This is a genomic window from Pedobacter sp. GW821-FHT01D05, assembly GCF_059422505.1.
The window spans coordinates 1,037,213-1,094,883 of the sequence record NZ_JBWKXA010000001.1 but is presented as its reverse complement, the minus strand read 5'-3'; the positions used below and the strand labels follow the sequence as shown (position 1 = coordinate 1,094,883).

At 38.1% G+C, this 57,671-nt stretch carries 53 protein-coding genes (2 of these 53 running past the window's edge); 19 read left to right on the top strand and 34 right to left on the bottom strand.

Annotated elements, in window-relative coordinates:
* From AC07VK_RS04405 to bioD, 4 genes are all read left to right on the top strand, one after another.
* Window positions 1-558: the 3' portion of an XRE family transcriptional regulator gene (locus tag AC07VK_RS04405; RefSeq protein ID WP_086546492.1), read on the top strand. The gene continues 219 nt to the left of window position 1, outside the view; the window shows 558 of its 777 coding nt (coding positions 220-777); the start codon falls outside the window, past its left edge; its stop codon occupies window positions 556-558.
* Window positions 559-637: 79 nt separating this feature from the next.
* Window positions 638-1,090: a DUF4890 domain-containing protein gene (locus tag AC07VK_RS04400; RefSeq protein WP_492958621.1), complete on the top strand. Its 453-nt coding sequence runs from the start codon at window positions 638-640 to the stop codon at window positions 1,088-1,090.
* Between the two features lie 74 nt (window positions 1,091-1,164).
* Complete coding sequence (locus AC07VK_RS04395) at window positions 1,165-2,286, top strand: aminotransferase class I/II-fold pyridoxal phosphate-dependent enzyme (RefSeq protein ID WP_492958619.1); 1,122 nt, start codon at window positions 1,165-1,167, stop codon at window positions 2,284-2,286.
* The gene (bioD, locus tag AC07VK_RS04390; protein ID WP_492958617.1) at window positions 2,287-2,895 is read left to right on the top strand and encodes a dethiobiotin synthase; all 609 of its coding nucleotides are present in this window, start codon (window positions 2,287-2,289) and stop codon (window positions 2,893-2,895) included.
* A gap of 90 nt (window positions 2,896-2,985) precedes the next feature.
* Here the strand turns inward: bioD and AC07VK_RS04385 are convergent, their stop codons facing one another.
* The 7 genes from AC07VK_RS04385 to AC07VK_RS04355 form a co-directional block, all read right to left on the bottom strand.
* The gene (locus AC07VK_RS04385) at window positions 2,986-3,681 is read right to left on the bottom strand and encodes a GDSL-type esterase/lipase family protein (RefSeq protein WP_492958615.1); all 696 of its coding nucleotides are present in this window, start codon (window positions 3,679-3,681) and stop codon (window positions 2,986-2,988) included.
* A gap of 26 nt (window positions 3,682-3,707) precedes the next feature.
* On the bottom strand, window positions 3,708-4,607 hold the full coding sequence (locus tag AC07VK_RS04380; protein WP_492958613.1) for a glycerophosphodiester phosphodiesterase family protein: 900 nt from the start codon (window positions 4,605-4,607) through the stop codon (window positions 3,708-3,710).
* A 131-nt stretch (window positions 4,608-4,738) separates the two neighbouring features.
* Entirely contained in the window at window positions 4,739-6,148 is a 1,410-nt protein-coding gene (locus AC07VK_RS04375) for a calcineurin-like phosphoesterase C-terminal domain-containing protein (RefSeq protein ID WP_492958611.1), read from the bottom strand.
* Between the two features lie 87 nt (window positions 6,149-6,235).
* The gene (locus AC07VK_RS04370; protein WP_492958609.1) at window positions 6,236-7,798 is read right to left on the bottom strand and encodes a DUF5689 domain-containing protein; all 1,563 of its coding nucleotides are present in this window, start codon (window positions 7,796-7,798) and stop codon (window positions 6,236-6,238) included.
* 25 nt (window positions 7,799-7,823) lie between these two features.
* Window positions 7,824-9,389, bottom strand: coding sequence for a SusD/RagB family nutrient-binding outer membrane lipoprotein (locus AC07VK_RS04365; RefSeq protein ID WP_492953438.1), 1,566 nt, complete (start codon window positions 9,387-9,389; stop codon window positions 7,824-7,826).
* Between the two features lie 10 nt (window positions 9,390-9,399).
* A complete protein-coding gene (locus AC07VK_RS04360) occupies window positions 9,400-12,711 on the bottom strand; it encodes a SusC/RagA family TonB-linked outer membrane protein (RefSeq protein WP_492958607.1) in 3,312 nt (1,103 codons plus the stop codon).
* A 504-nt stretch (window positions 12,712-13,215) separates the two neighbouring features.
* Window positions 13,216-14,436 carry a sterol desaturase family protein gene (locus AC07VK_RS04355; RefSeq protein ID WP_492958605.1) on the bottom strand — a complete coding sequence of 407 codons (1,221 nt, stop codon included), beginning with the start codon at window positions 14,434-14,436 and terminating at the stop codon, window positions 13,216-13,218.
* A gap of 163 nt (window positions 14,437-14,599) precedes the next feature.
* Between AC07VK_RS04355 and AC07VK_RS04350 the strand changes: the two genes are divergently transcribed.
* From AC07VK_RS04350 to AC07VK_RS04330, 5 genes are all read left to right on the top strand, one after another.
* The gene (locus tag AC07VK_RS04350; protein ID WP_492953435.1) at window positions 14,600-15,358 is read left to right on the top strand and encodes an ROK family protein; all 759 of its coding nucleotides are present in this window, start codon (window positions 14,600-14,602) and stop codon (window positions 15,356-15,358) included.
* 85 nt (window positions 15,359-15,443) lie between these two features.
* Window positions 15,444-16,859 (top strand): NADP-dependent phosphogluconate dehydrogenase, encoded by a 1,416-nt coding sequence (gnd, locus tag AC07VK_RS04345; protein WP_057935067.1) that lies wholly within the window; start codon window positions 15,444-15,446, stop codon window positions 16,857-16,859.
* A 29-nt stretch (window positions 16,860-16,888) separates the two neighbouring features.
* Window positions 16,889-18,403 (top strand): glucose-6-phosphate dehydrogenase, encoded by a 1,515-nt coding sequence (zwf, locus tag AC07VK_RS04340; protein WP_057935068.1) that lies wholly within the window; start codon window positions 16,889-16,891, stop codon window positions 18,401-18,403.
* Between the two features lie 170 nt (window positions 18,404-18,573).
* On the top strand, window positions 18,574-19,299 hold the full coding sequence (gene pgl, locus AC07VK_RS04335) for a 6-phosphogluconolactonase (protein WP_492953434.1): 726 nt from the start codon (window positions 18,574-18,576) through the stop codon (window positions 19,297-19,299).
* 6 nt (window positions 19,300-19,305) lie between these two features.
* A complete protein-coding gene (locus AC07VK_RS04330) occupies window positions 19,306-19,659 on the top strand; it encodes a DUF5655 domain-containing protein (RefSeq protein WP_492958603.1) in 354 nt (117 codons plus the stop codon).
* Between the two features lie 952 nt (window positions 19,660-20,611).
* Here the strand turns inward: AC07VK_RS04330 and AC07VK_RS04325 are convergent.
* The 3 genes from AC07VK_RS04325 to AC07VK_RS04315 form a co-directional block, all read right to left on the bottom strand.
* A complete protein-coding gene (locus AC07VK_RS04325) occupies window positions 20,612-21,493 on the bottom strand; it encodes a Ppx/GppA phosphatase family protein (RefSeq protein ID WP_029275244.1) in 882 nt (293 codons plus the stop codon).
* Window positions 21,493-23,553, bottom strand: coding sequence for a polyphosphate kinase 1 (ppk1, locus tag AC07VK_RS04320; protein WP_426329759.1), 2,061 nt, complete (start codon window positions 23,551-23,553; stop codon window positions 21,493-21,495). Before ppk1 ends, AC07VK_RS04325 begins: the two co-directional genes overlap by 1 nt.
* Before the next feature lie 99 nt (window positions 23,554-23,652).
* Window positions 23,653-24,282, bottom strand: a complete 630-nt coding sequence (locus AC07VK_RS04315; RefSeq protein WP_492958602.1) for a hypothetical protein — start codon at window positions 24,280-24,282, stop codon at window positions 23,653-23,655.
* Between the two features lie 76 nt (window positions 24,283-24,358).
* On the opposite strand from AC07VK_RS04315, the gene AC07VK_RS04310 reads away from it, so the two are divergent.
* The 4 genes from AC07VK_RS04310 to AC07VK_RS04295 all read left to right on the top strand — a co-directional run bounded on the left by AC07VK_RS04310 (window position 24,359) and on the right by AC07VK_RS04295 (window position 27,919).
* The gene (locus AC07VK_RS04310) at window positions 24,359-24,850 is read left to right on the top strand and encodes a YajQ family cyclic di-GMP-binding protein (RefSeq protein ID WP_029275247.1); all 492 of its coding nucleotides are present in this window, start codon (window positions 24,359-24,361) and stop codon (window positions 24,848-24,850) included.
* Window positions 24,851-25,046: 196 nt separating this feature from the next.
* Window positions 25,047-25,493: a GNAT family N-acetyltransferase gene (locus AC07VK_RS04305; RefSeq protein ID WP_492958601.1), complete on the top strand. Its 447-nt coding sequence runs from the start codon at window positions 25,047-25,049 to the stop codon at window positions 25,491-25,493.
* Between the two features lie 58 nt (window positions 25,494-25,551).
* On the top strand, window positions 25,552-26,148 hold the full coding sequence (locus tag AC07VK_RS04300) for a DUF4142 domain-containing protein (RefSeq protein ID WP_492953430.1): 597 nt from the start codon (window positions 25,552-25,554) through the stop codon (window positions 26,146-26,148).
* Between the two features lie 157 nt (window positions 26,149-26,305).
* A complete protein-coding gene (locus AC07VK_RS04295) occupies window positions 26,306-27,919 on the top strand; it encodes a S8 family peptidase (protein ID WP_492958599.1) in 1,614 nt (537 codons plus the stop codon).
* 253 nt (window positions 27,920-28,172) lie between these two features.
* Here AC07VK_RS04295 and AC07VK_RS04290 read toward each other — a convergent pair whose 3' ends face one another.
* The 3 genes from AC07VK_RS04290 to AC07VK_RS04280 are packed head-to-tail and all read right to left on the bottom strand — an operon-like array spanning window position 28,173 to window position 31,902.
* Window positions 28,173-30,296, bottom strand: a complete 2,124-nt coding sequence (locus AC07VK_RS04290; protein WP_492958597.1) for a xanthine dehydrogenase family protein molybdopterin-binding subunit — start codon at window positions 30,294-30,296, stop codon at window positions 28,173-28,175.
* A 2-nt stretch (window positions 30,297-30,298) separates the two neighbouring features.
* Window positions 30,299-31,282 carry an FAD binding domain-containing protein gene (locus AC07VK_RS04285; RefSeq protein ID WP_492958595.1) on the bottom strand — a complete coding sequence of 328 codons (984 nt, stop codon included), beginning with the start codon at window positions 31,280-31,282 and terminating at the stop codon, window positions 30,299-30,301.
* A complete protein-coding gene (locus AC07VK_RS04280) occupies window positions 31,279-31,902 on the bottom strand; it encodes a (2Fe-2S)-binding protein (RefSeq protein WP_492953426.1) in 624 nt (207 codons plus the stop codon). Before AC07VK_RS04280 ends, AC07VK_RS04285 begins: the two co-directional genes overlap by 4 nt.
* 174 nt (window positions 31,903-32,076) lie before the next feature.
* On the opposite strand from AC07VK_RS04280, the gene AC07VK_RS04275 reads away from it, so the two are divergent.
* A complete protein-coding gene (locus AC07VK_RS04275) occupies window positions 32,077-32,727 on the top strand; it encodes a YceH family protein (protein ID WP_492958593.1) in 651 nt (216 codons plus the stop codon).
* 284 nt (window positions 32,728-33,011) lie between these two features.
* On the opposite strand, the gene fabF is transcribed toward AC07VK_RS04275, so the two are convergent.
* The 5 genes from fabF to AC07VK_RS04250 form a co-directional block, all read right to left on the bottom strand.
* Window positions 33,012-34,262, bottom strand: coding sequence for a beta-ketoacyl-ACP synthase II (gene fabF, locus AC07VK_RS04270; RefSeq protein ID WP_492958591.1), 1,251 nt, complete (start codon window positions 34,260-34,262; stop codon window positions 33,012-33,014).
* Between the two features lie 107 nt (window positions 34,263-34,369).
* Window positions 34,370-34,492 carry a DUF2798 domain-containing protein gene (locus tag AC07VK_RS04265; RefSeq protein ID WP_492958589.1) on the bottom strand — a complete coding sequence of 41 codons (123 nt, stop codon included), beginning with the start codon at window positions 34,490-34,492 and terminating at the stop codon, window positions 34,370-34,372.
* 12 nt (window positions 34,493-34,504) lie between these two features.
* On the bottom strand, window positions 34,505-35,275 hold the full coding sequence (locus AC07VK_RS04260) for an SDR family oxidoreductase (RefSeq protein WP_492958587.1): 771 nt from the start codon (window positions 35,273-35,275) through the stop codon (window positions 34,505-34,507).
* 13 nt (window positions 35,276-35,288) lie between these two features.
* Window positions 35,289-35,774, bottom strand: coding sequence for a PaaI family thioesterase (locus AC07VK_RS04255; protein ID WP_492958585.1), 486 nt, complete (start codon window positions 35,772-35,774; stop codon window positions 35,289-35,291).
* Between the two features lie 38 nt (window positions 35,775-35,812).
* Window positions 35,813-36,400, bottom strand: a complete 588-nt coding sequence (locus tag AC07VK_RS04250) for a TetR/AcrR family transcriptional regulator (RefSeq protein WP_492953420.1) — start codon at window positions 36,398-36,400, stop codon at window positions 35,813-35,815.
* A gap of 124 nt (window positions 36,401-36,524) precedes the next feature.
* On the opposite strand from AC07VK_RS04250, the gene AC07VK_RS04245 reads away from it, so the two are divergent.
* The 3 genes from AC07VK_RS04245 (at window position 36,525) to AC07VK_RS04235 (ending at window position 39,232) form a co-directional block, all read left to right on the top strand.
* On the top strand, window positions 36,525-37,436 hold the full coding sequence (locus AC07VK_RS04245) for a helix-turn-helix domain-containing protein (RefSeq protein WP_492958583.1): 912 nt from the start codon (window positions 36,525-36,527) through the stop codon (window positions 37,434-37,436).
* An 82-nt stretch (window positions 37,437-37,518) separates the two neighbouring features.
* A complete protein-coding gene (locus tag AC07VK_RS04240; protein WP_492958581.1) occupies window positions 37,519-38,361 on the top strand; it encodes an SDR family NAD(P)-dependent oxidoreductase in 843 nt (280 codons plus the stop codon).
* 19 nt (window positions 38,362-38,380) lie between these two features.
* A complete protein-coding gene (locus tag AC07VK_RS04235) occupies window positions 38,381-39,232 on the top strand; it encodes an SDR family oxidoreductase (RefSeq protein WP_492958579.1) in 852 nt (283 codons plus the stop codon).
* A 143-nt stretch (window positions 39,233-39,375) separates the two neighbouring features.
* Here the strand turns inward: AC07VK_RS04235 and arsB are convergent, their stop codons facing one another.
* The 5 genes from arsB to AC07VK_RS04210 form a co-directional block, all read right to left on the bottom strand.
* Window positions 39,376-40,440 carry an ACR3 family arsenite efflux transporter gene (arsB, locus tag AC07VK_RS04230; RefSeq protein WP_492958577.1) on the bottom strand — a complete coding sequence of 355 codons (1,065 nt, stop codon included), beginning with the start codon at window positions 40,438-40,440 and terminating at the stop codon, window positions 39,376-39,378.
* 1 nt (window position 40,441) lies between these two features.
* Window positions 40,442-40,861 carry an arsenate reductase ArsC gene (locus AC07VK_RS04225; RefSeq protein ID WP_492958575.1) on the bottom strand — a complete coding sequence of 140 codons (420 nt, stop codon included), beginning with the start codon at window positions 40,859-40,861 and terminating at the stop codon, window positions 40,442-40,444.
* Window positions 40,862-40,880: 19 nt separating this feature from the next.
* A complete protein-coding gene (locus AC07VK_RS04220) occupies window positions 40,881-41,447 on the bottom strand; it encodes a DUF6428 family protein (protein WP_492958573.1) in 567 nt (188 codons plus the stop codon).
* Window positions 41,448-41,484: 37 nt separating this feature from the next.
* Window positions 41,485-41,814 (bottom strand): ArsR/SmtB family transcription factor, encoded by a 330-nt coding sequence (locus AC07VK_RS04215; RefSeq protein ID WP_057935091.1) that lies wholly within the window; start codon window positions 41,812-41,814, stop codon window positions 41,485-41,487.
* A 382-nt stretch (window positions 41,815-42,196) separates the two neighbouring features.
* Window positions 42,197-44,482 (bottom strand): GH92 family glycosyl hydrolase, encoded by a 2,286-nt coding sequence (locus AC07VK_RS04210; protein ID WP_492958571.1) that lies wholly within the window; start codon window positions 44,480-44,482, stop codon window positions 42,197-42,199.
* Between the two features lie 471 nt (window positions 44,483-44,953).
* On the opposite strand from AC07VK_RS04210, the gene mnmA reads away from it, so the two are divergent.
* Window positions 44,954-46,045 (top strand): tRNA 2-thiouridine(34) synthase MnmA, encoded by a 1,092-nt coding sequence (mnmA, locus tag AC07VK_RS04205; protein WP_492953412.1) that lies wholly within the window; start codon window positions 44,954-44,956, stop codon window positions 46,043-46,045.
* 288 nt (window positions 46,046-46,333) lie between these two features.
* On the opposite strand, the gene AC07VK_RS04200 is transcribed toward mnmA, so the two are convergent.
* Complete coding sequence (locus tag AC07VK_RS04200) at window positions 46,334-46,651, bottom strand: hypothetical protein (protein ID WP_492953411.1); 318 nt, start codon at window positions 46,649-46,651, stop codon at window positions 46,334-46,336.
* Window positions 46,652-46,946: 295 nt separating this feature from the next.
* Here AC07VK_RS04200 and AC07VK_RS04195 point away from each other — a divergent pair, with 295 nt between their 5' ends.
* Window positions 46,947-47,309 carry a response regulator transcription factor gene (locus tag AC07VK_RS04195; protein WP_492958569.1) on the top strand — a complete coding sequence of 121 codons (363 nt, stop codon included), beginning with the start codon at window positions 46,947-46,949 and terminating at the stop codon, window positions 47,307-47,309.
* 208 nt (window positions 47,310-47,517) lie between these two features.
* Here the strand turns inward: AC07VK_RS04195 and AC07VK_RS04190 are convergent, their stop codons facing one another.
* From AC07VK_RS04190 to AC07VK_RS04145, 10 genes are all read right to left on the bottom strand, one after another.
* Entirely contained in the window at window positions 47,518-48,114 is a 597-nt protein-coding gene (locus AC07VK_RS04190; protein ID WP_492953409.1) for an FMN-dependent NADH-azoreductase, read from the bottom strand.
* A 166-nt stretch (window positions 48,115-48,280) separates the two neighbouring features.
* Complete coding sequence (locus AC07VK_RS04185; protein ID WP_492958567.1) at window positions 48,281-50,230, bottom strand: glycoside hydrolase family 97 protein; 1,950 nt, start codon at window positions 50,228-50,230, stop codon at window positions 48,281-48,283.
* Window positions 50,231-50,297: 67 nt separating this feature from the next.
* A complete protein-coding gene (locus tag AC07VK_RS04180; RefSeq protein ID WP_492958565.1) occupies window positions 50,298-51,962 on the bottom strand; it encodes an FAD-dependent oxidoreductase in 1,665 nt (554 codons plus the stop codon).
* Window position 51,963: 1 nt separating this feature from the next.
* Complete coding sequence (locus AC07VK_RS04175; RefSeq protein WP_492958563.1) at window positions 51,964-52,710, bottom strand: SGNH/GDSL hydrolase family protein; 747 nt, start codon at window positions 52,708-52,710, stop codon at window positions 51,964-51,966.
* Window positions 52,711-52,723: 13 nt separating this feature from the next.
* Window positions 52,724-53,584 carry an ROK family protein gene (locus tag AC07VK_RS04170; protein WP_492958561.1) on the bottom strand — a complete coding sequence of 287 codons (861 nt, stop codon included), beginning with the start codon at window positions 53,582-53,584 and terminating at the stop codon, window positions 52,724-52,726.
* A gap of 14 nt (window positions 53,585-53,598) precedes the next feature.
* Complete coding sequence (locus AC07VK_RS04165; protein WP_492958559.1) at window positions 53,599-54,723, bottom strand: glycoside hydrolase family 88/105 protein; 1,125 nt, start codon at window positions 54,721-54,723, stop codon at window positions 53,599-53,601.
* A 17-nt stretch (window positions 54,724-54,740) separates the two neighbouring features.
* Complete coding sequence (locus AC07VK_RS04160; RefSeq protein ID WP_492958557.1) at window positions 54,741-55,940, bottom strand: glycoside hydrolase family 28 protein; 1,200 nt, start codon at window positions 55,938-55,940, stop codon at window positions 54,741-54,743.
* 98 nt (window positions 55,941-56,038) lie between these two features.
* Complete coding sequence (locus AC07VK_RS04155) at window positions 56,039-56,320, bottom strand: hypothetical protein (protein ID WP_492958555.1); 282 nt, start codon at window positions 56,318-56,320, stop codon at window positions 56,039-56,041.
* 15 nt (window positions 56,321-56,335) lie between these two features.
* A complete protein-coding gene (locus AC07VK_RS04150) occupies window positions 56,336-57,487 on the bottom strand; it encodes a glycoside hydrolase family 76 protein (protein WP_492958553.1) in 1,152 nt (383 codons plus the stop codon).
* Window positions 57,488-57,536: 49 nt separating this feature from the next.
* Window positions 57,537-57,671, bottom strand: the 3' portion of a protein-coding gene (locus tag AC07VK_RS04145; RefSeq protein WP_492958551.1) for a SusE domain-containing protein. The gene runs 999 nt beyond the window's last position; only the last 135 of its 1,134 coding nucleotides appear in the window; its start codon lies off the right edge, out of view; its stop codon occupies window positions 57,537-57,539.

The following is a 57,671-nucleotide window of genomic DNA, read 5'->3' as shown; positions in this document are numbered from 1 at the left end:
AAGCCAAAAAGCCAGGGGTCTAACCTAAGGGTACTGAGTATTTCTGTTGACCAGAACGACCGCGAAAACATCGAATTGGTTCCGGTTAAAGCGAGTGCTGGTTATTTGAACGGTTTTTCTGATCCTCAATACATTAGCGACCTGCCGAAATTTCAACTTCCATTAGCGGCATTAAGACAAGGTACCTTTAGGGCTTTTGAAATTATGGGCGATAGTATGTTGCCCGTGCAACCAGGCAGTGTGATTATCGGTGAATACCTGGATAACTGGAACGAAGTAAAAACCGGCGAAACTTACATCGTAATTAGTAAAAATGAAGGTGTAGTATATAAAAGAGCAGGTAACCGTTTCAGAGAGAATAAAGATTTAAAGCTAATATCAGATAATAAGGTATATGATGCCTATACAATTGCTGCCGACGACATTCTGGAAATCTGGAAAGCCAAGGCATATATATCTACCTCGCTACCAGAACCTGCACCAGACCCAACAATGGAAACCTTGACACAGATGATGGCGCAGATGCAGAAATCTATCTCTCAGTTAAATAAAAATTAACAATTTTTAACAAAGCCCGATTAAACCGTTTGCGTTTTTATGTATCTATTGTTTTAACAAACACATAAAAAAACAGAACATGAAAAAGGTAATTTTAACAATAGCAATTGCAGTAATGGGATTAACCGCTGCATTTGCTCAAGACAGTACAAAGAGAGTAAGGCGGACAATGCCTAAAATGACTGCCGAGCAAAGAGCAGAAAAGGTAACTGCCAGATTAGAAAAACAGCTAAGCCTAACCGCTGATCAAAAAACCAAAATTTATGCTATTGAATTGGAAAATGCAAAGAAAATGGAGGCCTGGAGATCTGCTGACCAAGGCGATATGAAAGGCAAAATAAAAGAACGTAAAGCCGCTATTGATGAGCAAAAAGCTAAAATAGACGGCATTCTAACTGCTGAACAAAAAACCAAAATGGATGCTTTCCGTGCCGAAGCCAAAGAAAAAGGTGAGAAAATGAGAAAAGGAATGGGTGGTAGAGGTAAAAAAGACAAAGCACCTGTAGTTTCTAATCCTCCTGCACAAGGATAAATAGCTCAAATATTAATTAATTATATTTTTGAAAGCGTTCCGATTATTCGGGGCGCTTTTTTTACTTTTGAGCGATGAGCAAAATTGAACAGTTTCTTAACGGCAAACTTCAGGAACGAAAAGATAACCTTTCGATCAGGAATTTATCGATTAACATCCCTCCTTTCGATTTTTGTTCTAATGATTATTTAGGTTTTGCCAGATCTAGTGAATTAAAAAAACAGATAAACAGTACCATAGCCACACTCCCCAATTACCTGAACGGAGCCGGCGGCTCGCGACTATTAAGCGGAAATACTGCATTCACTGAAGAAACCGAACAGTTTATTGCCGATTTTCACCTGGCTGAAAGTGGATTGATCTTTAATTCTGGGTATGATGCCAATATAGGGCTATTATCAAGCATCCCACAACGCGGCGACACCATTATTACTGACGAATTGATTCACGCCAGCATTATAGATGGCTGTAGGTTAAGCCATGCTACGCGTTATAAATTTCTTCATAACAAAATAAACGATCTAGAAATCAAACTGAAACTGGCGAAAGGAAATATTTTTGTAGTGGTAGAAAGCATTTATTCTATGGATGGAGATATTGCACCATTAATGGAGATCGCAAATCTTTGCGAGCGTTACCAGGCCAGCCTGATTGTAGATGAAGCTCATGCTACCGGAGTTTTTGGCGCAAACGGCCGCGGATTGATCAACCAGCTTAATCTAACCAGTAAGGTATTTGCACGAATTGTAACCTTTGGAAAAGCCTTGGGCGTACACGGAGCCATCATTTTAGGAAGTAAAAACTTGCGCCATTACCTGATCAATTTTGCAAGATCGTTCATTTACACCACGGCTGCTCCCATTCATAATATAGTTGCAGTTAGATCGGCATACCAACATTTAAAGAATATTGATCATCAGCTGATTCATCAAAAAATTGCATTGTTTAGAAAAATGTTAAAAGCGCAAAACATTAATGCACTTGATAGCGAAAGTGCTATTCAGGGCATTTTGTTTTCATCAAATGAAGCGACTAAACTGGCCGCTACCACATTGCAAAGTAAAGGTTTTGATGTACGGGCAATATTAAGCCCAACAGTTGCTTTGGGCAAAGAAAGGCTGAGAATCTGTCTTCACAACTTTAATACCGACGAGGAAATTATTTCGTTGGTTAATCATCTTAAAGAATTGAATTAAATGGCTAAATATTTTATCACAGGCATTGGAACGGGCATCGGAAAAACATTAATCAGTGCCATTTTAACAGAAAAACTAAAAGCAGATTATTGGAAACCAATCCAATCGGGAGATTTAGATACCAGCGATAGCATAACATTAGGTAATTTAATAAGCAATACGCAAACGGTTATCCACCCAGAAAGCTATAGGCTAACACAACCCCTATCACCGCATTTATCTGCAAGATTGGATGGCATTGAGATTGATCTGAACAAAATCCACATGCCTTTAACGGATAACAATCTGATTATTGAAGGTGCTGGCGGTTTAATGGTACCCTTAAACGAAAAAGAACTGATTATCGATCTGATCAAAAAGTTGAATGTTGAAGTGATACTGGTTTCACAAAATTATTTAGGCAGTATTAATCACACCCTTTTATCAATCAACCTGCTTAAACAGTACGAAATCCCGATTAAAGGCATCATTTTTAATGGCGACGAGAATCTAGAAACCGAAAGATATATCCTTCAATATACTAAAACAAAAAAGCTAGGCAGTGTACCTGGCTTAAAAAATATCGATAAAGGAAAAGTGGAGACAGCTGGCCAAAACCTTTTTATTTAACAAAGTCCAAAAGCTAGCCACAGCATGTTTTTATTTTGTAGTTCTCCCAAGAAGTCAAGTTTTTTGAAACTTGACTTCTTTCTAATCATATTATTTCTCAGTTAAATAGCCAGACTTTTTAAGAAAATCGGCCCAAACCTGATATCCGGCAGGAATAAGGTGTAAACCATCCTTGGTGAGATCAGCCTTTAAATGTTTGTCCTGATCGGTAAAATTTGGATACAGATCGATAACCGTTACATTTTTAGCCGCAAATTTCCTGATTTCATCATTTAACCAAAGAATATGTTCGTCTTTGCCATAATGGTTTTTAAATTTTTCGAAAGCAGCATTCACAGGCAAAAGTGTATTAAAATAAATCTTTGTTTTCTTCGATCCCTTTCTGATCCGGGCGATCATTGTTTTATAATTTTTTAAGATCACACTATCCGGAATATTCCGGGAAATATCGTTTATACCAATCAGGATAAAAACCTTTGCAGGTTTACCATCAATTACATCTTGTAAACGCTCTAAAACGCCAAAGGTAATATCGCCTGAAATTCCTCTGTTTTTTGCTTGGGGAAGATCTAAAAGCTTAGCCCAATCCGTGCCAGCGGTAATGCTGTTACCCAAAAAGATGAAATCTGTTTTAGATTTTGGATCGGCTTTAAACTTAGCCACCAGCTCAACATATTTCCCAGGGCGGTAAGTGCTGTCCCATTTTACTACCTGAGCGCTAGCTGCCGTAAAACTCAGCGTAAATACAACAGCAGTTAACCATAACTTGTTAAAAAGTGCTTTCATATAATATTTTATAAAGACCTAAAATACTATTTTGCCTGAACTAAAATATCCGGATAATCAGAAATAATACCATCCACATTTAAGGCTTTTAATTTCTGAATATCGGCTAAGGTATTGGCCGTCCAGGGAATGATTTTCACACCATCAGCATGTGCTTTTTTAACCAGTTCTTCGTTTACCATTTGCCACACCGGACTTAAAATAAATGGTTTAAAACCTAAATCGGCGATATTCTCTTCATATGTTTTTTTATTGGCCACCAAAAAAGAGGTTTTCATTTTTGGGTACTTTTCATGAATAAGCTGGATTGTCCTTTTATCAAAAGATTGAACCACCACAAAATCAGCGATTTTTTTCTTCAAAATCACATCCATTAAAAGTTTAACAAATTCTTCAGGCTTAGGATTAGTGACCCCATCTCCACTCACACTACATTTAGTTTCGATGTTATAAAAAAACTGTTTACGTTTATTGGCCTTGATATCATGCTGAACGGCATCAATCAGATCGGAAAGTAAAGGAAGATATGTTTTTTCTTTCTTCTGTTGAGGAAACAATCCGTAATACTTCGTACCTAGATCAAACTGTTTAATTTCAGCGTAATTCATTCCGAAGATCGGATATTTTTTGGTATCAGTTACAGGAATATCTTTCCCATCTGGTGTAAGCATAAATGCCGGACTCAGATAATCATCGTGTGTTACCACAACTTTACCATCTTTAGAGATGTGGGTATCCATTTCCAAAGTGGTAATTCCTTCTATTTTCATGGCATTTAACATGGCCGCAATGGTATTCTCAGGCATCAGACCTCTCCCACCTCGATGCGCTTCTGCGCTAAATACCGGAAACTTAACTTCCTGGCTAAATGATTTAACTGCAAATGCAGATATTAAAATAAAAATTGCTGTTGTATTCAGTTTCATATTTAGAAGGGATTTTATAGTGGCTTCAGATGTTACCATCTGAAGCTGTTAATCTATAATTAGTTTAGTTTTTGAAATTATTAATCTGTAAGATGTAACATCTGACAGCACAGGATCCGACAGCACATGAGTTACGCATTAATTTCTGCCTCAAATTTTTCTCCGAAACGGTCGGTAGCAACTACCTTTACTTTTTTAACCGATGGTTCGAAATGTGCCAAAAACAAATGATCTGTTGATCTTGGCTCTACAAACGGCCTCGGATTTGGCAGTTTATCGCCTTTATACAGCTTTACTGCCAGTGGATCATAACCATCTTGCTGAGCTAATACACCCATTGCTTTCCCATCCAGAAAATATTCTACTGTCCATTCAGGATCATAATTCCAAACGTTGGCAATTAACCTTTTCTGATTGGTTAATGTATCTACATAAATATCAAGTTGTTCTTTCCTATCTCTTCCGGTAGATTTGTAGTACCATTTCAGATTGGTTCCGTCTACTTCATAAACGCCATAGCCACGTGGTGTACCATCTTCACAAATTGGGCCTGTCCACCATCCGCCGCAAACAGTACCATGATTATGCTCATAAATGCCGTTTTTGATTACATTTTTATTAAAGTGCGTATGTCCAGACATGATATGCACGTTTTTGAAATCTTTCAGCACGGCATAAAAATCATCTTTATTTTTAACGGCATTATGTACCGGAATATGAAGGCAGATAATCAGTAATGCATCTTTGGGCACCAGCTGTAGATCTTTGGCCAGCCATGCTAACTGTGTTGGGGTGATGTATCCGTCGTAAGTTCTTTCTACGCCCAAATAACGTACATCATCTAAAACTACATAATGCGCTTTACCTCTGTTAAAAGAGTAATAAGTTGGACCATAATGTGCTTGAAAAGTCCGGTCAGAAGTATCATCACCTCCCTGCCTGTAATCCTGATCATGATTTCCTAATGCCTGGAAAAATGGAATCCCGATTTTAGCAATAGCCTCATCATATGCAGGAAAAAGATCAAAATTATCCCAAACTAAATCTCCAACACCGATGCCATGAACAGGTGTTTTCCCCATTGTTTTTACCACTTCTCTTGTGTCAGGAACTGAAGTTTCCATCATTTGCTGAACATCCTTTTTATTCTTCACCTGAGGATCTGCCCAAATGATAAAGTTATGTTTGTTATCGTTTTGTTTTAGTGGCTTTAGATCGAAGTTTAACTTACCAGCGGTGTCTGGTTTATAATAGTGGCGTGCAATGCTACTTTCTGTTTTAAACTCGTAACCCGAAGGGGTGCTGATCCAAACAAAACGGGCAAGCTCATGGAGTTGGATCTGGTAATTACCCATTCTATCGGTCTGTACAACGCTGTAGCCATCAGAAATCACTACACCAGAAATAGCTTTACCTTTGCTGGTTACCGTTCCGCTTACCAATCCATCAACAGTGAATAAAGAAGATGGAAACGATTTTAAACTAACAAATAAGGTTGTGGTTAATAAGGTTGATTTTTGAATAAAGGATCTTCTATTCATTATGAATGATTTTTTACTTACTGCGGAAGAATATAAAATAATTTCTTCCGCAGATGACAAAGATTTTTATAGATATTTTTAAATTTATTATCTTATTTCAGTTGCGTTAGCAGGCTCAATATCTTTAAGTGCTGAGGTTTTAGTTAAAAGAATCGGAGTTTGCGTTCTTGCTTTTACCCATTTATTTAATTTTGTATCATAAGCGCCGCCTAAAAGGTAGAAATAGCCTAAATCTGCAGTTAAATAGGTTAACGATTGTGTATTTGTACCTGCTCTGTAAAAAGGTTGAGGAACTAAATTTTGAGGATTAATGATATCGTAAATATCAGTATTACCAATTCTGTAACCTCCACCATAATTAGGGGCACCGCCAGATTGATATAATAGCCCGCCAGTACTAACCCACAATACATCGATAGGTACAGTAGCTCCGGTAACCTCAATACCTCTAAATACTGCCATCCCGAATGCATTACCACTATTTGCCATTAAACCCGTGGTGGCATTACCAGTAACTGTACTAGCTGAGTTAAAACGATCGCTCACCTTATTATAATCTAATGCCCTAATCCATTTTGATGAGGCAATTGATGTAGAATTAGCGCCGTTAATTAATTTATTTATACCACCAACATAGAAAAATTCGCCTTTGCTTACAGTGCCAGAAGTTAGATTTATTTTGTAAGTACGCTGCTGGCCAGTTGCCCAACCTTGTGCTGGTACACCCGTTGGTACAGATGCTCCAGCATTATTAGAAACTATTAAAGAAAAAGGCGTGCTGGCAAAATTAATATCTTTAGTAGCCCTGAGCTGAACGTATTCATTATTGCCATCACCACCATTTACATCACTTATAAAGCCTGAAATTACACATTCAGGAGCATCAATGTTAGTGCTTAAAGCGCCAATATCATTAGCATTAGTTATACGTAGTTGTGGAAGTATTTTATCATTAACGATTTTATTGATTATTATCCCTTTATAATTACCAGAATATGGTGGCTTTACAGATGCAAATGACGCTGTTGGATTGGTATAGAATCCGAAATCATCTGTACCATCATTTAAAACTTTATCGCCTGCTAAGGTTTCTGTAGCAGATAATGTTGGATTGAATGTGCATTTATAAATAGTTAGCAAAGTACATTCGTACCTATCTGGATAAGTAGCTATTAGATTGCCATATCCTCTCGAAATATATAAAGTTTTACCTGAAGCAATTTTAGTAACATCAGCAGCAGTTTTGCCCATAATTTGTAACGTACCATCAACACGTTTCAACACTCCACCTTCAATTTTAACATGAACAGAATCGCCAGGAACATATTTTGCAGCATCAGCACCAATGTTTATGGCAATACCTCTTAATGAATCTAGCCCACCAACAATTCTAGTATTTTGAATGATGAGCAAACCCGATGGCAAATTATTGGTAGAATGATCAGAAATTACCTGCCCTTTAACCATACTGGCCCCACGCATATTTTCGGTTGTAAGCGTTACTTCAGTATTTTTATAAATTTTGCGTAAATCAACATTTGGGATAAACATACTAGGTGTTGATAATACGTAATCGGTATCTCTTTTACAACTTATTATAACTGCAATACACCCTAGTGCAAACAGCATATTTCTTATTATTTTATTCATAACTTTTTAACTCAATTTTAAATAATTATGGTTTCTGCCACCACATTAAGGTATTTATGTCATCAGCACCTTGTGCAGCTATTGCATTATTATAACTAGTTGGATTTGTTGATTGTGTTACCACTGGATAATTTAACCTTGCTGGCATTTTTTGGTTGTTAACCAAACCGGGTCCTTTTGGTAGAATAGGATGCCCGGTACGGCGATATTCAAACCATTGCTGAAAATCCACCAAAAACATTGCGTAGTATTTTTGTATATGAATCATTTCTAACTGACTATTTCCGGATGTGGTATTATCCAATGGAAGTGTTGAATCCCAATCTAAATTGGCTGCCTGTACATAATCAATAAACCTACTATCAGTTGTTGTACTGATGTAATTTGGCAACCAATAATTTATCGCATCAACCATTCCTTTGTAGTAATATTTTTCAGTTGGGCCACTAATCCATCCTCTTGCAGCAGCTTCTGCCAAAATAAAATCAACTTCGGCAGCATTCATAATTATACCTGTAAAACGATCAGTTTGTAAGGTGGGCTTATTTTCAGCATCAGAATTAAAGTGAGATAAAACCGTAAGACCAGATCCCTGAGCATAACCACTTGGAATACCAACAAAACCACCATTTGGTGCAGCATCTATACAAAAACGATTAACATTGTTACCTGTTAAATTACTATTCATACGGGGGTCATCCCATGTTACCAGATTACCCAAAAAGAAATTGCAAATAGGAATTCCTCTGAAATCAGCAGCTCTAATATTCACCATAAATGGTGATGAAAAAACTGCGGTACTACTGTTTGTTCCGTTCCATAAAATTTTAGCCGTGTGGGTATTATTTTGCATTATCGGATATTCTGATGGATTGCCATCAACAATTTGTTTTATTTTGGCAATTATAGTTGGCGCAACTTCGGCTTTGCCCGATGCCCTTAATAATAATCGTAAATATAACGAGTTACAAAACCTTCTCCATTTTGAAACATCGCCTTGAAAAACAGGATCGCCAGTGGTATTAATTGGCGTACCCTCTTTTAAAAGTTGGTTAGCTTGTTCTAATTTGGCAAACATATCAGCATAAATATCTTTTTGTCTGTCAAATTTAGGTTGTACGTTTCCCTCTTTACCTAAATTGGCTTCGCTATAAGGTACATCTCCATAAGTATCAGTTAATAATTGAGATACCCAAGTTTGAGCAACAAGTGATATGCCTTGATATGATTTATTTAGCGATTCTGGCTTGCTGGCAATGGTATAAATATCTTTTAAATCAGTTAAAAATAAGTACCAATTGTTCCAGGTATAATCTGCCTGTGTTCTTCGTACATCGTACCTAAAAACACGACCTTCCGAATCGTTAATTTCAACTGTTACTTGCATTAGCTGGTTATTAAAATTCCAATTTCTGCTCATATTTGCGTTAAGAACACCAACTAAAGCAGGTGCTAATAATTGGTTTGCTGTTGTTGTGCTCTTGCCAATAGGATCGGTATTAACTTCGGTAAAGTCTTTTGTACAAGAATTAAAGGTTAAACCAATAATGGCTAAAAAAGTATATGCTAATGTTTGTTTATAATTTTTCATGTTGATAAAATTAAAGTCCAACTACTAAACGGGCTCCAAAAGTTCTGGTTGAAGGCAATTGGCCTGTTTCAAAACCTTGAACTATATCTCCTCCCGCTAATGTTCCAAACTCGGGATCGAAAGCTGGCCAAGGCGACCAAATAAATAAGTTACGCCCATAAACGCCTAGACTCAATTTAGTAAAACCTATACTTTTAAGCACTTTTCGCCCAAAATTGTATGTTAAATTTGCTTCTCTAAATTTTAAGTAATCCGTTCTAAATACACTTCCTTCTGCTTGCCCACTACCATAAATTGATTCGTAATAGGCATTCATATCGGTGGCTACCACATCATTTTTACGGTACGTTCCATCAGGATTTAGAAGTACCCCGTCGCCAACTATGCCATTATATCTTCCTGGCAAGGTAATACTATGTTTACCTAACGATGCCATTCTAGAAAATGTTAAAGAATGCCCAACTGCGCCTAATTGTGCATCAAACAATGCACTAACACTAACATTTTTATAAGTAATACTAGTGCCAAAACCAAACCTAAATTGAGGTATTGTGTTACCTAAATACAGCAAATCAGGATTTTCTAGCGCTACTCCTGTGGTCGGATTAAAAACTATTTGCCCATCTGGTGAACGTAAATAACCTCTACCATACATATCGCCCATGCTACCGCCAACATTGGCAACCACTTGTCCGCCACCTAGCGCACCAGTACGTAACACAACTGAACTATCTGCCAGTTCTCTAATTTTATTTCTATTGGCCGAGAAGTTTGCATTTACCTCCCATTTAAAAGTACGAGATTTTAGCGGTGTAGCATTTATAGCAAGCTCAATGCCTTTATTATCTACCCTACCCACATTTATTACTTGAACATTATAACCGGAGGCCTTATCAACAATGCGACTCAAAATCTGATTTTTGGTGTTTCCGCTATACGCTGCAAAATCAAAGTTTAATCGGTTGTTAAATAATTTTAAATCTAAACCAAGCTCAATTGTAGTCGTTTTTAGTGGCTTTAAATCGGGATTTGGCAAAACACGTGGATTATTCATCGCGCTATCAGGGTAAATACCATCTGCTGCGTACAAATAATTATAAGCAGTTCTGTAAGGCGTGGTGCCACCACTACCAACACTGGCAATAGAGGCTCTTAATTTAGCAAAGCTGATTACTTTTGGTAGTTTCCAAAAATCGGAAGCAACAAAAGCCAAACTTGCAGAAGGATAGAAAAAACCAACATTATCAGTTCTGGTAATTGTTGCTAATGTACTGTTCCAATCCTGACGGGCTGTTATATCTAAATAAAGGTAGTTTTTAAAGCTTAAAGAAGCTAAAGCATAAAAGCTATTGAGCCTGTATTGTGCCGTATCGGGGGCATAAACTAAAGGATTTTCGTTATTGCTTAACTCATAAAGATTTGGAATAACTAATCCATCAGCTCTTTTTTCTAGCTTGTTGTATTGATTACGCATTTGGCTACCACCTAAATTGGCAGTAAGCTGAATATCTTTAGTTAATTGTTTATTATACTTTAATAAAAAATCGGCACTTATTTCGTAAGATCGTATATCCGTAACGCGATAAGAACCATGTGCGAATTTATTACCTGCAGCATCCCAAGGGCGAAGAGTTTCGCGAACATCATTATTCAAATCTCCCGATGCTCTAAGCATTAAACTCAATGCATCCGTAAATCTATAAGTCGCTTGGATGTTTCCTAACCAACCATTCCGTCTTTGTCCATTTAAATATTGCTCTGATATAGCATAAGGGCCTTCAGGGAAAGTGGTAGTTAAATTTGTAAACTGTCTGTAAACTAAGTTTGTTGCCCAATAATCTTTATACCAATCAATATTCATATTTGGTTGTGCAAACATAAACCAATACATTAACGACTGATTACCATAACCCGTGGCTGGTAAATTATCGCTTTTTCTATTGCTATATTGCACCTTGGCGTTAATGTTTAGTTTTTTAGTTACGTTACTTGTAATATTTAATGCAGCAGTAGTTCGCTCCAAACCTGTATTTGGCACAATCCATTCATTATTGCCATGGCTTGCAGAGAAGCGTAAACCCACTTTTTTATAAGTACCATCTATACCAAATGAATTGGTTGATTCGAAACCGGTTTTAAAAAATGCATCAATTGGATCAGGAGTTGCCACCCATGGTGTTCTGGTTAATCCTTGCGCTCTGGTTGCAGGGTCATATTGAAAAAACATCGCTCCAGGAGAAAACTCAGGGCCATAAGTAGAACTTGTAGAATTGGTGTTTGCTCCATCGGCACTCGCTCCATATGAGTAATATGAATTGCCAGACACCCCAGCGCCGTATTGTGTTTGCCTATCAGGACTTTTGTTAATTTCTTCCCATGCACTATTTGAAGTAAAAGAGATATTAACTTTCTTTTTATTTAAACTGGCAGATTTTGTTGTGATGATGATAGCCCCATTTGCTCCACGCTGTCCATACAATGCTGATGCAGCAGGACCCTTCAATACGGTTACATTTTCTATATCATCAGGATTTAAATCATTTAACCCACTACCAAAATCGGCAGGCATAATATCTCCTGATGTACCGTAAACACCGCCTCCTGTACCGCCTGTACGCCTTGCCGAACTACTCGCCACAACGCCATCAATTACAATTAAGGCTTCGTTATCTCCTGTCAAATTATTTTCACCACGAAGAATAATTTTATTTGAACCGGCTGGGCCACTATTTCTAACCAAATTTAAACCTGCAACTTTGCCCGATAAAGCGTCTGTCCAGTTACTAGAAACCGCATTGGTAAAGGCCGTACTATCTAATTTAGAAACTGCATAACCTAACGATTTTTCCTCACGCTTTATGCCTAATGCCGTAACCACCACATCGTTTAACTGGCTGTTAGATGAGCTAAGCCTAACAGTCACATTGTTTTCGTTATTATTAAATGTTCTGGTTAAGCTTTTATACCCCACCATATTGTATAAAACGGTAGTTCCCTTAGCAATAGTGATGGTATAATTTCCCTTCTCATTGGTTACGCCCAAAAACTTCTTATTGTTATCCGTTATCGTTGTTCCAATTAATATTTGTCCATCCTGGTCATCCAGCACGGTACCTTTAATTACAATATTTTGTGCCGGAGTTTGTGCAAAACTTTCGTTAATACAAAATTGTATCAGCACAGCACAAACGAAAAAACTAAAGCGTTTTAGTTTATCCTTAAAAAAAGTCCGTCTGTTCTTTTGGAGATTATCAGGACTGCTTTGCTTTACATGCAGAACGCATTGATGCCACGAAATCTGTTGAGTAAAATTTTCGATCATAATTATTATAGTATATCCGGTTAGTAATAGGGTTCATATGTGCGATTTATTTTGTCCGGATTTGCGGGCAAAGTAAGCCTGTTTATGTTAAAAATATATTAAGCAAACATTAAGTATTGAAAAGCAACCAAAATAGATTGCGATTTATTTAGTTTTACTTACTATATATTTCGCTAATTAAAATTAACAAAACAAATCGAAACTAAAAACAATAAAATAAATCTGCAAGAAATATTTTTTAATTGAATGTTTAAACAGACAGAAATATGGATGATCGTAAGAGGAATGAAATAACCAAGCTACACCTAAACAAACCAAAAAATAACTTTATTTGCAGTATATAAAGAAAAATACGGTACCAATGGAATAAACCACCAGCCCGACAGCGTCACGTAATAATTTTATTACAAGACATAACAGCAAGAGAATAAATAGAGCAACAAAACGAAACATCGCCTTGTAACATTTATATATCAGCTAAAACCGAAAGATAAAGAAACACCCCTAACCTGCCTTTGCGTACTCAAATACATGCTTCATGTAAAGTTTACGTAAAGAGAATGTCCGTTCAAGTGCAATTAAGATAATCACTGGAAAGATTAAAAAACCAAGCAGGTTGAAAGCATAGAAAAAATAGCCAAAAATTAATATGAACCTGAAACATTCGAGGTAATAGATCCACCTACGCTGTTCCAAAAGCGCACCGATATTGATTAAAGTAAGCAAGATGAAGATAAGTATAGCACCTTTATTGAATGGGGTTAAAAAACTGTAAAATAAGGTAGTGCCGGTAAGCATTACAACTACTGCTATCAACTGTATATTTAAATAGGTTTTAAACTTAGGTTTAGCAACACGCTGTATTTTATTCTGAAAGTAACGCTCTTCTAAAATGGGCCGGATGTTTTGATCCATCAATGCTGGACTCCCAAATACGGCATTCCATTTAGCCCTAAATCCATTGGCACGCTTGTACGCCTCTCCTATTTCTAAATAGTAGTGAAAATGTTGCCAAAGGAAACTATAACTTTTAATAGGATGTGTTAAACCATATTTAGGTGCCTCTTCTTCAGCCTGAAAAGTACCGAATAACTTATCCCAGAATACAAAAACATCGCCATAGTTTTTATCCAGGTATTTTTCGTCGGAAGCATGATGAATACCATGCAAAGAAGGCGTGATGAATATATGTTCCAGCCAGCCCAGCTTACCGATTAATTGTGTATGTGTAAAAAATGAATAGGCTCCATGAGCCAAAAGTATGGTAATAATCATATTGGGATGAAAACCAATTAAGGGTAATATACACCAAAACACATTGCGGAAAATGGCTTGAATGGTAGTAATCCTTGCAGCCGCTGATAAATTAAATTCTTCGCTCTGGTGATGAACGATATGTGCAGCCCACAAAAAATTAATTTCGTGGCCTAGCCTATGGTACCAGTACCAAACAAGATCTGTCGATAAAAGCAATAATATCCACACATACCATTTTGTAGAAATATCGAAAATTGCGTAGTTTAAATACACCCAATCGTATACCTGATAAAAACTTGCTGCAATAAATAAGTTCAATAACCTTTCGGCAATTCCTACACTAAAATTTGCAACTGTACTTTCATATTTAAATATTTTCGCTTTTTTTTGGTGCTGGGCGATCTTAAATTCAATAAATACAAAAATAAAAAATGCTGGAATAGCAAATGCAAGGTAGTTTACCGTCATAACTGTAGTGGTCTTTTTTAGTTTAACGGAACAAACATAAATATATTCTATTAAATACATAGACTTTATAGAATATATTATTACATCGAAATTACTTCGATCTTCATTTAATGTTTGTTGTTTTAATTTATTTGTAGAACTTCGAAATTATAAATACACAATTATGGCTACAGATAAAAAAGCTGAAAACAACAATATATTATCTATTGATATAGGCGGCACAAGTATTAAAACGGTTCTTTTGGATGAAAGCGGAAATATGCTTACCGAATATCTGAAAAGCAAAACCCCGCCAGAAGCTACTCCAAAGGATATTGTTTCCGGAATTATAGCGTTGATTAAGCCTTTCCCTGTTAGCTACAACCGCGTATCGATCGGTTTTCCAGGTTATGTTAAAAACGGAATTGTTAAAACCGCCCCTAACCTCGCAAAAAACAAATGGGCAGATGTTGATCTTGCCCAGCGTGTTGCTAACGCGCTAGGTAAATCAGTGCGTTTGGTAAATGATGCCGATCAACAAGGTTTAGGTGTGGTTGAGGGCAAAGGATTTGAAATTGTTTTTACAGTAGGTACGGGTTTTGGAACGGCTTTACTATTCGATGGAGAATTACTGCCGCATTTAGAACTCGCCCATTTCCCGATCAGCAAGGAAGAAGACTATGATGATTATATCGGAAATAAGGCTTTCGAAAAAATTGGAACAGAACGTTGGAATAAAAGGCTCAAAAAAGTAATCGAAATCTATAAAACAGTTTTCAATTATGATACTTTATATATTGGTGGTGGTAATTCTAAACAAATAGACTTTAAACTGGAAAGCAATATTAAAATTGTAACCAACAGAGACGGGATTAAAGGCGGTGCAAAACTCTGGAAACTGGCCGACAAGTACAACATCTTTACTGTTGAGCCTAAAAAATAATAATCTTTATTACAATCTTTTAACAACAATAGCTGCAATATTAATTTGTAAACCCTAATTTTGGGTGCATTAGAAAAAATAAAAAATGGCAAATAACGATTCAAAAAAATATAAATTGGGAATGATCGGTTTAGGCACAATGGGCCGGAACTTGTTATTAAACATGGCTGATAAAGGCTTCTCTGTAACTGGTTACGATAAAGACAGAAAAATGATATCGAAACTTGAAGAAGAGGGCAAGAAACACAACTTAGAAGGTTTTGACGATATTGAAAGCTTTATTTCCAGCTTACAAACACCACGGACATTAATCTTATTAGTACCAGCCGGACCGATTGTAGATAGCGTTATTGCAGAACTAAAACCACTTTTAAGCAAGGGCGATATTATTATCGATAGTGGAAACTCACATTTTACCGATACCAACCGCCGTGTTGATGAACTGGAGAAAGATGGCTTACATTTCTTCGGAATGGGCATTTCTGGTGGTGAAGAAGGTGCACGTTTTGGCCCGAGTATGATGCCAGGTGGCGATAAACAAGCTTATAACGTTGTTAAAGATGTTTTTGATGCAGTAGCGGCAAAAGTTGGAACCGATCCATGCGTAACCTATATTGGCCCTGGTGCTTCTGGCCACTTTGTTAAAATGGTACACAACGGAATCGAATATGCCATTATGGAGCTCATTGCCGAGGTTTATGGCATCCTTAAAAATGGATTAGGTTATACCAACGAAGAAATATATAAAGTATTCAAAAAATGGAACGAAGGCAGGTTGCAATCTTTCTTATTGGAGATTACAGCTGAAATCTTTCTTTTTAAAGATACTGAGACACAAAACGATCTTTTAGATCAGATTAAAGATGAAGCACGTTCAAAAGGTACCGGAAAATGGACATCAGAGGTTTCAATGGAACTTCAGTTACCTGTACCAACCATTAATGAGGCTGTTTCTAACCGCGATTTATCTAAATTCAAAAAACTAAGGGTTTCTTTAGAGGAGGCTTTTGGCAAAAAAGACACCAAAATTGCTGTTACTATTGATGAACTGGAAGATGCATTTTACTTCTCTATGATCAGTGCTTATGCACAGGGCATGCATTTACTGGTTCAGGCTTCAAAAGAATACCAATACGATTTACAGCTACAGGAAATTGCTAAAATCTGGCGTGGTGGCTGTATCATCAGGGCTAAATTTTTAGAAGATATTTATCAGGCTTATGATAAAAACAACGCTTTAGAACATTTATTTGGCGATGCGGGTATCCAGAACATCATTAAAGGTACTTTAGCTGGTACACGCAAAACAATTAGCGCATGTATCAATTCTGGTTTGGGTATCCCTGCATTTGCGTCTACCTTAACCTATTTCGATACCATTACCACAGCCAGGATGCCTTCTAACTTAATCCAGGCACAAAGAGATTTCTTTGGCGCACACACCTTCGAGCGTATTGATAAAGATGGTGTTTTCCATGCTGATTGGAATAAATTATCATAACCTATTAGATTCACGAACAAAAACATAAAATGAAAACCAAAACCGCATTAAACCCTACCATTTTTGTAATATTTGGTGGAACAGGTGATTTAAACAAAAGAAAATTAGCACCTGCCCTATATAATTTATTTATTGAGGGTTACATGCCAGATAAGTTTGCCGTTATTGGTACCGGTAGAACCGAATTTACCGACGATAGCTACAAAGCTGCTTTAGAAGATGCTGTAAATCAGTTTTCACGCAGCGGAAAAGTAAAAAAAGAGAAATGGGACGATTTTGCAAAGACTATGAGCTACTGTCCTACCGATTTTGCCCAGCCAAAAACTTTCGAAAACCTTAAAGCAACCGTTGAAAAATATCAAAAAGAATTTGGAGTTGGAACACAGGTAATTTTCTATCTGGCAGTTGCGCCTAATTTCTTCCCGATTATTGCTGAATGTTTGCAGAAATATAAACTTACGCAAGATGAAGACAATAGCCGTATCGTTATCGAAAAACCTTTCGGCCATGATTTAGAATCTGCAAAAGAGCTAAATACATTATTAAGCACTATTTTTACAGAAAAGCAGATCTATCGCATCGATCATTACTTAGGTAAAGAAACCGTACAAAACATGATGGCTTTCCGTTTTGCCAATGCACTGTTCGAGCCGTTATGGAACAGGTCTTATATCGATCACGTTCAAATTTCAGTAACCGAACAGTTAGGTGTGGGCGATCGTGGAGGTTATTACGAAGGCTCTGGTGCTTTAAGAGATATGATCCAGAATCACCTGTTGCAATTGCTTTGTTTAGTTGGAATGGAAGCACCAATTAATTTTGATGCCGATGAAATCAGGAACCGTAAAGTTGAGGTTTTAAGAGCAATGCGCCCTTTTTCTGCCGAAGATATCCGTTTTCATACTGTTCGGGGTCAATATAGTAAAGGTTGGGTTGAAGGTAAGGAAGTGCCTGGATACCGTCAGGAAAAAGGTGTTGATGCACACTCCAATACCGAAACTTTTGCTGCAGTTAAATTCCATATCGATAACTGGAGATGGCAAGGCATTCCTTTCTATTTAAGAACAGGAAAACGCTTAAACCAAACTTCATCTTTAATTACCATTCAGTTTAGAGATGTGCCACATCAGATTTTCTCATCAGGTGTAACCGAAAACTGGCAACAAAACAGGCTAGTAATCAGTATACAACCTGAAATGAGTATCCGTATGCAGGTACAGGCCAAAAGACCTGGACTGGATATGGTATTAAATCCTGTCGATATGGTTTTCGATTATAAAGGAACTTACGAGGGCGATACCCCTGAGGCTTACGAAACCTTATTATTAGACGCCATGATGGGCGATCAAACCTTGTTTATGCGTGGCGATCAGGTAGAAGCGGCATGGGAACTGGTGATGCCGATTTTAAATACATGGGAAAGTAAAAAATCAATCAACTTCCCTAATTACCCTGCCGATAGCTGGGGACCAGAAGAAGCTGAAGCACTTATTGCAAGAGATGGTTTCCACTGGTTTAACTTGCCATTGAAGAATAAGGAATAATTTTTACCCGGTCGTCACCCTGAACCGAGCCTTAGCGAGCTCACCGAAGGTAATTTATTTCAGGCTCTTATTTGAGATAGATGCTGACCACGAAGTAGCTATTAGGCTTTTAAAAACAATAAAAAACACTAATAAAATAAATTCAGCATGACGACTTTATTATTGATAAAATGAATCTACTCATATACAAAACATTAGAAGAACTGAATCAGGATCTGGCAGATTATGTAATTAAAATTGCAGAAATGTCTATCGAAGAAAACGACCGCTTTAATTTCGTATTAACTGGCGGCAGTTCTCCTAAAGCACTCTATCATCTTCTGGCTACAGAAGGCCAGCACAGAATTGATTGGGAAAAAGTATACTTCTTTTTTGGCGATGAGCGCAACGTTCCTGCCAATGATGATAACTACAATGGACTAATGGCCAAGAAAGCCATTTTAGATCCACTAGGCATTAAAGAAGATCATATTTTTTACGTTGATACCACTTTAGCTCCGGAAAAAGCAGCTATCGAATATAAAAAAGCAATCGACAAACACTTTAACGGAGAAGATCTAATTTTCGATTTAATCCTTTTGGGTATGGGCGATGATGCACATACGGCTTCGATTTTCCCTCATACCACTCTTGTTAAAGATGAAGAAGTAAACGTGGCTTCGGTTTATGTAGAGAAATTGGATACTTACCGCATTAGTTTTACAGCACCGTTAATCAACAAAGCCGATAATGTAGCGTTTTTGGTTTTTGGAGAAAATAAAGCCGAAGCCTTGAAACATGTTATTGGCGATGAGCAAAAAGATGTTGCAACTTACCCTTCGCAGTTAATTGATCCGATTGATGGAAAATTAACCTGGTTTACCGATGAGGCTGCAACAAAATTATTGGAAGATTAAAAGGTTATGATGTCTGAAGAAAAACATTTATCAGACTTTTTAAACGGGAAAACGGAATACACCTTAGGGTTGTTCCGTTTTTTTATTGAGCAATTGACCGAATTAGGAGCGATAAATCTCAGGCCTACAAAATCCATGATCACCATCGAATCAAAAACCAATTTTGCATATATTACGCAATTGGGTAAAAATTTTATTCATGTGGTAATTCCTTTCAATCAACCACATGAAAACAATCTCTGCTTCACTAAGATTGCACAGGTGCCGGGAACGGATCAATTTAACCACCATTTGAGGATTTTCTTTAAAGAAGATATTAATGATGAAGTGAAAAGGTTTTTGAGGCTGGCAATGGAGTAACGCGTTTTTTAACCACAGGGTACACGGAGGAAGACGCAGAGATCGCAAAGTTTGGTGCAACTATCCTATTACCATACCCGTCATTTCGACTGAAGCACAGCGAAATGGAGAAATCTATATAGATAAATTTTTAGTGCTGTTGGATGTTACCATCCAAAGGTTCAAAGTAGAAATAATTCCCAATGTCAGATGGAAACATCTGACACCACACCAATGGCTATGGAGTAAAGCGTTTTTTAACCACTGAGTACACGGAGGAAGACGCAGAGATCGCAAAGTTTGGTGCAACTATCCTATTACCATACCCGTCATTTCGACTGAAGCACAGCGAAATGGAGAAATCTATATAGATAAATTTTTAGTGCTGTTGGATGTTACCATCCAAAGGTTCAAAGTAGAAATAATTCCCAATGTCAGATGGAAACATCTGACACCACACCAATGGCTATGGAGTAAAGCGTTTTTTAACCACTGAGTACACGGAGGAAGACGCAGAGATCGCAAAGTTTGGTGCAACTATCCTATTACCATACCCGTCATTTCGACTGAAGCACAGCGAAATGGAGAAATCTATATAGATAAATTTTTAGTGCTGTTGGATGTTTCCATCCGACAGTTCAAAGTAGAAATAAATCCCAATGTCAGATGGAAAAATCTGACACCACACCAATGGCTATGGAGTAAAGCGTTTTTTAACCACTGAGTACACGGAGGAAGACGCAGAGATCGCAAAGTTTGGTGCAACTATCCTATTACCATACCCGTCATTTCGACTGAAGCGCAGCGAAATGGAGAAATCTATATAGATAAATTTTTAGTGCTGTTGGATGTTTCCATCCGACAGTTCAAAGTAGAAATAAATCCCAATGTCAGATGGAAACATCTGACACCACATATAAAACTGTTTGATAGATTTCTCCGCTCGGTCGAAATGACGATCAAGTAGGGTAATTTAATCCAATTTCTCTTCGATCAACAACTTAATAATCCCGTCAGCCATTCCCACTTTAGGTACATAAATCTGTTTTATACCAGTCCATTTCATTAAGGTTAAATAAATCTCACAAGCCGGGATAATTACATCGGCACGGTCGGGATTTAAGCCTAGCGTATTAATCCTTTCTTTCAATGAATAACTGGTTAATTTATTATACATCGAATTTAGCTTCTGCAACGATAAAGGTGCATTTTCCTTCTCATCCGACATGCGGAAAAGTTTATTGATGTTACCACCGGTGCCAATACCTGCTAAATGTTTATAGGCTTTTGTATGCTCTTTTACCCAATCTTTCATTTCATCCCAGGTTTCTTCCTTATCCTGGTTGTCGAGCATCCTGATAGTGCCTATATTGAAGGATCTTGATGCTTCTGGAGCACCTTTTACAAAAACTGACAGTTCGGTACTACCTCCACCCACATCAATATATAGGTAATTTTTATTTTCGTCTAACTCTTCTTCAATATGGTTAGCGTAAATAATATTTGCTTCCCGCTGCCCCTCAATAATTTCTAAGGTAACGTCTGCTTCCTTTTTAATCAGCTTAACAATGTCTTCTCCATTACGGGCCTCGCGCATAGCAGATGTTGCACAGGCCAAATATTCAGAAACGTGATAAACATCCATCAGATTCTTAAAAGCAGTCATGGTTTTTACCAGATCTGCAGATTTTTTCTCCGAAATATATTGATCTAAGAATGCGTCATCTCCCAACCGGAGCGGCACACGTATAAGGGTGTTCTTTTTGTACTTATATTTTCCGTCTTGTTTGCTAATATCAGCAATGAGTAACCTCACCGCATTCGAACCGATATCTATAGCTGCGTATCTTAACATTATGATTGATGCTTGGTTTTTAAATAGTTGTAGATATCTACCTGCGCCCTTATCTTTTTACTTAATCTGTTTTTATGGTATTTATTATTGTTCAAAGCATTGATCTGCCTCGATTTGGTATTGTCCTGCAATTGCAGATCGATAATATCCTGTATTTCCTGTTTCACATCATGATCTAAAACCGGAAATCCTACCTCTACGCGGTGTTCGAAATTCCTGCTCATCAAATCTGCAGATGATAAATACATGTCGTTTTTACCGTTATTACCGAAAATATAAACCCTGGCATGCTCCAAGAACTTATCAATAATACTAATGGCGGTAATATTTTCACTAAAGCCCTTTACTCCTGGTACCAAACAGCAGATACCACGGATAATCAGCTGAACTTTAACCCCAGCATTGCTCGCATCGTAAAGTTTGGCAATAATCCCTTCATCCGCTAAACTATTTACCTTTAACATGATGTAAGCGAGCTTGCCCTGTTTAGCATTCCTGATTTCGCGGTTAATAAAATTGACCAGTTTCGAGCGGCTCTCCAGTGGCGAAACAATCAGGTGTTTAAATCCCTTGGTTACGGTACGTTTGCTCAATGCATCAAAAAGTTTTACCAGATCGTTGGTAATCTCTTTCTTCGCGGTAAAAATACTATGGTCGCAGTATAAACCTGCAGTTTTCTCATTAAAGTTTCCTGTTGCTAAGTTTGCGTAGTAAACCGGCTTATCTTTTTCAATCCGTTTAACCAAACAAATTTTAGAGTGCACTTTGTAGTCGGTTAAACCGTAATTTACCTTAACTCCCTCCTCCATTAAGCGGCTGGTCCAGTAAATATTAGCCTGTTCATCAAAACGGGCTTTAAGTTCCAATAAAACAGAAACTGCTTTACCATTTTTAGCAGCGTTGATTAATGCATTGATTACTTTTGAGTTTTCGGCTAACCGGTATAAAGTAATCTGTATTTCGGTTACTTTCGGATCAATTGCAGCTTCACGTAAGAACAAAATAATATAGTCATACGATTGATAGGGTAAATTCACCAAATAATCGCGCTGGGCAACTTTATTAAACATACTTTGGGTTCTGTGCAGATCGTGCACCTTTAGTGGCACGTTCGGCGCGTATTCCAATTCCTTTTTACCTACATTCGGGAAGGCAATAAAATCGCCAAATTTATGGTAACGGTTACCCGGAATTAAACTTTCAGCCTCAAGCTTAAGTTTATTCACCAGTACAGTGAGCATATTTAAAGGCATCGCCGAATCATAAAGCAAACGCATTGGTTTCCCTTTTTTACGTTTTTCCAAACTGCTTTTTAAATCATCGATAAATTTATCATTAATGTTTTTATCAATATCCAACTCGGCATCCCGCGTGAGCTGGATCGAATAAGCTTCTAAATTATCGTAAGTAAAAACATAAAATATATCGTCTAAACAATACCTGATAATGTCTTCTGCAAGGATAATAAATTTTAGATCGTTTGTTTCTGGCAGCACTAAAAACCGCGGCAAATTAGGCGGAATTTCAATGAGTGCATATTTCTCTTTAATTTTGGTATCCTTTTTCGAAAGTTTAACAAAAAAGTAAAGGTACCGGTCTTTCAGTTCTGGAAAAGGTTTATCCATATCCAGCATAATGGGAACCAGATTAGATAAAATCTTATCCCTGAAATGATTTTTAACGAATTCTCCCCTGCTTACATTCAATTGGGTATCGTTTAAGATAAAAATCCTGTTCTGAGCAAGTTCGTTTATTAGGGTAGCCTGGAAAAGCTGGTCGAATTTTCTTTCTTGTTTTACGACAATATTTTTAATCTCATTCAGAATTTTCTTTGGATTAAATCCCAAAAGTGCTTTAGCCTTATCGTTCAGATTGGTTAGCCGGGTCATGGTGGCCACTCGCACACGGTAAAATTCCTCCAAATTTGAAGAAAATATAGATAGAAATTTAATCCGTTCAATCAGCGGAACCGTTTCATCGGCAGCTTCTTGCAGTACACGTTCGTTAAAGTAAAGCCAACTGATTTCGCGGTTTAAAAAAGGGATCTTCTTATTGCTCATTTAAAAAAATAAAAAATCCCTGCCAAAACAGGGATGCTCAAAACTGCACATTAATTTGTTAAATCGATGTTAATTCATTTACACGTTAACGTTAACAAATTATTTTTTGGTAGGTGTTTTCGTCTCTTTATTAACCGATGTTGTAGCTTTAGCAACTGTTTTTTTAACAACTGCTGCTGCTTTTCCGGGAGTAGCAGTTGGAGCTACTACCTTTTTAACCGCTGTTGCAGCTTTTGCCGGTGCTTTACTTACGGCGGTTGGCGCTTTTTTCACAACTGTTTTGGCTTCGTCTACAGCTTCTTTTGCTTTTGCAACTGGTTTTGCCAATACTTTTTCCGCTTTTTCTTCTGTTTCTATCGCCGCAACCTTAATGCTTTGCACTACCGGTTTAGCCTTCGAAACGGCTTTTTTAACCACTTTCTGAGCAGATTTTTCCGACTTACTTACCGCTTTTGAAACTGGTTTTTTCGCCGCTTTTGCTTTCTCTTTTGATGCATGTAACAAATCATCAATTTTTTGTCCAACATCTGCTTTTACGATGGTGAATTTTTTGGTTAATTTTTTAGCCACACGCTTACTTGCTTTCCCCACCTCCGTACTAATTTCCGATACATCATGACCTAAACTTTTGATCACATCTAAGAACTTATCCGTAATCGACTGCTCCAATTGTTTCTTCACTTCTTTTTTGGTGATCTTTTTTTGAGACTTCGGTTTAGTGGTTTTCATATTATTTTTCGTTTTTTTGTGAGGATGGATTAATTTCTATTAAATCTACTTATTTTTTTACTTTAAAGCTAAAACCATGCCTTCTTTTGATATTGTAAGTAAAGTTGATGCGCAAACATTAGACAACGCAATTAACAATGCTAAAAAAGAAATCCTTAACCGATTCGACTTTAACGGATCGAAAAGCACCATTGATCTCGATAAAAAAACAAACGTAGTAACCATCGTTACTGAAGATGATATGCGATTAAAAGCAATCGAAGGTTCCATTATCTCGCGGATGATGAAACAGAATTTAGATCCGAAAAGCTTAGATTTTGGCGATGAGCATCAGGCTTCGGGCAACATGATCAGAAAAGAAATCAGTATTAAAGAAGGATTAGATAAGGAAGCAGCAAAAAAGGTTGTGGCAAAAATCAAAGCCAGTGGATTAAAAGTTCAACCTGCTATTATGGATGACCAGGTTAGGGTAACCGCAAAAAAAATCGATGATCTGCAGGCCGTGATGAACCTTTGCAGAAATGAAGATTTTGGTCAGCCATTGCAGTTTATTAATATGCGTAACTAGTATTATATTCAGCATAAAAAGGCACATATAATTTCCCGCAAATTTCGCAGAAACGCGCAGATCTGTAATTTTAATTTGCGTTAATCGGTGTGATCAGCGGGAAATCCATGGACCTTACCTTAAAAGATTAAGCAATGCATGCTCTTACGGATTTTGACAGCACACTCAATCATTCAAAATTCAATCAATAATTCATATGGAAATCAGCGAAAACGGTTTTGTACTTTCCGATAAAAAAGAGCTTTTAGATCTCGAAGCTATACATCATTATTTAAGTGTAGAATCCTATTGGGCAAAAGACATCCCTTTAGATACCGTAAAACGTTCTATTGAAAACTCGCTTTGTTTTGGCATTTACAAAGGTACAGAACAGGTAGGTTTTGCCCGTTGGGTAACTGATAAAGCTACTTTTGCATGGCTTTGCGATGTTTACGTTAAAGAAAGTTACCGTGGTTTGGGCTTATCAAAAAAACTGATGTCGTTTATGATCTTCCACCCAGATTTACAAGGCTTGAGGCGTTACCAGTTGGCTACTTTAGATGCACATGGCCTATATGAACAATTCGGTTTTTCGCCAATTAAAAATCCAGAAAGCCAAATGGGCATCATTATTCAAAACGCATACAGTAAGGCATCAGAATAGATATAAAACCTTTTTTAAACTCTCTTGTTTTTCATACACATCAAAACATAGAGAAAACATGAAAAAGATATTTTTATTATCCACTGCTTTTGCCTTAGTGCTTTCAATTCAGGCTTGCCAAACCGCCGACAAGAAATCGGCAACCACAAAAGACAGTGTTGCTGGCGATACCAATATGGTAAATGGCAACCATACTACAGGAGCGGAAAGTACAGAATCGGGTGTTGATGAAGCGGGTGCAACTTTTTTAAGAAAAGCATCAATTGGAGGTATAATGGAAGTTGAAGCGGCAAAAATTGCACAAACTAATGCAAAAAGTACCGAAGTGAAAGACTTTGCGGCTAAAATGTTAACCGATCATACCAAGGCCAATACAGCGTTGAAAGCTTTGGCTATAAACAAAAAAGTAATCACCCCAGATGCATTGCCGGCAGAAGATCAGATTCATTTGGATGAAATGAAGAAAATGACCGGTACAGCTTTTGATAAACATTATATGGATATGATGGTTACCGATCATGAAAAAACAATAGCCTTATTTAAACTGGGTATGCAAAACCGCGATCAGGCAATTAAAAGCTGGGCAGGCAACACTTTAAGTGTAATCGAATCTCATGATGAAATGGCGAAAAAAATCGTTGCCAATATGAAATAAACAGCGGCAAAAATTTGCTTTAAAGATCAAAATCCTGAATAATGAATTTCAGGATTTTTTTCGTTAATAAAATGTGTGAAAAACATCATTTTTAATACAATTTCTTTCAATAAAAAAATTAAAATTAACTTTCGCCGTTTAATACAAAAATACATAAATGAATAAGAGTAGAATTTTCAGTGCGCTGTTAAGTGTTGCGCTTGTAAGTGTGGTACCAACTTTGGCCAATGCGCAAAAAGCCAATTGGCAAAATCTTGATCTTAAAAGTGATAGTACATTCGGAATCAGTACCGAAAAAGCATATAAAGAACTTTTAAAAGGTAAAAAATCTGTTAAAGTTATCGTAGCGGTAAATGATGGTGGCGTAGAAGCTACCCATGAAGACTTAAAACGAATAATGTGGATAAATACCAAGGAGATAGCCGGTAATGGCAAGGACGATGATAAGAATGGCTATATCGACGATATAAATGGCTGGAACTTTATTGGCGGCCCTAAAGAATCTGTAAACTTCGAAACCTTAGAATTAACCCGTTTGGTTCGTCGCGATCAGGCACGTTTTGCCAATACTACAGATGCGAATGTAGCAGAAAAAGATAAAAAGGATTTCGAAGTTTTTAAAGCAGAAAGAGCCGACTTAGAAAAACAATTGGCAGAAGCCAGGGAAAATCTGGCAGGTATTACTGGTTTTAAAACAGCATTAGACGCTGTAGTAAAGAAAATCGGTAAAGAAAACCCAACCGTAGAAGATTTTAAAAACTTCAAACCATCAACAGAGGTCGAAGCCAGGATCCAAAATGTACTGAGCCAGCAATTGGAAAAAGGCAGCTTTAAAGATTTTTACGAAGATCAGATTGTAGAAGGACTGGATTACTATACGCGCCAGGTCAATTACAATTTAAACCTTGATTATGATCCACGTGCCATAGTTGGCGATGATCCAAACAATGTTAAGGAGAAATTTTATGGCAATAACGATGTTGCAGGACCTGATGCCATGCACGGCACGCACGTAGCCGGTATCATTGCGGCTGATAGAACCAACAAACTCGGTATTTTAGGTGTAGCAGATAACGTAGCCATTATGGGTGTTCGTTGTACGCCAAATGGTGATGAAAGGGATAAAGATGTTGCTAATGCTATTCGTTACGCTGTTGATAACGGTGCAAAAGTAATCAACATGAGTTTTGGCAAGGCTTATAGCTGGGACAAAGCCATTGTTAACGAGGCTATGAAATATGCGGTATCTAAAGATGTATTGATTGTTCAGGCAGCTGGTAACGAAAACAAAAATATCGATGTAGAAAATAATTTCCCTAACCACAAAGATTTAGATGAAAAAACTATTGCTTCGTGGATTACCGTTGGTGCTTCAGGCCCTAAAGATGATGAAACACTAAAAGCCAGTTTCTCTAACTTCGGCAAAACCCAGGTAGATGTTTTTGCTCCTGGCGTTCAGATTTATTCTACTGTACCGGGCTCTAAATACAAAAATTTAGATGGAACCAGTATGGCCTCTCCTGTTGTGGCTGGCTTAGCAGGATTAATCCGTTCTTATTACCCAAAATTAACTGCTGCACAGGTAAAAGAAATCATCGTTAAATCGGTTACCAAAGTTAACCATAACGTAGAGTACGCTAAAGGTGAAGAACCAGGCGCAGAAAAAGTTTCTATCCCGTTCTCTGATCTTTGTATCAGTGGCGGAATTGTAAATACTTACAATGCATTAAAACTAGCGGCAACTTACTCGGGCAAAGCGGTTGCGAAATAATTTTTCTGTCTGTCATTCTGAGCGAAAGCGAAGAATATCCATAAAAAATGCGTCCTGATGTAAAATCTGGACGCATTTCTTGTTTATTTGAATGATTGTCATTGCTGAGGCATGTAAATCCAAAGCATTAAGATTATCTTCGATTGGCACTTCGTAATTTGACATCAAGTTCAGTATCTATCTTACGTAAAGATCCTTCGACTACGCTCAGGATGACAAAATATGTTTGGAATTAAACCAAAAGACAACTTAACTAAGCCAGTATCTTATCAGGCGTAATCGGCAGTGTCCTGATCCTTTTTCCAGTAGCATTAAAAACGGCATTGGCTACAGCGCCAGAAAAACCGATCAATGCAATTTCACCCATTCCTTTTGCACCCATCGGATTAATATAAGGATCGGGTTTATTGATAAAGTGAACATCGATCTCTGGCACATCGGCATTTACCGGAACATGGTAATCGGCAAAATTATTATTGATATATCTTCCATAACGGTGGTCGATTATTGATTCTTCGGTTAAAGCCATGCCAATACCACCAACAGCACCTCCGAGCATCTGGCTTCGGGCCGTTTTTGGACTTACAATGGTACCTGAATCGCCTACAGAAACGATTTTACTCACTTTTACTACGCCTGTAAGCGCATGAACCCTTACCTGCACAAAGTGAATGGAAAACGAATACATGGAGTAATTATCCCTTTCCTTCCCTCCCTGACTCTCTTTGGTTACTTCTATTTGCGGAAGATTATTCTTTTTTAAAACATCAACAAAATTAGCCGTTGCATCCATATTCGAATTTGCGGCCAGTTCTGCGATGGCTGATTTTAACGCAACACAAACATCATTTACTGCAGAACCTACCGTAGATAGCGTAGCCGAACCACCCTGACTCGGCGCTGGCGGCAAAGAAGAGTCACCCAATTCGAAGGTAATTTTATTTACAGGGATCTTCATTAATTTATTGGCGATTAAAGTCATACCAGTTCCTGTTCCCGGGCCGATATCGCTGGTTGCACTTTGCAAAAGCAGCGATCCGTCAGCCTTTAAAATGCCCTTCACGCTAGCCTTGCCTCTATTGGCATTAAAAACCCCAACGCTTACACCATAACCTGTTTGCCATGGTCCCTCAATCAAACTGCCTGGCTTATTTTTTCGGTTTTTCCACCCTATTTTTTCTGCACCAATTTTGTAGGCTTCTTTAATATTTTTGCTCGAAAAGGGTTTGTTTTTCTGTTGATCGGTTTCAGGATCGTTTTTTATTCTGAAATCCAATGGGTCCATATCCAAAGCATGTGCCATTTCATCAATTGCACTTTCCAGGGCAAAAGCTCCTGTAGCCTCTCCCGGACCACGCATCCAAATTGGAACGCCAAGATCTACCGGAACAATGGCATAAGCGGTATTTACGTTATCGCATTGGTACATAAACTTCGCCATGTTCACTACACCTTCAGTAAAGTTCTCGTAAGTGGAAGTTTCGCCATAAGCTCTGTGTGTAATCCCCGTTAATTTACCATCTTTATTTGCGCCCAAACCAATGGTTTGTATGGCGGCCGGCCGATTACCGACCATGGTAAACATCTGCATCCTGGTAATCACCACTTTTACAGGCTTACCAATATGTTTAGAGGCCATTACGGTTGCGATTTCCAATGGCCAGGTACGTAAAGCCATCCCAAAACCTCCGCCAACAAACTCCGAATTTACCTGAATATTCTCTATCGGAATTTTAAAAACGTTAGCAATAGTACCTTGAGTAGCTTTTACACCTTGTGTTTTGGCATAAACGGTAAGCTGGTTATTTGGCCTCCAATCGGCGATAATCCCATGAAGTTCCATCGGATTATGCGTTTCAATAGGCAGAAAATATCTTTCTTCGAGCTTCACCTCCGCTGTTTTATAAGCGTTTTCTATCCCGCGTTTATAATCAGCCTGACCTTGAAGTTTCTTTGCTTTAGGATCTTTTAAAGCTTTTTCAAAATCGGTATTAAACTCTTCTTTGGCATAGGTTGCCTTAACCAATGAAGCCGCATGAGTTGCCCTTTCGAAAGTATTAGCGACCACGATTGCTATCGGTTGTCCATTGTAGAAAATTTTGTCGGTATAAAAAATCTTCATCTGTGGACCACCTTCCTGCTCGTAAGCAGTTGCCGAAGGCTTATTTAAATGCGAAATCACAGCAATTACACCTGGTGCTTTTTCGGCGGCCTTGGTATCGAGCGATGTAATTTTTCCTTTGGTAATGGTGCTCGTTACTAAAACTCCATAGGTTAAACCTGGTAGTTCATATTCCGCAAAATATTTAGCTTGCCCCGTAACTTTTAAAATTCCATCTACGCGGTCGTTGTCGTCTTTTAAAATTCTCTTTTCCATAACTAAGCTTTAGATTTTGCAAGATTCAACGCCTCGATTATTGTATTGGGTGCCAGTTTAAGTTTAAAGTCATTACCTCCAAAAGCTTTTGCATCATTCATGGCCAGTTGGGCCGCCTCTTCAAAATTCGATAAGGTGGCTTCTTTTCCTTTTAAGAAATTTTCGGATGCTGTTAAACGCCAGGGTTTGTGTGCTACTCCACCCATCGCTAATCGAACATCGGTAATTTTATTATTGCTGAGCTCAAATGCTGCTGCTACTGATACAAGTGCAAAAGCATACGAAGCCCGATCTCTAACTTTAAGATAATGGTAATTTTTGGCTAGATTATTTACTGGAATCTCCAAACGGATAATCATTTCATCAGCTTTTAAATTGTTGTCTAACTGTGGAGTATCTCCTGCCAAGCGATGAAAATCTTTAAATGCAATTTTCCGCTCTCCTTTGGCATTGGCCAGCACTACTTCGGCATCTAAAGCAGCTAATGCTACACACATATCACTTGGATGGACGGCAATACATTTTTCTGAAGTTCCGAAAATGGCATGCATGCGGTTAAAACCTTCTATAGCTCCACAACCTGTTCCTGGCTGACGTTTGTTACAAGGCATTTCGGTATCATAAAAATAGCCACAACGTGTACGCTGCATCATGTTACCGCCAACAGTAGCTACATTTCTTAGCTGGGCAGATGCTCCTGCCTGTAAAGCCAAGGAAAGTAACGGTAGTTTCTCTTTAATCAGGGCATGATCTGCAACTGCTGAATTAGAAGCCAAAGCACCAATATGGATTTTATTTCCAATCTGCTCGATCTGTTTTAATGGAACATGATTGATATCAATGAGTTTTTCAGGCGCCGTAACACCTCTTTTCATTAAATCGATCAGATTGGTACCTCCGGCAAGGAATTTTGCATTTTTATCTTTTACCAATAAAGCAATTGCTGATTTTGCCGTGGTTGTTCTTAAATATTGAAAATTGATCATACCGTTTCGCCTCCTTCCTTAACTTCAATAATTGCGTCAACTATATTAGGGTAAGCACCACACCTACAGATATTTCCACTCATATATTCACTAATCTCTGCTCTCGAATTGGTGTGGCCTTCGCGTATACAGGCCACGGCCGACATAATCTGACCTGGCGTGCAATAACCGCACTGAAAACCATCATGTTTGATAAATGCAGCCTGCATGGGATGTAACGTTTCACCGTTGGCTAAACCTTCAATTGTGGTAATTTTCTTTCCTTCATTCATCACTGCTAAACTCAGGCACGAATTTACCCTCTGTCCATCTATATGAACAGTGCAAGCACCACACTGGCCATGGTCGCATCCTTTTTTAGTCCCTGTTAGGTGTAATTCTTCACGCAAATAATCTAAAAGCGTTACCCTGGGCTCAACCATAGTTTGATATGCTTTGTTATTTACCGTAAGTTTTAATGGGATTTTCTCGAAAAGTTGAGCGAAACGTTCATCGGCATTGCTTTCAGCTGCTTTAACCGCAACACCAGGCGTTAGCGCAATGGCTGTAATTACCGAACTTTTTTTGAGGAAATCGCGCCTGCTATCGCCCTCATTTGGCTTCTGATCGGAAGATTTCATATTTAGATTATTAGATATGGGATGTTCTTCTAAGTTCGTAATTCTTAAGTTCTTATTGTAACCATTCAGAAATTTAGAATTATTCTATTGAGTAATATTTTTATATAACTCCCTAGAAACAAATCATTAACAAAATAATTTTCAAAATGTTCAACCAATTTATACTTTTATAACATGGACAACGTAAAACCACTGCCCGATTTATCAGCAGAAGAACAACGCGTTTTAGGCGCATTAATAGAAAAAAGCCGTACCACGCCCGACTATTATCCAATGACTTTGAACAGTTTAACCGCTGCGTGCAACCAGAAAAGCTCAAGAAATCCGGTGGTAAATTACGATGAGGAAACCATAACTTTAACACTAAACCAGCTTAAAATAAAAGGTTTAATCTCCACTGCTACAGGAGGATCAAGCCGCGCAACTAAATACAAACATAATCTGGCCATTGTTTATCCGCTAGTACCTTCAGAGCTGGCCATTATCTGTCTTTTACTTTTACGCGGACCACTAACGCCTGGTGAAATCAATAGCAATTCAGGAAGATTATATGAATTTGAAAGTATTGAAGAAGTTTTGGAACAGCTTCAGAAACTATCGTATGAAGAACCTGCATTTGTAAAACAACTGGCAAAAAGAGCTGGTCAAAAAGAGGCCCGCTTTGTTCATCTTTTAGGCGAACAGGCCGAAACCACTTCAGAACCTGAAACCGAAACAATAAGCACACCGCAATTTGATCCTACTGAACTGGAAAACAGAATAGAGAAATTAGAACTGGAAATTGAAGAATTGAAAGAACTGGTTAATTTATTGATGGATAAGTAATGGGTTCATTAGTTCTTTAGGCATTGGTTCATTAGTTTGTGATTAACACGCTGAGCGTAATCGAAGACCGTTATATTACATTTTCCGTGCTTATGTGACAGAAAATTATTAGGTCTTAGTGAGACGCTAAGACCAGTATAAGATCTTACATAACAGATCTCTCCATTTCGTTGCACTCCAGTCGAGATGACGACACGATTTAAACCTATCTAAAACAAAAAGTGTTTGGCGGTTAACCAAACACTTTATTAAATTTCCAATTAAGCTGGGAATGACAAAATCAATTAAGCCTTGTACTTTTTAAAAATAGTACTGGCGGTATGTCCACCGAAACCAAAAGTGTTATTTAACACATAATTAATTTCCTTTTTAATACTTTCTCCCAACACAAAATTCAATCCTTCTGGAATGTTTTCGTCAAGATTTTTCGTATTAATGGTTGGAGGAACCACATTATCTCTGATCGATAAAACACTGATTACACTTTCTATAGCTCCGGCAGCACCAAGTAAATGACCCGTCATCGATTTAGTTGCACCAACTATAACTGGCAAACCATTAAACACCGTATTAATCGCCTGTAATTCACTTAAATCACCCAATCCGGTTGAAGTGGCGTGTGCATTAATATAATCGATTTTATCAGCAGTAATTCCGGCATCTTTTAAAGCTTTTGTCATACCCAAAGCTGCACCAATCCCATCAGGCGGGGTACCGGTTAAGTGATATGCATCAGCTGCCATTCCACCACCAATAATCTCGGCATAAATATGTGCACCACGTGCTAAAGCATGATCCAGATCTTCTAAAACCAATGCCCCTGCACCTTCACTCATCACAAAACCATCTCTATCGGCATCAAAGGGTTTCGAAGCCCCTTGAGGATCATCGTTATTTTTAGATAAAGCCTGAGCGGCATTAAAGCCACCTACAGATGACTTGGTTAACGCAGCTTCAGAACCGCCAGCAATCATTACACTTGCTTTTCCTAAACGAATAGTATCGAAAGCATTGATAATGGCTGTATTAGATGATGCACAAGCAGATACAGTACAATAATTTGGTCCACGCAATTTATGACGGATGGAAATGGCTCCGGCGGCGATATCGACAATCATTTTCGGAATGAAATAAGGATTAAACCTTGGTGTTCCATCACCTGCATGAAATTCTTCCAGCTGCGCTTCAAAAGTACCGATCCCACCGTTTCCAGTTGCCCAGATTACACCAACTTCAGCCAATTGATCATCGGTCATTGCAGTAAAATCTAATCCCGAATCCTTTATCGCCTGATCACTTGAACCTATTGCATATTGGGTAAAAAGGTCGTACTTTTTAATTTCTTTTTTCTCCAGGTATTCTTCAGGATTAAAATCCTTTACCTCGCCCGCAAAGCGGGTTTTGAATTTACTGGCATCAAATTTTGTAATGGCACCGATGCCACTTTTTCCGGCCAATATCTGTTGCCAAAACTGTTCAACGGTATTACCAAGCGGTGTTATTGCACCTAAACCTGTTACTACTACTCTTTTCATTTTAATAATTTTTAGTCAATATCCTTGAATAAATAATCGACCAATGATTGTACGCGTGGGGCAATAATTAATATAGCAGGAATGGCTACAATGTAAGAAATGCCCCATTATTTTAACCAAACTTTCATAAAGATCGATGTAAATCCAAGATTAACACTTATGGCCGCGAAAGTAACTATTCCTGTAGTAAAAACCGCCATAATAAATGCAAATGCCACCTTCTTTTTCATTCCTGCCGTATTTTAATTTTCGACCGAATCAATCCAGGCTTTTCTATTTGCATTCATCACATTTAAAGCATCAACTGGCGATTGCCTGAACAGTTCGTAAATTTTAGCGGTATCGCCTACCCTGATTTCAAATTCATCATTGGCTAAAGCCGCTAGCAATTCATCTGCAACGACAGATGGTTTAATGCCATTATGACCGCCAATTTCTTTTGAGAATTCGGTATCCACCAATGGTGGCATTAATTCGAAAACCTTAACAGCAGTTTCTTCTAAACTTAACCTTAACGAAGTGCTGTAAGAATGTAATGCCGCTTTACTAGCTGCATAAGTTGGCAAAGTAACTCCAGGAACATAAGCCACAATAGATGAAACGTTTACAATAGCTGATTCGCTCTGTGCTTTTAAAACAGGCAGCAATTTTTGATTGATTCTGATAATTGACAAATAATTGGTCAACATTTCATCTTCCGCATTGGCAAAAGCGTCTTGATTGGGATCAGCCAAATTATATAGGATTGCTCTTCCTGCATTATTGATCACGATATTTAATTGAGGAAAATCGGCTTTGATGCGGGCTACCAATTGATCTACATCCTCAGCCTTGCTTACATCAGAGAGAATGGTAGTTACATTTTGTAATGATGCAGCAGCTGCATCCAGCCTGTCCTGGTTTCTACCGGTTATAATTACATGATTATTTAAAGCAGTTAACTGTTTTGCGATTTCTAAACCGATACCAGCTGTTCCGCCGATCAGTAAAACGGTATTTTGTGAAGTTTTCATTTTATATTTTTTTTTAAAATTTTAAGATTAAACAAGTGCTCACCGCGTGAGCATAAACGCCATTATCTTCATCAACTAATTGCGCTTCTACCAAGGCGGTACGTCCACCAAGGTTGATCACCTTTCCTACGGTTTTTAGCTTCCCGGTTTTGATGGTAACAGCTTTCAGGAAATTTACTTTCAGCTCTAAAGTGGTATATCCTTTTCCGGCAGGTAAAAGCGAATGGACTGAACAGCCCATAGCCGAATCTAAAATAGCAGTGATTACCCCACCATGTACAGTGCCGATTGGGTTGTAATGAAATTCCTGAGGCGTAAATTCGAAAACCACATTACCCTTTTCGATCAGACTTACCCTAAAATCCAAGGTATACAACAATGGCGGCAGCGGAAATTTATGATCACTCATGGCCTGCAGATAATCAACGCCATCCATCTGCATAGCTTCCTTCGCTCCTTTCATGGGGTCTTCCCAAGTTATCGTTCTGGTTCTTTTCATAGTAAAATACCAATCGGTATATTTTTGGTTAAAAATTTTTAGCTGAGGCTGTTGATATATTTTCTTAGCGAATCCATAATTAAATTCCAATGGGCAGGTTTTGCGGTCAATCTCGAAATCATGATACCACCTTCTATTACAGCGATAATTGTTAGTGCTACCTGCTCGGGATTGTGATCTGCATTGATTTCTTTGGCAGAAATACCTGTTTCAACCAGTTTAGCAATTTTATTTTTCCAGCCTAAAACTGCTTTCAAAACTTTTTCCCGCAATTCGGGATGGGTATCATCAGCGTCAACTGCAGTATTTAAAACAGGGCAACCTCCTTCTGATACTGAACCATCAATAAATTTCTGGTAAATATTGATGTATACCAAAAGCTTATCCTTTACGCTGACTTGTTTGTTCATGTCAGCATCTATCCTTGATGAAACATTTTTCAGGTTATAATCAAAAGCCGCCAGTGCCACTTCATCCTTATTGGCGAAATTACCGTAAATACTGCCTTTGGTTAAACCTGTGGCAGCAGTAATATCATTTAAAGAAGTGCCTGCATAACCTTTCATATTAAAAATAGGTGCGGTTTTCTCTACAATGAAATTTCTTGTTTTTTCTGCCTTGGTCATGTTCTTTTAAATTGACGATGCAAATATATACCAATCGGTATATTTAATGCAAATATTTTTATCATCGAAATCTCCTTTTAATTACAGCAATTTATTTTAGGTTTGAATTTTGTAACTTTGATTTATGAACAAGCCAGAAAGCATTGAAGATTTTTACCAGAACAAATTCAGTTTCTTACCAGACAACCTACAGAATGGCGTAGGGCACTTTAACGTTTTCAAGTTAGAAGATTGTTTAAGGGATGATCATAAGCCAATGAGTTATAACCGCAGGGATTATTATAAAATCTGCCTTACCCGCGGACATAATGTTTACCACTATGCCGACAAAAGCATTGAGATTAATGGTACCGCTTTAATTTTCTTCAATCCGCTTGTACCTTATACCTGGGAACTGGCCAGTGGTAAACAAAGCGAGGTGACAGGTTATTTCTGCATTTTTACTGAGGCTTTTTTTACTGAAAAGATCCGCGGAAACATTGGTGATTTACCCATGTTCGTGCCTGGCGGCAAACCAGCTTATATTTTAAATGAAAAACAAGATGCTCAAATAGAAAGCATTTTCAATAAAATGTTTGAGGAAATTAATACCGATTACATCTATAAATACGATCTGCTCAGAAACTATATTACTGAAATTACACATTTTGCGCTAAAGACACAGCCATCTGAAACGCTATTTAAACATACTGATGCCAATACAAGGATCACTTCTGTTTTTACAGAGTTATTAGAGCGTCAGTTCCCCATCGAAACGACTACGCAACGGCTTACCATGCGCTCTGCCAAAGATTATGCTTCGCAACTTTCAGTACATGTAAACCACTTAAACCGGGCAATTAAAGAAACCACTGGCAAAACCACTACCCATTATATTACTGAGCGTTTATTAAGTGAGGCTAAAGCTTTGCTCAAGCATACCGACTGGAATATATCAGAAATAGGTTATTGCCTCGGTTTTGAAGAGCCTACCCACTTTAATAACTTTTTTAAAAAACTGACCAACCATACCCCTACTTCTTACAGAATTGTTTGAATTTCGTAATCATCAGTTTGATTAACGTAATAAACCGAATTCATTTGTACTGTAATTTTGTCTTAACAAAAAGGATAAAACTATGGGCAAGAAAAAAGTTTGGTTTATTACCGGAGCTTCAAAGGGCTTAGGATTAAGTTTGGTTCATCAGTTGCTAAATGCTGGCCAATATGTTGCGGCCACATCAAGAAATATCGGTGAACTTAAAAAAGCAGTAAATAATGATGGCGGAAAATTCCTTCCTCTGGCGGTTAACCTGGCCGACGAACAAAGTGTTGAAGATGCCATAAAGACGACTATTTCAAAATTTGAAAGGATCGATGTAGTCATCAATAATGCAGGTTACGGAATCGGAGGCAGTATCGAAGAGCTAAGCGATGCCGAAACACGCACCAGTTTTGATGTTAACGTTTTCGGAACACTTAATGTTATCAGAAAAGCTTCACCTTATTTAAGGACACAACGAGCCGGGCACATCATCAACATTGCATCAATTGCAGGTATTGCAGGCGCAACTGGCTGGGCGGTATATGCAGCAGCAAAATCAGCTGTGATTGCATTATCTGAAGTATCGGCAGAAGACCTAAAAGAATTTGGCATAAAAGTAACTGTTGTGGCTCCTGGTGCATTCAGAACCAGTTTCTTAACCACTGATTCGCTGATTTTGGCTGCTAATCCAATTCCCGAATACGAAGAAGTACGGGCAATACACAGCAAATACCTAAAAATGGATGGTCAGCAGATCGGCGACCCTGAGAAAGCTGCTGCTGCTATGATTTCACTGGCAAGTATGCCTAATCCACCCCTTCATTTACTTTTAGGAAACGATGCTTTTCAAAGAGCAAACAACAAGTTAGAATCGCTACAAAAGGAATTTAGAGACTGGAAAGCCATTACAATTTCAACAGATTTTGACGAAAATTAATTCAATAGACAAAAATATCATGGAAAATCAAAAAGTATGGTTTGTAACAGGCGCATCAAAAGGCCTGGGACTTACCTTAGTAAAAACATTATTAAGCAACGGCTTTAGCGTTGCTGCAACTTCAAGAAACCTGAACGATTTAATAAACGCAGTTGGTGAACAAGAAAATTTTTTACCACTGGCTGTTGATTTAATTGATGAAAGCAGTGTAGAAGCAGCAGTTAGCCAAACGATAAGCAAATTTGGTCAGGTAGATGTTGTGGTAAACAACGCTGGCTATGGCATGCTTGGCGCTTTAGAAGAGTTAAGTGACAAAGAATCACGCCAAAATTTCGATGTGAACGTTTTTGGTTCGTTAAATGTAATCAGAAAAGTACTTCCTCAATTGCGGAAACAACAATCGGGTCATATTTTCAATATTTCTTCAATCGGGGGCTTTTCAGGTAACTTCCCTGGTTTCGGAATTTATTGCGCTACAAAATTTGCGGTAGTTGGCTTTACGGAATCGTTGGCTGCTGAAGTAAAATCACTCGGAATCAAAGCGACGGTTGTAGAGCCGGGTTATTTTAGAACCGCATTCCTAACTGAAGGGTCATTAGCGGTACCAAGTGCACCAATTGATGCCTACAAAGAAGTCCGCGATTCGCAGGCCGCTCATCAGAACGACATCAATAACCAACAGCCAGGCGATCCGGCCAAAGCAGTTGAAGTAATTATTGAAGCTTCAAAAAGCGAAAATCCACCACTTCATTTATTCTTAGGTCCTGATGCTTATCAGGTAGCTGATGCAAAAATTGCGGATGTGCAAAGGGATATGGCCAATTGGAAATATCTGGCAACCGCCACTAATTTTGATGAGGTAAGTGCGTAGTATCTAGATTAATCGTCATTTCGAGCGAACCCGATAAGCTATCGGGTGCAACGAAGTTGAGAACACAAAGATTCTGCGAAGCAAAATCTGTCTGGATAGATCTCTCCATTTCGCTGCGCTTCAGTCGAGATGACGATTAGATTTTATATTTTAAAATATCTCCTCCTAAACCATTGCGCCAGGTTAACCAGTGCAATTAGTGCGGGTACCTCAACCAACGGACCGATTACACCGGCAAATGCCTGCCCCGAGTGGATACCGAATACACCTATTGCCACAGCGATGGCTAATTCGAAGTTATTACCAGTTGCCGTAAACGCAATAGCGGTACTTTTGCCATAATCTGCACCGAAATACCTGCCCGCAAAAAAACTGATCACAAACATGATCATAAAATAAATCACCAAGGGTAATGCAATTCGCAGTACATCCATCGGAATCTGCACAATTAGTTCTCCTTTCAAACTAAACATCACTACAATGGTAAATAACAAAGCAATTAAAGTTATGGGAGAAATCAACGGTACAAAAATGGAGTAAAACCAGTCGTCGCCTTTCCACTTGATCAATACTTTTTGAGTTAAAATGCCGAGTACAAACGGAACCCCAAGATAAATCCCTACACTTTTTGCAATTTCTGCAATGGAAATTGATACAGAAAGGCCTTTTAAACCAAAAATGGGTGGTAAAACCGTAATAAAAAAATAAGCAAATACACTGTAAAGCAATACCTGAAAAATACTGTTAAGGGCAATTAAACCCGCGGCATACTCTCGGTTTCCATCGGCAAGTTCATTCCATACCACCACCATGGCAATACATCTGGCAAGACCGATCATAATCAAGCCAACCATGTATTCGGTATGGTCATGTAAAAATGCAATGGCCAGGAAAAACATCAGAATCGGGCCGATTATCCAGTTTAAAACGAGCGACGTGCTCAATATTTTTACATTTTTAAATACTTCGCCTAAATTCTGGTATTTAACTTTTGCTAATGGTGGATACATCATCAGGATCAATCCGATGGCCAAAGGAATGTTGGTACTCCTGCTCGAAAATGAATTGATCAAAACCGCTGATGAAGGGAACAAAAAGCCTAAGCACACCCCCAATAACATGGCTAAGAAAATCCACAGCGTTAAATAACGATCTAAAAAGCTTAGGTGTTTTCTTTGAGCTGCCGGGGCACAAATATCTGCACACATATTAGCTTTTTAGGTTTTTGTTTACAAAATCCTCCATGTAAACCTTTACCAGATCTCTTGTATTTCTAAATTCGGCCATGATTTCTTCATCGGTACCTACTGCTTTTGCAGGATCGGGAAAGTTATGGTGCAGTTTTATCGCCTGCGTTGGGAAATACGGACAGCTTTCTTTCGCGTGGTCGCAAACGGTAATTACATAATCGAAAGGTACATTAAAATATTCCTCGATATTATTTGAGGTCTGGTTAGAAATATCGATTCCATCTTCGGCCATAACTTTTATCGCCTTTGGGTTAACGCCATGAACTTCGATGCCAGCACTATAAACTTTGGCCGTGTTTTGGGCGAAATGTTTCAAATAACCTTCTGCCAGTTGACTTCTGCAACTATTCCCCGTGCAGAGTACCAATACATTTTTCATTTTTATAAATTTTGAATCATTAACAACATCCACTTCCTGGAGAACAACTATTTTGACTGGCTACCAGATTAACCAATTCTACCTTTTGCTTTATCGGCTGAGCAGGCGCACAACATTCTTCGCCGGTTTCGGTGGTGCCACAGCTTCCGCCACGGTTAATCGCTTTACATTGGGTAGCATCGGGTGTAAGATCCAAAATCAGGTTTTCCCCATCAATTTTAAATTCACCTGGAAACATCTGCCTTGTATCGAACGCAGAATTACCAAATTCAATTTTCACAATTCCATTGGGGTTTAAAGAGATTTTGCTTTCTACCAGATTGATAATGGATAATGCTCTTTTCACCTGCATGGCCCTACCCGTTTCTTCTTCGGTAGGTTCCCATAACTGTACAATAATTTCAGTCCAGGCATTCATCACGCCTCCACAATCTACGGAAACAATCGGCGCCTGTTTAATTTCTGTGATGTGATAATTGGCATTTACCCACTTGCCAGGAGCATATTGAAACTGTAATACCAATTCTGGATATTGCTGAAGCTCAGCCTTAAAGCGGCTCCATTCTGTTAAAGACGTATTGATCATAATATTGCAATTTAACGATTGATTTAAATAAAAAATTTTAACAGCAGTTTTGCCCGCCCTTATATGCGGCAAAGAAATCGCCCAGCTGTGTTTGTAATAACTTCCAGGTTTTAGGTTCTATACAATAGCAAATACTCACCCCTTCGATAGTGCCCTGTATAATACCTGCATTTTTAAGTTCTTTTAAATGCTGAGAAATGGTCGCCTGAGCTAAGCCGAGCTCCTCAACCAAATCGCCACAGATACAGGTATTCGATTTAAGGATACGCTGAAGAATCGCAATTCGCGCAGGATGAGCCATCGCTTTTAATAACGCTGCCATCTGATTCTGCTCTTCGGTGAAGATTTCTGTTTTGGTAAGTCCCATAATTTTATATCGCAATATTACGATAGATAATTTGGATATCAAAATTTATTTTTAAATTTAGGTTTGCATCAAAAACAGATTATCCAGAGAAAGAGTTGATGTGTTTTTTTACCACGGAGGCAAGGAAAAGCACGGAAATTTGGTCGATAATGGCCTTTGTCCTCACTCTGTTATAAATGCAGAGAATTTAATAACAAGTATCGTCATCTCGACTGGAACGCAGTGGAATTGGAGAGATCTACCTCGAAATAGATTTTGCTTCGCAGATCTTCGGGTTCTCGACTATGTTGTACTCCGCTCGAAATGACGACATGCGAAGGGTAAATAAAAAAACCGCTGACCAAAAAATTGGTCAACGGTTAAATTCTAAATGGATGTATCGCTATTTCTTAGGTTTTGCGCTCATATAAAAAGTAAGCTTTCCGCCATTGGTGATATCAGCGTGCTTGATTTTATGATCGGTGATTTCTCTACCGTTCAATAAAACTTTCTCTACATAAACATTTTTATCGCTTTGCTTAATGGCCTCAACAGTAAATGTTTTACCGTTTTCTAAATTAATTACGGCGTTGTTAACCAATGGACTCCCTAATGAATATACATCAGAACCGGGTGCTACCGGATAAAAACCTAATGAAGAGAACATATACCAGGCACTCATCTGCCCGCAGTCGTCATTTCCACCCAAACCATCGGCAGTAGGCTTGTATTGCATGTTTAGGATGTGACGGATCTGTGCCTGCGTTTTCCATGGCTGGTCGGTCCAGTTGTAAAGGTAAGCGATATGGTGTGCAGGCTCATTACCATGCACATAACCACCAATAATACCTTCACGGGTAATATCTTCAGTATGTGCAAAAAACTCATCGGGTAAATGCATCGTAAACAAAGTATCTAAACGGGTTGCAAATTTCTTTTTACCGCCCATCATTTCAATCAGCGAAGCCGGATCTTGAGGGACAAAGAAACTGTAATTCCAGCTATTACCTTCAATAAAACCTTGTCCTTCGGTATCTTTTGGATCAAACTCCTTCTTGAAAGTACCATCAGCCAGTTTAGGGCGCATGAAACCAGTAGCACTGTCGTAATTATTTTTCCAGTTGTTAGACCGTTTGATAAATTCGTCGTAAACATCCATACGGTTTAATTTCTTGGCCAGTTGCGCAATCGACCAGTCATCGTAAGAATATTCTAAGTTATTGGAAACTGAAATGCCCGATTTTTCTGCCGGGATATAACCTTTATCCATATAATAGCCAATTCCCTCATAATCGCGGTGTTTTGCTGTTGCAATGCAAGCATCCAATGCTTTGTTTGCATCGCCATTGTAGGTGCCTTTTATAATTGCATCCGAAATCACAGAAACACTGTGGTAGCCGCTCATGCACCAGTTATCGTTGGCATAATGCGACCAGATCGGCAACATGTGCAAACTACTCTGATCGTAATGTGCCATCATCGATTTCACCATATCATTACTGCGGCCTGGCTGCATGATATTAAAGAATGGATGTAGGGCACGGTAAGTATCCCAAAGTGAGAATGTGGTGTAATTGGTAAAGCCCTCAGCTTTATGTATCCCCTGGTCTAAACCTTTATATTCTCCATTAATATCGGTATAGGTTGTTGGATTGATAAAAGCATGATATAAAGCGGTGTAAAAATTAATTTTATTGTCGCTAGAAGTAGTTACCTGTATTTTATTCAATTCTTTATTCCAGGTCGCCTGTGCCTGAGCCTTTACTTTTTCGAAATCCCAGCCCGAAATCTCTGCACGCATATTTTGCAAGGCATTTTCCTGGCTAACCGGCGATAAAGCAAATTTAATCTTGATCTTCTCTCCTTCGTGGGTATCAAAATCGAAGTACATTTTTAACTTTTTACCTGCAATTTCAGGAAAGTTCTGTTCCTGGTTAAACTTGCCCCAAAATCCTCTGTAAGCTTGTTTAGCATCGTAGCTTTTACGCCCATAGCTTTTAAAAGCTTTAGAAAAGCTCATCGCAAAATAAACAGTCCTGGTTCTGGCCCATCCATTAGTTTGAAGGTAACCTGTAATTAGCGTATCGTTCACCACTCGAACGTAAGTCCAAACGGTTTTTTCTTCATAATTGTAAATACCTGCCATCAGATCGAGAATAATATGCGATTGATCTGATTTAGGAAAAGTATATTGATGCATCCCTACCCTTGTAGTTGAGGTCAACTCGGCAGTAATGTTATCGTCATCTAACTTTACTTTGTAATAACCTGCCTCTGCAACTTCATTGGTATGCGAAAATGCCGAACGGTAACCACTTTTCGGATCTGATGCAGTACCAGGATTCAACTGTAATTTACCTTGCGTAGGCATAATGAGAAAATCGCCCAGATCGGAGTGACCAGTACCGCTAAAATGGGTATGACTAAAGCCGGTAATGGTTTTATCCTCATATTTATAACCTGCACAGTATTTATATACATCGCCATTGTATTTTCCATTTACTTCGTAAGATAAAGTATCCGTTTCGGGGCTTAATTGTACCGAACCAAATGGAACTGTGGCGCCTGGATAAGTATGCCCCATTTTAGATGTACCAATAATGGGCTTAACATACTGCACCAGATTCTGCTGGGCCGATGTAACCATGGCTGATAGCAAAAGACAAGGCAGGATAATTTTTTTAATCATATCTTTTTAAAATTTAGCTTGTTTGTTGAAAATTCTAAGGTATTAATTTATCTTCAAATATGCATAAAACATGAAACTAAAACGTTTAAGTAAAATAAAAAATACATTTAATAAGCTTGAAGATACTACTTATTGTGATTCAAACCCCGCAGGTTTTAAAAACCTGCGAGGTTTATGCGTGTTCTTTCTCATTGCCAAAGACCACAGACTTTATGATCTAAACCTGATAGAACGGAAAGCCCGGAGGTGAGGTATCCCGATTCATCGGGAAGGACTTGAAGGGATAGCAGGGATGCTGACAGCCACGAACACCGGAGTACTCCTTTTCAAAATATTACTGAACACCTGAGCCGCTTTAGCGCATCTAAGTGATAAGCGGAAGCAATTTAACAACCGCTTTTTACAAGTAACTGACTTGCTTTAAATAATTTCAGCTAAATAAACCTTATTTTTGCATCCAATATTTTTAAGATGAGTAAACACGGTAGAATTCTGGTTGCCATGAGTGGCGGGGTTGATAGTTCGGTAGCGGCTGTAATGTTGCATGAGCAGGGTTATGAGGTTATTGGATTAACCATGAAGACCTGGGATTATGCTACTTCTGGTGGTAGCAGTAAGGAAACTGGTTGTTGCTCATTAGATAGTATCAATGATGCCCGTACACTTGCTGTAAACTATGGTTTTCCGCATTACATCCTTGATATCAGGGATGAATTTGGCGATTATGTAATCGATAATTTTGTTGATGAATATCTTGCCGGAAGAACCCCAAATCCATGTGTTTTGTGCAATACGCACATTAAATGGGAAGCACTTTTAAAACGTGCCAATAAACTCGATTGCGAATTTATAGCAACCGGGCATTATGCCAATATCCGCCAGCAAGACAGTGGCCGTTATGTAATTTCAAAAGGAAAAGACGAAAACAAAGACCAATCTTATGTACTGTGGGGAGTTTCGCAAGAAAATCTTTCGCGTACTAAATTTCCATTGGGCAGTTTTGCAAAATCTGAAATCAGACAAATGGCTTTAGATATGGGACAGGAAGAATTAGCAAAAAAATCGGAGAGTTACGAAATCTGCTTTGTACCTGATAATGATTACAGGGCTTTCCTAAAACATAAAGTAGCAGATTTAGAAGACAGAGTAGCCGGCGGAAATTTTATTTTAAGTAATGGAATGGTTGTTGGGCAACATAAAGGTTATCCTTTTTACACTATTGGCCAACGTAAAGGTTTAGGTGTTGCCTTTGGAGAGCCTATGTTTGTAACACAGATCCTGCCGGAGAGCAATACTGTAGTTTTGGGTAAAGCTGATGAGCTTGAACGCCGCGAAGCCATGGTACGCAACATTAACCTGATTAAATATGCAAGCATTGAAGAACCAATGAATGATGTGATTACCAAAATCCGCTACAAAGACGCGGGTATGTTAAGTACAATTGTTCAGGAAAAAGATAAAATGCGTGTGGTGTTCGATCATCATGTTTCGGCAATTGCACCAGGTCAATCGGCAGTATTTTATGAAGGGAATGATTTATTAGGCGGAGGATTTTTAGTTTAATATTCCCCCAACCTATTATGTAATAAAAAAAACGAGTTGCCAAATGGTAACTCGTTTTTTATTTGAGTTTTATTACGCTATACTGGAGAAATCGTCATGCTGAATTTATTTTACAAGTAGAAATAGTGTTTTCAATTGTCTTACAGCTACTATGTGGTCAGCATCTTTCATACCATCTACTGTTTTAAACTTCTATAATTCTATCATCATAACAGTAAATTTATCAATTAAGATTCCCGCATACGCGAGAATGGCGACCACCATAAAATATAACTATAAAGTATTTCTTTATAATTCATTTCCTTTAAAAACATTAATCGATGCTGTTTTCCAGTAGATATAACCTAAATTACCGCAGGTTTGGGCTACAAAGTTTTCTACTTCCTCAGGCACGTCGTTAACTACACGCCATCTTATTTTATATTTTGGGTTATAACTTATATATACTACTAAATCATCACTACGTTGCCCAATGGCATGTAAATGCTGCAAATGAATATCCTGCAGATCTGCAGCAGCAATCCTCAGTCTTTCATTCATGATTTTACCTAATGAAAGATCTGGTCTAAAATCTGTTTCGAATATGGCTAAAACGGTAACGGTCATAGAAAAAAATAAATATGTCAGCAAACAAACCGAGCAAGAAGCTTTTTGTTTAAAATCATCAATTAAATACATCGAATCATCTTGATGATATTTCCTGTATCCTGTCTCTCCAAAAGCAAATCTATACTAAAAAAATTAGTATCAAAATTTATTTTTATATTTTTTTTAGTTAACGTAAAAATTATAGAAATGCATGACACGCACGATTAGGAAGGTTAATAACTCCAAAATTGTGCATAACTATCTTAAACATCTGATAGCGAGGTGAGTTATCTATATAACAAAAGTTGAGCTTATGAAAAAGTGCATCTATGTAGTAGAAGACAATCCGAGTATCAGAGAAATCATCGAATTTTTATTGATCGAAGAACTTTACGAGGTAAAGACTTGTCCAAACACCAACGATTTTTGGATTCAAATGAGCAAACACCGACCAGACATGGTAATTCTTGATATTATGCTGCCTGATGGAAACGGACTGGATATCTGTAATACGCTAAAGCGAAATATAAAAACACATGATATCCCTATAATGATGATGTCGGCCAATAACCACCTGAACGCAGTGAAGGCCAAATGTGATGCGGAAGATTTTATCAATAAACCTTTCGATCTGAATGATTTTGCCATCAGGGTTGAGAAGTATCTGGCGGCTTAGTTTTGTCCAGAGTTTTTAGTCAACGGTCATTAGTCGATTTGAACGATAATCGCTGCGCATATTGATAAATCTCATCATTAAGGCATTAAGCGCATTAAGTTTGGCGCAGGTAATCCTGGTCCAAGATCATTAGTCCGCAGGTGCTCAGTTGATTTGAACAATCAACCAATTTGCCAATGAACTAATGACCAATGAACTAATAAACCACTTAAATGGCTATACTTTCGATTGCTTTATCCAAAGCCACATCTTTTAAATCTGGAATGCTTACACCTTCTGCGCGATATGCCGTAATATCGGTCATCCCCATAAACCCCAGAACCGATCTTAGGTAAGATTCGGTGAAATCGTAAGGTTTCATCGGTCCTTCTGAATATACCCCACCAGAAGAGATCGCCAAATACACTTTTTTATTTTTTATCAAACCTTCAGGACCTTTTTCTGAGTAACTGAATGTTTGACCAGCACGTGCAATATGATCGATCCATGCTTTTAAAGTAGAAGGAATACCAAAATTATACAAGGGGGCACCGATAACGATTACATCAGCATCTTTAAGTTCGGCAATGGCCTCATTCGAATGTTTTATTGCTTCTGTAAATTCTGCGGTGTGATTTTCCTGTGGCGTAAAGAAAGAATTGATGTGTACTTCCTCCAAATGTGGAAATGGGGTGTTGGTAAGATCATGTGTAGTTAAAGTACTACCGGGATTTGCGGCCTGTAATTTTTCAACAATCGCATTTCCCAATTTAATACTGAAAGATGCTTCGCCTCTTGGGCTTGATATAAGATGTAATATTTTCATTTTTTTTGCCTTTTTATGTCTGGCAAAATTATGGATATGAAGTATCAAAAAGCTATTACTATACTAAAGGATAGCGCTATCGTTTAGTATAGTAGCAAGTTCATTTTAATAAAAAAGGAGCTTATCCAGCCGATAAACTCCTTTAATTAAAACACATAAATACTTATTATTTAACGGGTTCTATCACAGCAACAAAACCACCGTCTTTTACCATATTGATATCGATCGTTTCTCCTGCTTTAATCGGTTTTACGATGCGTTTAAAATCCATTGCCTGAAAATCTGCATTGATGCCATCTTTGATCAGGGTGATCTGGTAATTTGCATTTGGTTTTAAAAAGCCAGCTTCAATCTTCAGGTCGTGTTTTTGATCATTGCCCATAGCGCCAACAAACCATTTTTCGCCTTTACGTTTGGCTGTAACGATATACTCACCAACACTTGCATCCAGAATTTTGGTTTCATCCCAGGTTACGGGAACGCTGGTAATAAACGAAGTGGTTTCTGGCTCTTTTAAATAGTTAAAAGGATTATCGGCCAGCATTTGAAAACCACTTTCAAAAACAATATACATGGCCAGCTGATGCGCCCTGGTACCGATGCTCATGGTATTTACCCAGCTAGGTTTATAATCCTGTTTGTGTGCCGAACGCATTGCCCCGGGTGTATAATCCATCGGCCCAACTGCATTTCGTAAAAAAGGAAGAAATAAGTTGTTGTTCGGCGTGGCCAAACCGCCTCCAATATTTTGTTCCATACCTATAACACCTTCATAAGAGAGTACATTAGGATAAGCCACCTCCAAACCAGCTGGTTTAAATGCACCATGAAAATCGACCAAAATGTGGTGTTTAGCCGCCTCTTTAGCTACACGGGTATAGTAATTTACCATCCATTGATCGCTCCTGTCCATAAAATCTATTTTCACCCCTGCAATTCCCCACTTTTCCAGGGTTTCAAACACATTAAAATTATTTTCTACCGCCAGCCATGTAAACCAAAGTACAATTTTTACATTTTTCTGTTTGCCATAAGCAATTAATTCTTGCAGGTTTATGGTTGGATTAGGCTCAAAAGGATTAAGTGTTGTTTTCGCCCATCCCTCATCCATAATGATATAAGGAATACCAAATTTCGAAGCAAAATCGATGTAATATTTATAGGTATCCTGATTATAACCCGATTTAAAATCTACTCCATAAACGTATGCATTGTGCCACCATTCCCAGGTTACCTGACCAGGTTTTATCCATTTGGTATCTTGTAGCTGATTAGGTGTACTTAATTTATAAACCATTTGGTTGGCAGCCAATTGAGTATCTTTATCGGTAATGACCAAAAAACGCCATGGAAACGATCTTTTACCAGCTGTTCTAGCAATATATCCGGCTTCTTTTAATATTTTCTTGCTTCTATCTCCATCTTCTCCGAAAGCTAGGGGCACTTTAGGAAAAACAGCATCAATGGTTTTATCGTCTACTGCTTTAACAAATAAACATGGGTAATCATATAGATCTGCTTCTGATAAAAGTGCTTTATATTTTCCTGTATTAAACAATATTGGTAATACACTCATCTTCTCTTTATTCACTTTTCCCAGCTCGTTTTGGCGGTATAAAATCTCATACGAAGTTTTAAAACCACCTGTTTCTAAATAAGCTGCTTTAACCGGATCGTTAAAATTAAGATGTACATCTTCACTGTTTACAATGATCGAATCTTTTTTATTGGTGATGAAACGATAAGCGATTCCGTCGTTATAAGCCCTGAACTCTACACTGAAATCGCCCTTAAAATCCAATCGCAATAAATTATACTGATTTACTACAATACTGTTTTTAAGTGGAACGATTGGATTCGAACTGGTATTAACCGAAGAAAATGTTTTCTTCAACAATTTTGGATCTGCACCAAGTTTTGCCTGATCCAGGTTTAGCTGTAAGTAAGAATTGGCCAAAAAAGGATCGCCATTAAAGGTTACTGCATAGCCAATTTTATCTTTAATGGCTACCGATATTTTGATCCGTTTATCAGGCGATAACAGTTCTATGGGCGCACTAAAAAGTTTTACGGTGAACAACAGCAATAAAATGACTAGTGATAAGTGTTTTTTCATCTTTGATTAGGTTTCTTTCTGTGAAAATTTATATGGCAAGTACGATTTACTAATTCAATAAATCGTTTTAGTTAGCTAAAGTTAAATACTGTTTTTGATTTAACAACAGTTTTTTTAATTGATTATAATTTACATCCTGAATACTAATTCTATGGTCGATAGCCAAAGATGCCGCAGTGGCAGCTGATTCGCCCAGGATCATAAATACAGGTTCCATCCGTACAGATCCATACGCAATATGCGATGATGACAAACAGACCGGAACCAATAAATTTTTGCATTCGGTTTTCTTTGGTACTATAGCCTGATAGGAAATGCTATAAGGTTTTGGTGCTTTAACACCAATATCCCCTTCATTCTGTACGTAACCTTCTGGTGTAACATAACGTTGCACATTATGAGAATCTAAGGAGTAAGAGCCCATCCCTATCGGATTTGGCACTTCTTTTTTGCCTAGCACTTCATGCTCTGTCATCACGAAATCGCCCACCATTCTCCTGGCCTCACGAACATAAATCTGATAAGGCCAGTTCCCATTATCTTTAAACTCATCCTTTGCCAATCCCCATTTTTTAAAACGCTGTTGAATATCTTTTGGCATCCGTTGATCGTTAGCCATGAAATACATCAATCCTTTTTGATAATTTTCATGGGCCTTGACAATCTCTTTCCGCTTAGCATAGGTAGCTTCCGGATATTCATAGTTCATCCCAATAAAATCGGTGCTAAATGGTCCATGGTTATTGGTATCAGTTTTATGGTTAGGAATAGGGTCATATTTATTAAAAAGCTCGTTCCAGCCCGCATTGAAAACCCTTAAAAGTAATTCGTAATCCATTGGATTGTAGCGGTCTGGTTTGGGAAATCCGATCCTGTTTTCGGGCAGATCGGTAAGGCACATCCGGTAGCAATATGCCTGAAGTTTATGGTCTGCCTTTCCTTTTAGCCCGGGTTGATCAGTAGAAATGCCCATTAACAGGCCGCTTGTTTTATCTCCGGGAATTTTATAGGGATCGATCTTATTTTTAAAATAATGTGAATGCTGAAAAACCATGGTCTGTACACCATTCCATTGTTCTTGATAAACGGCATTTGCTTCTCTCCCTACATGATAGCTCACCTTTGCAGCAGCCATCAGATCTCCTTCGTATGTGGCATCGATAAACATTTTAGCGGTAAATATTTTCCCGGATAAAGTTTTGATATTAATTATTTTACCATCTTTCATCTCTACTCCTGCTTTGCGTTCCAACCATTCATTACGATATATGGTTAATTTATTTTCATTAACAAAATCTTCCATAATCTGCTCGGCAACATGGGGTTCGAAAATCCACATGGTCCGGTCCATTCCATCAATAGCGGGTGTGCCCTGCCCTTTGTTACCGTATTCTTCTTTTTTCTGCCAATTCCAGGCGTTGGCCTGTTGATAGTGCTGATAAACCCGTTGATAAAATGTTCTGGCTAAACCGCCAATTACGGATTTATCACCTGTATCGGTAAAGCCAAGACCTGAGGCAGATAAACCGCCCAGATGCAAATCGGGTGCAACTACAATAACACTTTTGCCCATTTTAGTAGCCTGTACGGCGGCAATTATGCCGGCTGACGTTCCACCATAAATCACAATATCTGCCTGATGATCATTTTTTAGCTGACTATGGGCCATTAACGACATAAAAAAGCTGAACGCAATAAAACAGATCAAAATTTTCTTAATTGATATAACCATATCATTCTTGAGTTAAAAGTTTCTTTAAATATGCTGGATAACTGTCTCTATCTATCGTTCCGTCTCCTTTGGTAATACTATCTCCGAAACAAACAATATCTGTTTTCGGAAGCCGATGGTCGATAATATAATCGTAAACACTCAAGCCAATAAACCGATAACCATTCGCCGTTGGATGTATACCATCAGTTTTATTGCTGTTTGCTACATTCTGGATCAATGAATCTTTATCTGTTCCTATTTTCCCGATGGCTGAAAACCGATGGCCTAAATCAAGGAAATCAATTTTTTGCTGATCAGCAACTTTTCTGACCACATCATTTACCTGTTTGCGTCTTCCTTGTACTCCTTCTGGCTCATAAAATGAAGCAGGATGACGGGTAAGTAAATGCTCAGCATACATAGGCAAAATCGTCATCAGTAATACTTTGCTTCCTGAAGATTTTATTTTTTTCACCAAAGTGCTTAAATTATTTTCATATTGAGCAATTGGTACATGTTTAACACTATTCATATCATTGGTACCTACCATCAAAATGGTTAATTTAGGATGTTTTGTTAAACAATCCTGGTCAATCCTATTTAAAAGATCTATCGTATTGTTTCCGCCTATCCCTGCATTTATAACCCTAGGATCTGATGAATCGCTGTTAACCTGGAGGCTTAAAGCATAAACATAGCCTGATTTAACCATCAATGCTGATGAAAGCACGGCAAGCGATCCTTTTATTGCTTTTCTTCTATTCATTTATTCTAATAAATTACGTACTTGCACTGGCACCTAACAGGGTTGCTTTTTCACCTAGCGCTGATTTTTTAACAGGGAAACTATAGCCCATCATTTCGGCCAGCTGTTTACGGGTTTCTTCTATAAAATAATCTTCAGCGAGTGCAATATTCCCTCCGATTACAGCAGCTACAGGCATTTTCTTTTTAATAAACTTATATATGAATTTAGCCAGATTGTAACTGAATTCGCGAAAAATAACATCAAAATAAGGAGATTTTGAATGGTTATCAATCAAATCTTTAACATCCGTAATCTGCAGGTTACTCAATTCGTAGAATCGTTTTACGAACCAGCGTGTAGAGATATAATCTTCAGCAATTCCAGTTAAAAACGGCATTTTCCATAAATCAGAATCGCGCGCTTTGCCTCTTGCAATGTGAGATGTACCCAAGCCTGTTCCCAATGTTAAACCAATTGCTTTATCGAAACCGTATAAGCTACCGCTGTACAGTTCTCCTTTTAAAAAACAGGCCGCATCATTCAAAAAGCTGATTTTATCTGCTTCAAAATTAATTTCTTCTGCCAATAAATGCTTGATATTTAAACCATAAAGCGATCGGAACTTTTCTTGGTCTTTAATTAAACAGATTCCGCTTTTATAATCCATAGGTCCGGGTATGGCAATCTTAATTTTCGCTGGCTTAACGTTATAGGCGGCCATACAATGTTGTAGGGTATTTGCCCAGCCGTTTAATATTTCGTTTGCTGTACCATTTGCATCAATTCGATCACGCCGCCAGGTATTTTCCACTATAGTTCTATTTTTTAAATTGATAATCGCAGCCGTAATATGCGACCCGCCAATATCTACCCCCAAAACAATATTTCTCATATCTGATACATCTATTATTTTGTTAACAATGCAAAGCTGCACCATAAAACAGGTGCCTGACCATGCATATCTCCGGTAATTCTTTGGCGGTCTAAATAATATTGCCGGTTATTTTCTTTATTTGTACCCTGACAAACTTCTCTCACATCTCCGTTGGTGTTGATGTATTTGGTTAACGCAATCCAGGCCTTGCGAGCCGATGGGCCAAATTCTTCTTCTTTTAACCAGCCTTTTTTTATACCGGTAATAAAGGCAAAAGTAAACATGGCACTGCCTGATGTTTCTGGCCAACTGGCCTTATCATCAACCAACTGCAACCACATTCCATCTTCGGTTTGATATTGCTTTAAACTGCCCATCATGGTCTGATAGGCTTTCAATATCTTTGGTCTGTCGGGGTTATCTTTCGGTAGCGAACTTAACAGTTCAGTCATACCCGCAGCCATCCAACCATTTCCTCTTCCCCAGAAAAAAGGCACATCGGGCGCATGGTAAAACAATCCATTTGGGCGTTGAATCGAATCTAAATAAACCGCCATTTCATGCGCTGCCCGGTCAATGTATTTCCGGTCGCCTGTAGCACGATAGGCTTGAGCCTGAATATTGGTGATCATATACATATCATCTATCCACATACGCGTTTGCCACGACAAACCCTTATCCAACAATGCGCTATATTCCGGTTTTGGTTTTGCAGGCATTGTCCATTGCTGATCGGCAAACCATTTTCCCATGTCTAAATACACAGGAATTTTGTATTGAATATAAAGTTCTAATGGCAATGAACCGAAAATATTGGGATCAACATGATCTGGCCTGGGCTGAAGGTTCTTTTTCTCATATAATAAAGGCCGGAAACGCTGCTCTAACTTATCTGCCATTGCTTTATCGCCTATAGTTGAGGCGAATTTTAGCGCACCATACCAAGCACACACCTCTGAGTAAGTGATTGAGCCTGGTGGTGCTGAAAAACCAAAATTGGTATGTGGCGTTTCTAAATAGTGTTTGCTTAATTTGTTCCCTATTTCTAATGGAGCGGTACCTTTTGGCCAATCTTTAAAATATTTGTTCTGAGCAAAGGTTTGTGTACAAATTGAAATAGAGGCAATAATTAGAAAAATTAAATTAATCTTTTTCATTGGTTTAATTTATTATGTTACCGGGCTGATACTTTGATATCATCAGCAAAAGCAATATCTGTCATTCTTAATTCTTTTAAATTTTGGGCAGGCAAGCTTAAACCAGGCATTTTTATATTACTGAATATTAATCGACTAATACAATTTACTTCACTTACTCCTTTAATTTTACCAGGAGATTTACCTGCATCTCTAACCACAATATTTTTAACTGTGATGTTGGAAATAGGCCCGCTTCCTTTCTTATCGCCATTTTGCATAAAAAATATGGCCCAGGTTCTGTGGTCGTCATTTTGATAACTTAACCTTTCGATATCAATCCCATCAAAAACTACATTTTTAACAAAAGCAGTTCCCCATTTATGGTGAATCCCAATGCCCACGGCAGCATCGTAAACCACACAGTTTTTAAACTTGATATTGCTTTGTAGTTGCATTACGCCTTGCCCGATCTTAAAACCATAACAGTAAGTCCACGAAATACAATCTTCAAAAACAATATTCTTTTGTGCTTTTGGGCTACCTGGCCAATTTCTGCAGAGATCGGTATTTTGTTCCCAGGTTTTTGTAGAGAAAGGATCATCAAGCGCGATACCAATGGCATGTTTAACTAACACATTTTCGGATTCGATAACATCTACACCATCGTTTTCGCCCATATCGAACCGGTTAAAGAGTTTAAAGTTTTTCAATACGACATTTCTAGACCGCGTTGGAATAATTGCCCAGGCACCAGAATTACGGATAATCAATCCATCAAGGGCAAAATCCTCGGCACCCATTATAGCGAGGATGTGATTTCCGATTTTTCCCTTTTCTGTGGCAAATTTGCCATTACCATCTAAAGTACCATTGCCAAATAATTTAATGTGCTTAGCACCCATTTTGGTATAAATCCACCAGGTAATGTTTCTTTTCTGAGAATCTTTTCTTGCATTTATGGTATAATCTTCGGCTTTGCCCGAAAAAAGCAGTACCGCTCCTTCTTCCAGATAAATGGCAGTATTGCTCTTAAGTTCAATATTACCCACTTTATATACACCAGCTGGAATGTAAACAGTCCCATTTTTATAGGCTGAAGCATCATTTATGGCATTCTGTATGGGGTTGGTTGTTAAAGTTTTTCCAGTCGAATCTGCATGATAAACCGGCCCTAGCACATTAAAAATACCTTTCCCGCTCGACTTTGGCTTCTTTTTAACCTGAGCATCGGCCACAATTACGAGCTCCTTCTTTTTGTTGATCTTAACGATGAGGTAATCTCCCTTACGGATGGTAAAGGTTAACTGTTTTGCCTTGGACTTGGCATTAATATTTAATTTTTAGGACAAATATTATATGTTGTAATGTCTTCATCGGACAAAGAAACGGTCATTTCAGCCGTTTCTGCAGCCATCAAAAAATGGACATAATCATATTTTTCAGTATAATTAACCACCGGAATATCTATGTCCGAAACTGCCAGATTAAATATAAGTGATTTTGTATAAATTGACGGTAAAGGATAGGTAGATACAGGTTTTAAGCTAATGTTACCTGCAAACAATATTGCAGGCAACATTAAGAGCGTACATAATATTTTGATTTTTTTGCTCACGTATATTCAATTAAATTATTGTACAATGCCTGCTCTTTTCAGTTCGTCCAATGTTTCGAGCAGCATAATAGCGCTCAGTTGAACTGAACAATCTCCGGTTTTCGAACTGGGTTTACTCACCCAATCAGATCCAAACATATTCTCTGGCGTTCGGAGGGCTTTAGTGTATAAACTTTGACCATTGTTTTTTAAATACTTTAAGTAAAGCTGTTTGGTGTAATCATCAACTGCTTTTTTTAATAAAAGCTGCGCCATGTATCGGATAAAAATCCCTTTAAAAAGACCGCCATCACCAGAGTTTTCGCCTTTTAAAATGCCGTTTGGCGAGAATTTGGTTGCATCGTTCATGATATAATTTGCATTCCGAACGGCATCGTCTAAATAAGTTTGATCTTTGGTAATGAGATAAAGTTCTAAACCAGCACCAAGCCATGTACCTTGATTATAGGTATATAGTGCGCCTTCGCTGGTATTTCCATAGGCATCCCAAACCACCCCTCTTGCAGGTTCAACTAAATAGGCCTTCATCCAGGTATAAATCTTTTTTGCCCATTCCAAATCATCAGCTTTTTTATCCAATTGGTACATTCTGGCAGCAATAATAGCTGCCGGGGCATTGGAGCAAGCATTTTTTGAATCTGCAGAGCCTGATGCCCACATAATCCCCCCGTTTTTTACCGTAGTCCACCCTACTTTGATCCAGCCCCAAAGCTGATCTGCAGCCTGCTTGTATTCAATATCTCCAGTTGCATCATAAGCCCTTAAACAGGCCAATGCCCACCATTCCATATCATCGTAAAAAGTATTTTTGTAGGTATTGCCATTTTTAACGTAACAACCTTTTAGCAAAGCTTTCATTTTAGCAAGATACTTGGCATCTTTTGTTCTTCTGTAGGCATCAACATGTACATCCAGGGCATGGGCATTCCACCAATAATTAAAGCCCACATTACCATCGTTGTTTTGGTTATAATAGTTTTGGCTGGTGTTGTAAAATTGAACATCCAATGCAAGCTGTGCATCGTCTGCAGCTTTTGCCCAATCAACCACTACCGGTGGTGCAACAGGTTCTGGTGGCGTTACCGAGGTTTTATCTTTTTTACAGGCTAAAAAACACATCGTAATAAGCAGCCCGCTAAGTATTATATATTTCGAAAATAATTTCATGGCATGGAAAGTTATGGCGGTTAATCGTATCGGAAAACCGCCGTGAATTTTATTTAAAAGTTACTTTATGGGTGTAATCGGCAGTCGATTGCAGCCTGAACTCGATATCTGTTTTCTGTGCTTCTGCTGCAAATTTGTAGGTATAATCGTATTGCGAATTATCCACTTCTTTTAGCAAAAAATA

Excerpts from the sequence above, each read along its gene's own strand:
- AC07VK_RS04315 (WP_492958602.1), bottom strand. The coding sequence starts at position 24,282 with ATGAAAACCACTAAACCGAAGTCTCAAAAAAAGATCACCAAAAAAGAA.
- AC07VK_RS04305 (WP_492958601.1), top strand. The coding sequence starts at position 25,047 with ATGGAAATCAGCGAAAACGGTTTTGTACTTTCCGATAAAAAAGAGCTT.
- AC07VK_RS04245 (WP_492958583.1), top strand. The coding sequence starts at position 36,525 with ATGAACAAGCCAGAAAGCATTGAAGATTTTTACCAGAACAAATTCAGT.
- mnmA (WP_492953412.1), top strand. The coding sequence starts at position 44,954 with ATGAGTAAACACGGTAGAATTCTGGTTGCCATGAGTGGCGGGGTTGAT.
- pgl (WP_492953434.1), top strand. The coding sequence starts at position 18,574 with ATGAATCTACTCATATACAAAACATTAGAAGAACTGAATCAGGATCTG.
- AC07VK_RS04360 (WP_492958607.1), bottom strand. The coding sequence starts at position 12,711 with ATGATCGAAAATTTTACTCAACAGATTTCGTGGCATCAATGCGTTCTG.
- AC07VK_RS04370 (WP_492958609.1), bottom strand. The coding sequence starts at position 7,798 with ATGAATAAAATAATAAGAAATATGCTGTTTGCACTAGGGTGTATTGCA.
- AC07VK_RS04225 (WP_492958575.1), bottom strand. The coding sequence starts at position 40,861 with ATGAAAAATGTATTGGTACTCTGCACGGGGAATAGTTGCAGAAGTCAA.
- AC07VK_RS04300 (WP_492953430.1), top strand. The coding sequence starts at position 25,552 with ATGAAAAAGATATTTTTATTATCCACTGCTTTTGCCTTAGTGCTTTCA.
- ppk1 (WP_426329759.1), bottom strand. The coding sequence starts at position 23,553 with ATGAGCAATAAGAAGATCCCTTTTTTAAACCGCGAAATCAGTTGGCTT.
- AC07VK_RS04330 (WP_492958603.1), top strand. The coding sequence starts at position 19,306 with ATGATGTCTGAAGAAAAACATTTATCAGACTTTTTAAACGGGAAAACG.
- AC07VK_RS04185 (WP_492958567.1), bottom strand. The coding sequence starts at position 50,230 with ATGAAAAAACACTTATCACTAGTCATTTTATTGCTGTTGTTCACCGTA.
- AC07VK_RS04220 (WP_492958573.1), bottom strand. The coding sequence starts at position 41,447 with ATGATCAATACGTCTTTAACAGAATGGAGCCGCTTTAAGGCTGAGCTT.
- arsB (WP_492958577.1), bottom strand. The coding sequence starts at position 40,440 with ATGTGTGCAGATATTTGTGCCCCGGCAGCTCAAAGAAAACACCTAAGC.
- AC07VK_RS04395 (WP_492958619.1), top strand. The coding sequence starts at position 1,165 with ATGAGCAAAATTGAACAGTTTCTTAACGGCAAACTTCAGGAACGAAAA.
- AC07VK_RS04325 (WP_029275244.1), bottom strand. The coding sequence starts at position 21,493 with ATGTTAAGATACGCAGCTATAGATATCGGTTCGAATGCGGTGAGGTTA.
- zwf (WP_057935068.1), top strand. The coding sequence starts at position 16,889 with ATGAAAACCAAAACCGCATTAAACCCTACCATTTTTGTAATATTTGGT.
- AC07VK_RS04285 (WP_492958595.1), bottom strand. The coding sequence starts at position 31,282 with ATGATCAATTTTCAATATTTAAGAACAACCACGGCAAAATCAGCAATT.
- AC07VK_RS04175 (WP_492958563.1), bottom strand. The coding sequence starts at position 52,710 with ATGAATAGAAGAAAAGCAATAAAAGGATCGCTTGCCGTGCTTTCATCA.
- AC07VK_RS04150 (WP_492958553.1), bottom strand. The coding sequence starts at position 57,487 with ATGAAATTATTTTCGAAATATATAATACTTAGCGGGCTGCTTATTACG.
- AC07VK_RS04170 (WP_492958561.1), bottom strand. The coding sequence starts at position 53,584 with ATGAGAAATATTGTTTTGGGGGTAGATATTGGCGGGTCGCATATTACG.
- AC07VK_RS04290 (WP_492958597.1), bottom strand. The coding sequence starts at position 30,296 with ATGGAAAAGAGAATTTTAAAAGACGACAACGACCGCGTAGATGGAATT.
- AC07VK_RS04240 (WP_492958581.1), top strand. The coding sequence starts at position 37,519 with ATGGGCAAGAAAAAAGTTTGGTTTATTACCGGAGCTTCAAAGGGCTTA.
- AC07VK_RS04400 (WP_492958621.1), top strand. The coding sequence starts at position 638 with ATGAAAAAGGTAATTTTAACAATAGCAATTGCAGTAATGGGATTAACC.
- AC07VK_RS04275 (WP_492958593.1), top strand. The coding sequence starts at position 32,077 with ATGGACAACGTAAAACCACTGCCCGATTTATCAGCAGAAGAACAACGC.
- AC07VK_RS04295 (WP_492958599.1), top strand. The coding sequence starts at position 26,306 with ATGAATAAGAGTAGAATTTTCAGTGCGCTGTTAAGTGTTGCGCTTGTA.
- AC07VK_RS04195 (WP_492958569.1), top strand. The coding sequence starts at position 46,947 with ATGAAAAAGTGCATCTATGTAGTAGAAGACAATCCGAGTATCAGAGAA.
- AC07VK_RS04385 (WP_492958615.1), bottom strand. The coding sequence starts at position 3,681 with ATGAAAGCACTTTTTAACAAGTTATGGTTAACTGCTGTTGTATTTACG.
- AC07VK_RS04265 (WP_492958589.1), bottom strand. The coding sequence starts at position 34,492 with ATGAAAAAGAAGGTGGCATTTGCATTTATTATGGCGGTTTTTACTACA.
- AC07VK_RS04165 (WP_492958559.1), bottom strand. The coding sequence starts at position 54,723 with ATGAAAAAGATTAATTTAATTTTTCTAATTATTGCCTCTATTTCAATT.
- AC07VK_RS04215 (WP_057935091.1), bottom strand. The coding sequence starts at position 41,814 with ATGGGACTTACCAAAACAGAAATCTTCACCGAAGAGCAGAATCAGATG.
- AC07VK_RS04280 (WP_492953426.1), bottom strand. The coding sequence starts at position 31,902 with ATGAAATCTTCCGATCAGAAGCCAAATGAGGGCGATAGCAGGCGCGAT.
- fabF (WP_492958591.1), bottom strand. The coding sequence starts at position 34,262 with ATGAAAAGAGTAGTAGTAACAGGTTTAGGTGCAATAACACCGCTTGGT.
- AC07VK_RS04260 (WP_492958587.1), bottom strand. The coding sequence starts at position 35,275 with ATGAAAACTTCACAAAATACCGTTTTACTGATCGGCGGAACAGCTGGT.
- AC07VK_RS04250 (WP_492953420.1), bottom strand. The coding sequence starts at position 36,400 with ATGACCAAGGCAGAAAAAACAAGAAATTTCATTGTAGAGAAAACCGCA.
- AC07VK_RS04200 (WP_492953411.1), bottom strand. The coding sequence starts at position 46,651 with ATGACCGTTACCGTTTTAGCCATATTCGAAACAGATTTTAGACCAGAT.
- AC07VK_RS04180 (WP_492958565.1), bottom strand. The coding sequence starts at position 51,962 with ATGGTTATATCAATTAAGAAAATTTTGATCTGTTTTATTGCGTTCAGC.
- AC07VK_RS04375 (WP_492958611.1), bottom strand. The coding sequence starts at position 6,148 with ATGAATAGAAGATCCTTTATTCAAAAATCAACCTTATTAACCACAACC.
- AC07VK_RS04365 (WP_492953438.1), bottom strand. The coding sequence starts at position 9,389 with ATGAAAAATTATAAACAAACATTAGCATATACTTTTTTAGCCATTATT.
- AC07VK_RS04350 (WP_492953435.1), top strand. The coding sequence starts at position 14,600 with ATGGCTACAGATAAAAAAGCTGAAAACAACAATATATTATCTATTGAT.
- AC07VK_RS04355 (WP_492958605.1), bottom strand. The coding sequence starts at position 14,436 with ATGACGGTAAACTACCTTGCATTTGCTATTCCAGCATTTTTTATTTTT.
- AC07VK_RS04310 (WP_029275247.1), top strand. The coding sequence starts at position 24,359 with ATGCCTTCTTTTGATATTGTAAGTAAAGTTGATGCGCAAACATTAGAC.
- AC07VK_RS04235 (WP_492958579.1), top strand. The coding sequence starts at position 38,381 with ATGGAAAATCAAAAAGTATGGTTTGTAACAGGCGCATCAAAAGGCCTG.
- AC07VK_RS04190 (WP_492953409.1), bottom strand. The coding sequence starts at position 48,114 with ATGAAAATATTACATCTTATATCAAGCCCAAGAGGCGAAGCATCTTTC.
- bioD (WP_492958617.1), top strand. The coding sequence starts at position 2,287 with ATGGCTAAATATTTTATCACAGGCATTGGAACGGGCATCGGAAAAACA.
- AC07VK_RS04210 (WP_492958571.1), bottom strand. The coding sequence starts at position 44,482 with ATGATTAAAAAAATTATCCTGCCTTGTCTTTTGCTATCAGCCATGGTT.
- gnd (WP_057935067.1), top strand. The coding sequence starts at position 15,444 with ATGGCAAATAACGATTCAAAAAAATATAAATTGGGAATGATCGGTTTA.
- AC07VK_RS04380 (WP_492958613.1), bottom strand. The coding sequence starts at position 4,607 with ATGAAACTGAATACAACAGCAATTTTTATTTTAATATCTGCATTTGCA.
- AC07VK_RS04255 (WP_492958585.1), bottom strand. The coding sequence starts at position 35,774 with ATGAAAAGAACCAGAACGATAACTTGGGAAGACCCCATGAAAGGAGCG.